The 42,968-nt window shown below is 69.0% G+C and carries 38 protein-coding genes; 22 read left to right on the plus strand and 16 right to left on the minus strand.

Translation table 11 applies throughout. The features are described 5' to 3' along the window. Positions 1–131: 131 nt before the first annotated feature. Genes ACSVC7_RS28305 through ACSVC7_RS28320 form a run of 4 tightly spaced genes read left to right on the plus strand, consistent with a single transcriptional unit; the run spans position 132 to position 4,034 of the window. Entirely contained in the window at positions 132–722 is a 591-nt protein-coding gene (locus ACSVC7_RS28305) for a TRAP transporter small permease (protein WP_448207835.1), read from the plus strand. Further along, positions 719–1,999 carry a TRAP transporter large permease gene (locus ACSVC7_RS28310; protein WP_448207836.1) on the plus strand — a complete coding sequence of 427 codons (1,281 nt, stop codon included), beginning with the start codon at positions 719–721 and terminating at the stop codon, positions 1,997–1,999. Before ACSVC7_RS28305 ends, ACSVC7_RS28310 begins: the two co-directional genes overlap by 4 nt. Positions 2,000–2,034: 35 nt before the next feature. Further along, positions 2,035–3,252 (plus strand): CaiB/BaiF CoA transferase family protein, encoded by a 1,218-nt coding sequence (locus ACSVC7_RS28315; protein ID WP_448207837.1) that lies wholly within the window; start codon positions 2,035–2,037, stop codon positions 3,250–3,252. Then, on the plus strand, positions 3,249–4,034 hold the full coding sequence (locus ACSVC7_RS28320; RefSeq protein ID WP_448207838.1) for an enoyl-CoA hydratase/isomerase family protein: 786 nt from the start codon (positions 3,249–3,251) through the stop codon (positions 4,032–4,034). Before ACSVC7_RS28315 ends, ACSVC7_RS28320 begins: the two co-directional genes overlap by 4 nt. A gap of 125 nt (positions 4,035–4,159) precedes the next feature. On the opposite strand, the gene ACSVC7_RS28325 is transcribed toward ACSVC7_RS28320, so the two are convergent. Both ACSVC7_RS28325 and ACSVC7_RS28330 read right to left on the minus strand, forming a co-directional pair. Then, positions 4,160–5,293, minus strand: a complete 1,134-nt coding sequence (locus ACSVC7_RS28325; RefSeq protein WP_448207839.1) for a TAXI family TRAP transporter solute-binding subunit — start codon at positions 5,291–5,293, stop codon at positions 4,160–4,162. A gap of 10 nt (positions 5,294–5,303) precedes the next feature. After that, on the minus strand, positions 5,304–6,269 hold the full coding sequence (locus ACSVC7_RS28330; protein WP_448207840.1) for a hypothetical protein: 966 nt from the start codon (positions 6,267–6,269) through the stop codon (positions 5,304–5,306). 366 nt (positions 6,270–6,635) lie between these two features. On the opposite strand from ACSVC7_RS28330, the gene ACSVC7_RS28335 reads away from it, so the two are divergent. The 4 genes from ACSVC7_RS28335 (at position 6,636) to ACSVC7_RS28350 (ending at position 8,678) form a co-directional block, all read left to right on the plus strand. Next, entirely contained in the window at positions 6,636–7,172 is a 537-nt protein-coding gene (locus ACSVC7_RS28335) for an ankyrin repeat domain-containing protein (RefSeq protein ID WP_448207841.1), read from the plus strand. Between the two features lie 3 nt (positions 7,173–7,175). Beyond that, positions 7,176–7,772, plus strand: a complete 597-nt coding sequence (locus tag ACSVC7_RS28340; RefSeq protein WP_448207842.1) for an NUDIX domain-containing protein — start codon at positions 7,176–7,178, stop codon at positions 7,770–7,772. A 102-nt stretch (positions 7,773–7,874) separates the two neighbouring features. Beyond that, entirely contained in the window at positions 7,875–8,189 is a 315-nt protein-coding gene (locus ACSVC7_RS28345; protein ID WP_448207843.1) for a hypothetical protein, read from the plus strand. A 54-nt stretch (positions 8,190–8,243) separates the two neighbouring features. After that, positions 8,244–8,678, plus strand: coding sequence for a hypothetical protein (locus ACSVC7_RS28350; RefSeq protein WP_448207844.1), 435 nt, complete (start codon positions 8,244–8,246; stop codon positions 8,676–8,678). Here ACSVC7_RS28350 and ACSVC7_RS28355 read toward each other — a convergent pair. From ACSVC7_RS28355 to ACSVC7_RS28370, 4 genes are all read right to left on the minus strand, one after another. Further along, positions 8,666–9,787 (minus strand): DUF8744 domain-containing protein, encoded by a 1,122-nt coding sequence (locus ACSVC7_RS28355; protein ID WP_448207845.1) that lies wholly within the window; start codon positions 9,785–9,787, stop codon positions 8,666–8,668. The genes ACSVC7_RS28350 and ACSVC7_RS28355 overlap by 13 nt on opposite strands. Beyond that, positions 9,762–10,160 (minus strand): metal-sulfur cluster assembly factor, encoded by a 399-nt coding sequence (locus ACSVC7_RS28360; protein WP_448207846.1) that lies wholly within the window; start codon positions 10,158–10,160, stop codon positions 9,762–9,764. Before ACSVC7_RS28360 ends, ACSVC7_RS28355 begins: the two co-directional genes overlap by 26 nt. A gap of 332 nt (positions 10,161–10,492) precedes the next feature. After that, a complete protein-coding gene (locus ACSVC7_RS28365; RefSeq protein ID WP_448207847.1) occupies positions 10,493–10,771 on the minus strand; it encodes a cytochrome C oxidase subunit IV family protein in 279 nt (92 codons plus the stop codon). An 11-nt stretch (positions 10,772–10,782) separates the two neighbouring features. Next, positions 10,783–11,394, minus strand: a complete 612-nt coding sequence (locus tag ACSVC7_RS28370) for a cytochrome c oxidase subunit 3 family protein (RefSeq protein ID WP_448207848.1) — start codon at positions 11,392–11,394, stop codon at positions 10,783–10,785. Positions 11,395–11,749: 355 nt separating this feature from the next. On the opposite strand from ACSVC7_RS28370, the gene ACSVC7_RS28375 reads away from it, so the two are divergent. Further along, complete coding sequence (locus tag ACSVC7_RS28375) at positions 11,750–13,615, plus strand: ABC transporter ATP-binding protein (RefSeq protein WP_448207849.1); 1,866 nt, start codon at positions 11,750–11,752, stop codon at positions 13,613–13,615. Positions 13,616–13,637: 22 nt separating this feature from the next. Here ACSVC7_RS28375 and ACSVC7_RS28380 read toward each other — a convergent pair whose 3' ends face one another. Further along, on the minus strand, positions 13,638–15,029 hold the full coding sequence (locus ACSVC7_RS28380; RefSeq protein WP_448207850.1) for an MFS transporter: 1,392 nt from the start codon (positions 15,027–15,029) through the stop codon (positions 13,638–13,640). 294 nt (positions 15,030–15,323) lie between these two features. Here ACSVC7_RS28380 and cyoA point away from each other — a divergent pair, with 294 nt between their 5' ends. From cyoA to ACSVC7_RS28405, 5 genes are read left to right on the plus strand one after another with little or no spacing between them, the layout of a single operon-like run. After that, positions 15,324–16,556 (plus strand): ubiquinol oxidase subunit II, encoded by a 1,233-nt coding sequence (gene cyoA / locus ACSVC7_RS28385; protein ID WP_448207851.1) that lies wholly within the window; start codon positions 15,324–15,326, stop codon positions 16,554–16,556. Positions 16,557–16,591: 35 nt separating this feature from the next. Further along, positions 16,592–18,589, plus strand: a complete 1,998-nt coding sequence (gene cyoB, locus ACSVC7_RS28390; RefSeq protein WP_448207852.1) for a cytochrome o ubiquinol oxidase subunit I — start codon at positions 16,592–16,594, stop codon at positions 18,587–18,589. A 10-nt stretch (positions 18,590–18,599) separates the two neighbouring features. After that, positions 18,600–19,250, plus strand: coding sequence for a cytochrome o ubiquinol oxidase subunit III (cyoC, locus tag ACSVC7_RS28395; protein WP_448207853.1), 651 nt, complete (start codon positions 18,600–18,602; stop codon positions 19,248–19,250). After that, positions 19,247–19,645, plus strand: coding sequence for a cytochrome o ubiquinol oxidase subunit IV (gene cyoD, locus ACSVC7_RS28400; RefSeq protein WP_448207854.1), 399 nt, complete (start codon positions 19,247–19,249; stop codon positions 19,643–19,645). Before cyoC ends, cyoD begins: the two co-directional genes overlap by 4 nt. An 18-nt stretch (positions 19,646–19,663) precedes the next feature. Beyond that, entirely contained in the window at positions 19,664–20,431 is a 768-nt protein-coding gene (locus tag ACSVC7_RS28405; RefSeq protein WP_448207871.1) for an SURF1 family protein, read from the plus strand. Here the strand turns inward: ACSVC7_RS28405 and mmoC are convergent. From mmoC to ACSVC7_RS28420, 3 genes are all read right to left on the minus strand, one after another. Continuing rightward, the gene (mmoC, locus tag ACSVC7_RS28410) at positions 20,370–21,440 is read right to left on the minus strand and encodes an aromatic/alkene monooxygenase hydroxylase FAD-binding subunit MmoC (RefSeq protein WP_448207855.1); all 1,071 of its coding nucleotides are present in this window, start codon (positions 21,438–21,440) and stop codon (positions 20,370–20,372) included. The two genes, ACSVC7_RS28405 and mmoC, sit on opposite strands and share 62 nt — an antisense overlap. A 67-nt stretch (positions 21,441–21,507) precedes the next feature. Then, complete coding sequence (gene hcp / locus ACSVC7_RS28415) at positions 21,508–23,175, minus strand: hydroxylamine reductase (RefSeq protein WP_448207856.1); 1,668 nt, start codon at positions 23,173–23,175, stop codon at positions 21,508–21,510. A gap of 189 nt (positions 23,176–23,364) precedes the next feature. Next, positions 23,365–24,264 carry a LysR substrate-binding domain-containing protein gene (locus ACSVC7_RS28420; protein WP_448207857.1) on the minus strand — a complete coding sequence of 300 codons (900 nt, stop codon included), beginning with the start codon at positions 24,262–24,264 and terminating at the stop codon, positions 23,365–23,367. 123 nt (positions 24,265–24,387) lie between these two features. On the opposite strand from ACSVC7_RS28420, the gene ACSVC7_RS28425 reads away from it, so the two are divergent. Further along, the gene (locus ACSVC7_RS28425; RefSeq protein WP_448207858.1) at positions 24,388–25,665 is read left to right on the plus strand and encodes an MFS transporter; all 1,278 of its coding nucleotides are present in this window, start codon (positions 24,388–24,390) and stop codon (positions 25,663–25,665) included. A gap of 9 nt (positions 25,666–25,674) precedes the next feature. On the opposite strand, the gene ACSVC7_RS28430 is transcribed toward ACSVC7_RS28425, so the two are convergent. Beyond that, positions 25,675–27,510, minus strand: a complete 1,836-nt coding sequence (locus ACSVC7_RS28430; RefSeq protein WP_448207859.1) for a hypothetical protein — start codon at positions 27,508–27,510, stop codon at positions 25,675–25,677. A gap of 470 nt (positions 27,511–27,980) precedes the next feature. On the opposite strand from ACSVC7_RS28430, the gene ACSVC7_RS28435 reads away from it, so the two are divergent. Then, entirely contained in the window at positions 27,981–28,616 is a 636-nt protein-coding gene (locus tag ACSVC7_RS28435) for a DUF1345 domain-containing protein (RefSeq protein ID WP_448207860.1), read from the plus strand. A 251-nt stretch (positions 28,617–28,867) separates the two neighbouring features. Beyond that, positions 28,868–29,326 (plus strand): hypothetical protein, encoded by a 459-nt coding sequence (locus tag ACSVC7_RS28440; protein WP_448207861.1) that lies wholly within the window; start codon positions 28,868–28,870, stop codon positions 29,324–29,326. Between the two features lie 78 nt (positions 29,327–29,404). Here the strand turns inward: ACSVC7_RS28440 and ACSVC7_RS28445 are convergent, their stop codons facing one another. From ACSVC7_RS28445 to ACSVC7_RS28465, 5 genes are all read right to left on the minus strand, one after another. Further along, the gene (locus ACSVC7_RS28445) at positions 29,405–30,025 is read right to left on the minus strand and encodes a DNA-3-methyladenine glycosylase I (RefSeq protein WP_448207862.1); all 621 of its coding nucleotides are present in this window, start codon (positions 30,023–30,025) and stop codon (positions 29,405–29,407) included. 3 nt (positions 30,026–30,028) lie between these two features. Beyond that, complete coding sequence (locus ACSVC7_RS28450; RefSeq protein WP_448207863.1) at positions 30,029–30,316, minus strand: YciI family protein; 288 nt, start codon at positions 30,314–30,316, stop codon at positions 30,029–30,031. Between the two features lie 14 nt (positions 30,317–30,330). Next, complete coding sequence (locus ACSVC7_RS28455; protein ID WP_448207864.1) at positions 30,331–30,936, minus strand: TetR/AcrR family transcriptional regulator; 606 nt, start codon at positions 30,934–30,936, stop codon at positions 30,331–30,333. A gap of 153 nt (positions 30,937–31,089) precedes the next feature. After that, on the minus strand, positions 31,090–32,487 hold the full coding sequence (locus ACSVC7_RS28460) for a cation-efflux pump (protein ID WP_448207865.1): 1,398 nt from the start codon (positions 32,485–32,487) through the stop codon (positions 31,090–31,092). Between the two features lie 123 nt (positions 32,488–32,610). Continuing rightward, positions 32,611–38,415, minus strand: a complete 5,805-nt coding sequence (locus ACSVC7_RS28465; RefSeq protein ID WP_483508946.1) for an AAA family ATPase — start codon at positions 38,413–38,415, stop codon at positions 32,611–32,613. A 267-nt stretch (positions 38,416–38,682) separates the two neighbouring features. On the opposite strand from ACSVC7_RS28465, the gene ACSVC7_RS28470 reads away from it, so the two are divergent. The 5 genes from ACSVC7_RS28470 to ACSVC7_RS28490 form a co-directional block, all read left to right on the plus strand. Next, the gene (locus ACSVC7_RS28470) at positions 38,683–38,925 is read left to right on the plus strand and encodes a hypothetical protein (RefSeq protein ID WP_448207867.1); all 243 of its coding nucleotides are present in this window, start codon (positions 38,683–38,685) and stop codon (positions 38,923–38,925) included. 416 nt (positions 38,926–39,341) lie between these two features. Next, positions 39,342–40,385, plus strand: coding sequence for a cytochrome-c peroxidase (locus ACSVC7_RS28475; protein ID WP_448207868.1), 1,044 nt, complete (start codon positions 39,342–39,344; stop codon positions 40,383–40,385). Between the two features lie 35 nt (positions 40,386–40,420). Further along, positions 40,421–40,747 (plus strand): cupredoxin domain-containing protein, encoded by a 327-nt coding sequence (locus ACSVC7_RS28480; protein WP_448207869.1) that lies wholly within the window; start codon positions 40,421–40,423, stop codon positions 40,745–40,747. A 64-nt stretch (positions 40,748–40,811) separates the two neighbouring features. Next, entirely contained in the window at positions 40,812–42,770 is a 1,959-nt protein-coding gene (locus ACSVC7_RS28485) for a methyl-accepting chemotaxis protein (protein ID WP_448207870.1), read from the plus strand. Positions 42,771–42,823: 53 nt separating this feature from the next. Further along, on the plus strand, positions 42,824–42,968 hold a 145-nt coding region (locus ACSVC7_RS28490), incomplete at its 3' end, for a transposase (RefSeq protein WP_483508551.1).

Genomic DNA, 42,968 nt, shown 5'->3' on the forward strand with positions numbered 1-42,968 from the left:
CGCAAAGCATAGCGTCGCATCGGTCGGCCCTCCCGTCAGCCGACGCTCTATGAATCACGCATTCCGCCCGCTGGGAATCCCCTAACTGACGACACGCCCTAGCCCCGGCCCTCCTGCCTGGAACATGCCGCATGGACACCATCCGCACCGGATTCGAACGGCTACTGGAAATCATCGTCGTTCTCCTCGTGGTCGGCCTGTCGCTGATCGTCTGCGCCGGCTTCCTCTTCCGCGCCGTCGGCCACTCGCTCGTCTGGTACGACGAGGTGGCGAGCATCGGCCTGTGCTGGCTCACCTACTACGGCTCCGCTCTGGCAGCGCTGAAGGGCGCGCACATCGGCTGCCCGGAGGTGGTCAACCTGATGCCGCCGCGCTGGCGCGTCGTCGCCACCATCGTGGCCGAGCTGTGCGTCTTCGCCTTCTTCGGGATCCTCGCCTGGACCGGCATGGAGGTGCTGGCGATCCTTGAAAACGACCGCATGGTCAGCCTGCCGTGGGTGCCGCTGCGCGTCACGCAGTCGGTCATCCCGATCGGGGCAGCACTGGTGATCCTGGCCGAGGCGCTGCGCCTGCCCCAGGCCATCGCCGAGGCGCGCGGGGCCGGCTTCGCCGACGCCGAAACCAAGGAGGCGCAGATGCACGCGGCCAACGCCAACCGCACCACCAATCCAGCAGCGCCGGGCACCGTGCGCGGCACCCTGGGCGGGAGTGCGCCGCGATGACCATGGGCTTCATGCTGTCCGGGATGCTGGCGCTGGTGCTGCTGAACGTCCCGATCGCCGTGGCGCTGGGATTGGTGGCGACCGTCACGATCCTGATCGCCCAGGGGCCGGACATGCTGCCCAACGTGGCGCTGGTGATGTTCGAGGGCGCCACCAACTTCCCACTGCTGGCGGTGCCGCTGTTCATCCTGGCCGGCGCCATCATGAACGCGTCCAGCATCTCGCGCCGGCTGGTGGCCTTCGCCACGGCGCTGGTCGGCTTCGTGCGCGGCGGCCTGTCGATGGTGTCCATCGGCGCCTCGCTGTTCTTCGCCGAGATCTCCGGGTCGGCGGTGGCGGACATCGCCGCGCTGGGCAGCATCCTGATCCCCGCCATGAAGCGGCGCGGCTATTCCAAGGAGTATGCGGCGGCGGTCTGTTCCTCCTCCGCCAGCCTCGCCGTCATCATCCCGCCATCGATCCCGATGATCCTCTACGCGGTGATGTCCGGCACGTCGGTGGTGAAGCTCTTCGTCGCGGGCATCGTGCCCGGCCTTCTGGGCGCCGTTGGGCTGGCCGGCACCGCCTATTATCTGGCGGTGCGCAACGGCTTCCCGGTCGAGGAGCGCTTCCAGGTGACGCGCGTGGCGGAGACCTTCAAGGACGCCATCTGGGCGTTCCTGCTGCCGCTGATCATCCTGGGCGGCATCTTCGGCGGCTTCGTCACCGCGACGGAGGGGGCGGCCCTGGCCGTGCTGGCGGCGCTGTTCGTCGGCGTGGTCATCTACCGCGAGCTGAACCTGCGGAAGCTGTACCGCGCCTGCATCGAGGGCGGCATCCAGACGGCCGTCGTGATGCTGCTGGTCGCCGCGTCGGCGCTCATCAGCACCTTCCTGACGGAGGCGCAGCTGCCCCAGGCGCTGGCCCACGCCATCACCGGGTTGACCACCAACACGTATGCGGTGCTGGCGCTGCTGAACGTCGCCTTCCTGATCCTGGGCATGTTCCTGCATTCGGCGGCGGCGATCATCCTGGTGGTGCCCATCGTCATGCCGCTGGTGGTCCAGTCCGGCATCGACCCGATCCACTTCGGCCTGATCGTCACGCTGAACCTCGCCATCGGCCAGCAGACGCCGCCGGTCGCCAGCGTGCTGATGGCGGCCTGCTCCATCGCGCGCGCGGACATCTGGTCCACGACCCGCGTGAACCTGTGGTTCATCGGCGTGCTGGTTCTGGTCCTCCTGCTGTGCACCTACGTGCCGGCGCTCTCGCTTGGGCTGGTCAACCTCTTCTACTGAGACTCCCCCTCCCGACACTCCAAGGACACGCATCGATGCTGCACAAGGACGGCAAACCGGCGGGCGGGCCGCTCGCCGGGATCAAGGTGGTGGAGCTGGCGCACATCATGGCCGGGCCGGTCTGCGGGCTGATGCTGGCGGACATGGGCGCCGACGTGGTGAAGGTGGAGAAGATCCCCGGCGGCGACGACAGCCGCCGCATGGTCCCGCCGACCATCGACGGCGAATCCGCCGCTTACATGATGATGAACCGCAACAAGCGCGGCCTCGCGCTCGACCTGAAGACCGCGGAGGGCAAGGAGGTGCTGCGGCGCCTGATCGCCGGGGCCGACGTGGTGATCGAGAACTACCGGCGCGGCACCATGGAAAAGCTGGGCTTCGGCTATGACGCCATGCGCGCCGTCAACCCCGGCATCATCTTCTGCGAGATCTCCGGCTTCGGGCGCAGCGGCCCGCTGGCCGACCAGGGCGGCTTCGACCTGATCGCCCAGGGCATGAGCGGGCTGATGAGCATCACCGGGGAGGGGCCCGGCCGGCCGCCTGTGAAGGTCGGCGCCCCGGTGACGGACATCACCGCCGGCCTGCTGGGCGCCATGGGCGTGATGGCGGCGCTGGTGGAGCGGCAGACGACCGGCCAGGGGCAGCGGGTCGACACCTCCCTGTTCGAGGCCGGGATCATCCACACCTACTGGCAGTCGGCCATCCGCTTCGCCACCGGCGTCAGTCCGGGACCGATGGGATCGGCGCATCCGCTGAACGGCCCCTATCAGGCCTTCCCGACCGCCGACGGCTGGATCAACATCGGCGCCGCCAACCAGACCAACTGGCTGCGCCTGACCGAAGCGCTGGAGGCCCGCCACCTGCAGGAGGATCCGCGCTTCGCCGACAACGCGCGGCGCATGACGCATCTGGGCGAGCTGGAAGCCCTGCTGTCCGACATCCTGCGCCGCCGCCCGACCGCCGACTGGATGGCCGTGCTGGAGACGGCGGGCGTTCCCGCCGGCCCGGTCCTGACCATCGCGGAGATGCACGAGCTCCCGCACACCAAGGCCCGCGCCATGGTGGTGGAGGTCGAGCACAGCCGCGCCGGCCCGGTCCGGACGCTGGGCCTGCCGGTCAAGTTCTCCCGCACCCCCGGCGGCGTGCGCAACGCCGCGCCGACCTTCGGGGAACACAGCCGCGCCATCCTCGCCGAACTCGGCTACGACGCGGCCAGCATCGACGCGCTCGCCGCGTCCAAGGTGGTGGCATGAACATGTCGCAGGAACTGCTGTTCGAGGTGCGCGACGGCATCGCCCGCGTCACCTTCAACCGTCCGCAGGCGCGCAACGCCCTGACCTTCGCCATGTACGAACGGCTCGCCGAGATCTGCGCGGAGGTCGACGCTTCCCCGGACGTCCGGGCGATGCTGCTGACCGGCGCGGGGGACAAGGCCTTCGCCGCGGGAACCGACATCTCCCAGTTCCGCGCCTTCGCAACGCCCGAGGACGCGCTGGCCTACGAGGCGCGGATCGACCGCGTGCTGGGCGCGCTGGAGCGGTGCCGGGTGCCGACCATCGCGGCCATCGCCGGCGCCTGCACCGGCGGCGGGGCCGGCATCGCCGCGGCCTGCGACCTGCGCATTGGTGCGGCGAACGCCAAATTCGGCTTTCCCATCGCGCGCACGCTTGGCAACTGCCTGTCCATGGCGAATTACGCGCGGCTGGCCGCGCTGATCGGGCCGTCCCGCGTCAAGGACATCATCTTCACCGCGCGGCTGGTCGAGGCCGAGGAGGCGAAGGCCATCGGCCTTCTCGGCGAGATCGTCCCCGACCCGGCCGAGCTTCTGCCGCGCGCCGAGGAACTGGCGCGCACGGTGGCCGCCCACGCCCCGCTGACGCTGCGGGCGACCAAGGAAGCCCTGCTCCGCCTGCGGGACGGAGCCGAGCCCGGCTCGGGCGAGGACCTCATCCTCCTGTGCTACATGAGCGAGGATTTCCGGGAGGGCATGGACGCCTTCCTCAACAAGCGCCCGCCCCGCTGGCGGGGAAAATGACTGATACGGTTGGAAAATGATCGCTTCCATCATTTTCCAACCGTGAAACCCGGCAGATCAATGCGTTAGCATTGATTGAAAGGGTCATACCGGCGGCGCCTTCAGGTGCCGGCGGTATGATTTCGTCATTGCGGCTGGCTTTCCCTCCACCGGATGAAGTCTTCCACCAGCCGGTCGCGCTCGCTGGGCTTCAGGCCGGGCGTGCGCTGCTGCACGAACGTCTTCAGGCTTTCGCGCATCTCGGCCGTGAGCGCGGGCTGCTGCGGCTCGCGGTGCCCGTTCAGCCAATCCTCGGCGGCCTTGAACCGCTTCCAGCCCCCGCCAACGGTGGCTTCAAGGTTCACCTCCCGCCATTTCGGGTGGCGCTGCGGCTTCTGGAACTCCTCGATCTTCGAGAAGAAGGCGTCGATGAAGCGGGCGATCCGGCGATAGCGGTCGGTGCGTTCGGGCCAGTTGTAGGTGGCCAGAATCGTGCCCACGGCGATGGTGCTGACCGTCTCGCCGGGCTTGACCAGCTTCGGGTAGTCCTCGCTGGAGAGCGCCGCCGGGAAGTAGTTCTTCATCAGCGGATCGGCGTAGGGAATGTCGAGGAAGTGAAGGCCCTCGTCACTGATCGAGGCGACCACCGCCACGGGCTTTGCCGCGACCGACACCATGGCGGCGATCTCGCCGGCCTTCAGCATGTTGATCGCGGTCGGCTGGTCGACGTTGACCGGCTCCACCTTGATGCCCAGCCCGTCGAACATCATCCGGCCGGACGAGTCGGTTCCGCTGCCCGCGACGTCGAAGCTGACCTTCTTGCCCTCAAGCTGGCGGTAATCGGTGATCCCTCGCGCGGCGATGACGTGAAGCTCGTCGTTGAACAGGCGCGCGACGTAGACCAGCTGGTTTTCGATGTTGCGCAGGCGGGGATCCTGGCGAAGCTGGTCCATCGTGTCGGTGCGCACGAAGCCGAGGTCGATCCCCTTGAGGAAACGCACATCGTAGGCGTTCTGCCCCGCGCCTTTGCCGAGCACCGGGAGAACGCGCAGATCGTCCCCGTTGTCGAGCACGAAGGCCATCTCGCTGGCCATGCGGAAATAGGTGCCCCCCGGCGTGCCCGAGATCACGGCGACGGTGTTCGCGTTCATGCGCTCGGTGAGCGAGGGCTCAGCCTCCGTCACGACGTGGCGAGATTGGGACTGGGATGCGGACTGGGCCTCGGCCGTGACGAGCATCGCGGCGCTCGCCAGCCCGGCGATGAGGAACAGCGTCTTCATGGGCAGTCTCCTACTTGCGATGGGCGGCCAGCCAGGCGGTCAGTTCCTTCAAGGGCCGTTCCGCTTCACCGACGCCGTTCTCCATCGCCTCCCGGTACCAGCGCATGGCCTGTTCGGGATCGGGAGAGAGCCCGCGCACATGCAGCCGCTCGTAAACCACCGGGTCGTGGGTCCTGCCCAGCGCCAGGGCCGCCGGCGCGCTTCCGCCGGACGCCGCCCGCTGGTAGAAAAGCCGCGCCCCGGCCAGATCGCCTTGCGCGAACAATTCGTCCCCGCGCTTCAGGAGCTTCTGTGCGGAAGCGGTCTCCGACGGTTGCGGCTTGGGAACGAGGCTGCGCAGCGCGAGCGCGTCCGCGGTTACGGAGTTCGCCGACTGCTCCACGCTCCGGGCGGTATCCCGGTCTCGATGTTCGCTCGACCCGGAGGTGCCCTGCGGTGAATGCACCGGCACGTCCAATTCAACAGTCCGCTGGCTGACCCGGCCGTCGCTGTGCTCGCTGATCGCGGTGATGCTCAGCCTTGCCGTTCCGACATAGTCCGGCGGAAGCGTGATGGCGAGATCGGGCAGCGCTTCGAGCGGCACCCTCCAGGTGCCGTTGCCCAGGTCCTGCCCCTGCGAAAGCGTGGCGTTGGGCGGGATTTGCGCGATCTGCACGTAGGTCGGGGGAGGCGGGCGCGCGTTCATGCTGATCGGCGGGCTGGCGACCACGACCAGCGGCGTCGCCATGCCGGCCCAGCCGGGCATGGCCTGGGCGGCCAGATAGGGAACGACGAACGGGTCGTCCGGCTGCGCGGGATTGCTGAGCGGCGCCGCTTTCCCGGCGTCCCGCCTGTCGTCGCCTGTCCCCTGGCCCAGGGCGTCACTCAGCATCATGGCCAGCGTCATGGGAAGGGCGAGCAGGACCGTGGCGGCGAGCATCACCCGATGCCTCTGCATCGGCGAAGGAAGCAACGGCGTGAAATGGACGTCTCGCATGGCGACGCCTCCCCGAATATTTCATTCTTATTTTTTATGAAGCCTGTTTTATTGGCGTTCTTGGCAACGCATCCACGCCAGACTCTAGTGCCGACGCAGCGGATCCGAAATCACACTTAGTGGTTGCGCGTCGACTGTTTGCACCGATGTGATTAACGCTTCGGTGCCGGACACATCCGCAAAGGAAATGATCACGAACTCGGCCAGGAGAGTCGGGCGACGCAGTCCGACACCGGCTTGGCGGGGCCGCTCCGCGCGCCCCGCACGGAGCCGCCGTGCAGGCGCCCTGTGACGAACGCGACGCCCCCCTGTTCCACGCCAAGGCCTATTCCAACGGTTCGGGGTACTGGGCATGGGGTGCGGGGAATGAACGCTGGCGCGTCGAAATCTTTGCCGACTTTGGACGAGGACACGCTCGCCTTCGTCGGGCGCGTGTTCGGCTACGCCCGCGGCGGCCACGTCGGCGAACTGGCCGACCTGCTGGAACGGGGGCTGCCGGCCAACCTCCGCAACGAACGCGGCGACAGCCTGCTGATGCTCGCGGCCTACCACGGGCATGGCGACGCCGTGCGGGTGCTGCTCGACCATGGCGGCGATCCGAATCTCGAAAACGACCGTGGCCAGCTGCCGCTGGCGGCAGCCGCCTTCAAGGGCAGCGAGGAGGCCGTGCGCCGTCTGCTCGATGCCGGTGCCCGCGTGGACGGATGCGGCCCGGACGGCCGCACGGCCCTGATGATGGCGGCCATGTTCGGCCGCACCGCGATCGTCGAGCTGCTGCTGGCGCGCGGCGCGGATCCCGGCGCCCGCGATGCCGCCGGTTACACCGCCCTGGACGCCGCACTGGCGATGGGCGCGGCGGAAACGGCGGAACAGCTGGAGCGACGGCAGTTGGAGCAACGATAGCCCATGCCCACGGACGAGACGCGCAATCCCTGGCGAACGCTGGGCTCGCGCACCGCCTTCGAGAACGACTGGATGCGGGTCGTGGAGGACGACGTGATCGACGCCGCGGAGCGGCGCACGACCTACGGGGTGGTCCGGGTCAAGCATCGCGGCGTGGCGGTCCTTCCCATCGACCGGCGCGGCTGCACGCGGCTGGTCGGCCAGTTCCGCTACCCGCTGGGCCGCTATCTCTGGGAAATCCCGAAAGGAAACGGCGAGCCCGGTGAGGCGCTGGAAGCGGCGGCACGCCGCGAGCTGGCCGAGGAAACGCGGCTGGCGGCGCACCGCTGGCTGGCTCTTCCGGCGCTGGAAAGCTCGGTCGGGCTGTCGGACGAGCGCGTGGCGTTCTTCGTCGCGTGGGATCTGGACTGCGACGACGACGCCGAACCGGATGCCCAGGAGGAGCTGGCGGTGCGCCGTCTGCCCTTCGCCGAGGTGGTCGGGCTGGTGGACCGGGGGGAACTGACCGACATGGTCAGCGTGGCGCTGGTCCTGCGCGTCAGCCGCATGATCGACCTTGGCACGCTGCCGCCGGAATTGCAGGCGCGCCTCACCCGCTGAAGCTCGCCCGGTTGACGGGTTGGGTCCATCCGCCCGCGCCGGGCGTTGTCTGTTGAAAAAGCGTTGTGTTCCGGAAAAGGCGGCTGGAGAAGGCATCACCGAATGGCAAGCTCGTTGCACGACGCTGTCGCCTCCTGGCTGGAGACCTTCGACGTGCTCTGCGACCGTCGCGACGCGGGACCTTATGCGTGTCTGCGGGACGGCCTGTCGGATCTGGTGCTGATCGCCGAAGCGGCGGAGCCGAGTGTCCTGCGCGACGCGGTGCTGGCCTTGGCCGAAGGCTACGACGATCTGGCCGTGCTGGCCGCGGCCGGGCTCCGGCTGTCGCCGCAGACGCGCACCGCCGCGGTCGAGCGCGTGCTCCACCGCTTCGACGCGGTGGCGAAGCTCGTCGAGGAGCGGAGACCATCATCTTGACTGAGCGCCCTGACTGGAACTCCGGGCGCGACGGGAGGTAAGGTCGTCGCCATCATGCCCTACGACGCCACCCCCTACGACAACACCATGTTCGACCAGGACGACCACGACCGCGAGCTTCCGCCGAACGCCGTTCTGCGCACCGGCGGCCCGCGGTCCGTGCACCACCTGCTGCTCGCCCTGTCGCCGGAAAACCCGGTCTACCTGTACGCCGATCCCGCCGACGCCGGTGCGGCGATCTATTTCCAGGAGGCTCGGGAAGTCTGGCAGTCCATGCCCGGCGAGGATGGCTTGCGGTGGCGCTGGTTCGTCGCCGCGCAGGGCCGCATCGTGGAGGCGGCACCCGGCAACGTTCACGGCCTGCGCAGCGCCACCCCCGTCGCCCTGACGGTGACGTGGTACACGCTGCCCGACCGCGACAGCGTCGGCCGCGTGCGCCAGGCGTTGCGCGTGATGGGGGCGACCTGCGCGCGCGGTCAGGCGGCTTGACCGCTCCGAACCGCCGTTAGCATCAGGGCGGCGAAGACCACGATCGCAACCGCGTTCCCCAGCCCGGCGCAGGCGCGCATCTCCGTCCATTGCAGGACATCGGCCAGGATCCGCAGCAAAAGCGAGGCGTGCAGCATGGCGATGTGCGCGTAGAAGACGGGGCTGTAGGGCACCGTGACCTTCAGCAGGGCCGGCAGGATGATCGGCGCGTGGGCGAACACCATGGTCAGCACGAAGCCCAGGAACACCGCGTGCAGCGCCGCGTCCCGGAGAAACGGCGCATCCCCCGCCCCTCCCCACATCGCCAGCATCCCCGCGACGCCCAGCCAGGCGTAGCCGCCGAGCAGGCAGACGGCGACGTAGCGGGTCAGGCCGCTCTGCCGGACGGTGCGGCGCGCCACGTCGAAGCTGCCGAGCCACACCGCCATGGCCAGCAGACCCGGCCCGACCGGAGCCAGCGCGCCGTCGTACAGCAGCGCGGACAGCGCGATGCCGCCGAGCAGGAGCGTCCCGGCCGCCAGGAACAGCGGCGTCCGCCCCGGCAGGGGCTTCAGGAGCCGGCTGAGTTCCAGCCGCTCCCCGGTGATGACCAGAACGAGGAAGCCGATCCACCAGGGCACCGCAGCACCCAGCGGGAAGCCGGCCAGCCACAGCAGGTTCCCGGCCAGCCAGCAGGCGCAGCTACCCGCCAGGACCGCGCTGTGCAACGCCGGCGACAGGCGCAGCATCGCCAGGGCGTTGACCAGCAGGACGGCGGAGGCCGCGACGAACAGCACCACCGGCAAGACCACCGGCATGCCGCCCAGGAGCAGCAGCCCGGCCGCGCCGGACAAGACCGGGGCCAGATAGCCCCAGCCGCGCCCCAGCGCCACCGCGCGCTCCAGGCCGATCACGGTCCCGAACAGCGTGGACACCATGAGCGGGCCGTGGTGGAGCGTCAGGTCGGCGGCCTGGACCGGCAATTCCACCCCAAGCCGGGCGAGCCCGCCGGCGATGCCGGTCACCATGCCCGCGATGGCGAGCGCCAGGATCGGCGCGCGCGCCAAGCGGCGCGACCGAAGGTCCGCGGACGGCGAGACGCCGTCACCAGCCAAGTTGCCCGCGCGCATGATCGCTCATCATCGAAGGAGTCCAGCGCGGCTCCCACACCAGCCGGACCGTCACGTCCGCCAGATCGGGAAGGGCTTGCGCGATGGCCGCCCGCGCGTTTTCGACCACGGTCTCGCCCAGCGGGCAGGTCGGCGTCGTCAGGGTGATGTCGGCCTGCACCGCCTCAGCCGTGGCGTGAATGGCGTAGACGAGGCCGAGATCCACGATGTTCAGGCCCACTTCGGGATCGTTCACCGTGCGCAGCGCCTCGCGGACGACCTCGCCCCGTTCGGGGTCTGACGGGGTCGCGTCGGCACCGTCCGGCCGGCCCTGCGGCTCACGCCCCGGGGCTTCACCCTTCGTCCAGGGGGACAGATATCGCTTCCAGTTCATGGCCATCCGCTCCGGACCCGCACCGGGTCGCATCGTTGTGGATTCATGAATAAGCCAGGACGCCCTGCGACACCTTGACGATCATCAAGCGCCGGGTCTGCGGGGGCATTCCTACATTTTTCTGATGCGGCAACACGTTGACACTCCTTATTTTTTCGTCATCCCCGCGAAGGCGGGGATCCAGACGCCCGTCTGGGCGTCACATGAGTCAACCGTTGACTCATATCGCCGCTGATCGCGGCTCATGCTGGATTCCCGCTTTCGCGGGAATGACAAAAAAACTATGCACATCAACGAAATACTGCACAGGCGTGATGCGTACTCCGCAGCGCTCAGCGCAGGACCCCAATCGCGTAGGCGCCCAGGATGGCCGCGCCGACCACCAGCAGATAGGCCACCAGTACGGACCGCCAGCCCCGGCCGGCGCCGTGCAGGCCCATGTAGTGGGTGAGGATCTGCCACCCCTTGGTGATGGTGACCGCCACGACGGCGGCGGCGCTCGCCAGCCCGAGGGTCTGGCCGTGCCCGCCCCCGCCCACCAGCATCGTCACGAGGGTCAGCCCCACCAGAATCGCCCAGCTCCGCAGGAGCACGGTCATGGTTGCGTTCATCGCCGGTCTCCTCAGCGCAGCACGTACAGAAGGGGATAGAGGACGATCCAGACCAGATCGATCATGTGCCAGAAGGCCGCCCCGGTTTCGAGATTCTCCACGTCGTCGTGGAAAGCCACGATGACCAGCACAATGATGCCCATGACCACATGCAGCGCGTGGAAGCCGGTCAGCAGGTAATAGAGCGTGTAGAAGTTTCCGCTGTCGAGCGTGAAGCCGGCGCCAAGCGTCGCCGAATACTCGATCCCCTTGATGACGAGAAAGAACAGGCCGATGGCAGCGGCCCCCACGAACAGCCCCCGCGCCCGCAGCCGGGCCCCGTCGCGCGCCGAAGCGACGCCGGCAGCGGCGAGGAAGCCGCTGGTCACCAGCACGATGGTGTTCAGCCCGCCCAGCGTGGGGTTCAGGTGCGCCTGACCGGCGGCGAAGCCGGCCGGGTCGAACAGCCGGGCCACGGCAAAGCCGATGAAGGCGACCGCGAAGACCGCCAGCTCGCTCAGGATCAGGATCCACATCATCGGGTGGCCGGGCAGCCCCGCCAGCGGATCCCCGCCCGTAGCCTCCAGAACGCCCGAATCGTCCGTGCCCAGATCATCCGTATAGGCGCTGTCTGCCGCTGACATGGCTTCGATCTCGATTTTCCAATGGCTCGATGGAACGGACCGGATAGTTGACCAAAATGGTCGGGATATCCTTGACCGCGATCAAGCGGGAGGGCCAAGCGGGAGGGCCAAGCGGGGCGCGCCCGGCCCCCGCGCCCGGCCCCCGCGCCCGGCCCCCGCGCATGGGACCTGTGCTGCCGGCAGAGGGCCTTCGACGGCGGGCGCACCCATGACGGATAAGGGTACTCACTTTTCGGGATGATCTTGGGAACCGGCACAGGGAAGTCGAGTTGGTGTTTATTATATCCCTGACAGAGTGGTGATGCCGCCGAAAGGGGACGCGCCCAAGCAAGCGTGCAATCGAAAGACCGAAGACATGCCGGAAAAGTCGCTGCCGAGCGCCATCTACGGGCGCGCGCTCAGGGAAGCTCGTCCCTGGTACCCGCAGCTGGGCCTCATCATCGCGCTCGGCCTGCTTGCGACGCCCATCGCTTTGCTTGCGCCCATTCCGGTCAAGATCATCATCGACAGCGTGCTCGGCAACAAGCCGCTGCCGTCCTTCATGGTGCGCTGGCTGCCGGCGGAGCTGATCGCCGACAAGGACGCGGTGCTGTATCTGTGCCTCGGCTTCGGGATCCTGATCGCGCTGCTGACCGCGCTGCACGGCGTCGTGGAATGGCTGTACCGCGAGGCCGTGGCCGACCAGATGGTCCGCCGCTTCCGCGCCAAGGTGATGGGCAAGGCGCTGGAGCAGGCGACCTCGCGCGACGCCGGCCGGGGCGTGGCCGATCAGGTCTTCCGCGTCAGCCAGGACGCCCCGGCGCTTCAGGCCATGACCATCTGGGGCGTGATCCCGCTGGTCACCAAGACGGGCTCGATCCTGTGGGTCGTCTGGATCACCGCCCTCATCAGCCCGCAGGTTGCCGCCGTCGCGCTGGCCACGGCGGTGCCGCTGATTATCCTGATCGTGCTGAAGCAGCGCCCGCTGTGCGACCGCTGGCACCGCGTGCGCGAACTGGAGAGCCGGCTGACGCAGCTCGCCTACGAAGTCCTCGGTGCGCGCCGCGTGGTGCTCACGGCCTGCCAGGAAGAGCACGAGGTGCAGCGCCTGATCGACCAGGGCCGCGCCTGCTTTCACGCGCGCATGGCGGTCTTCCTGATCGACGCCGGCTTCCGCGTGGCGCTGACGGCGGCGGTCGGGGTGGGCACCGCCGCCATCCTGTTCATCGGCGTGCGCGACGTGCAGGGCGGTGCGCTCAGCGTCGGCGACCTCATCGTGCTGCTGGCCTACATGACCCAGCTCTACGACCCGCTGAAGGCGATCGCGGAGCACATCATCGCCCAGCAGCACTCCTTCGCCTGCGGCGAGCGCGCCTTCGCGCTGCTGGAGGCGCCGCCGGCGATCCCCGAGAAGGCCGACGCCCGGCCGCTGCCGCGCGCGCGGGGCACCCTGTCCTTCGACCGGGTCGGCTTCGCCTACGAGGACGGACCCGCGGTGCTGCGCGACGCCTCCTTCACGGTGCGGGCGGGCACCTGCGTCGGCATCGTCGGCCGCACCGGATCGGGCAAGAGCACGCTGACCAACCTGCTGGTCCGGCTGATCGACCCCACGGCCGGCTCGATCCGGCTGGACGGCCGGGATCTGCGCGACTACCGTCTGTGCGACCTGCGCCGGCAGTTCGCGATCCTGGAGCAGGAACCGTCCCTCTTCTCCACCACCATCGCGGAGAACATCGCCTACGGCCGCCCCGACGCCACGCGCGCGGAGATCGAGGAGGCCGCGCGGCGGGCGCACGCCCACGACTTCATCCGCGCCCTGCCCGACGGCTACGACAGCATGGTCGGCGAGCGCGCGCTGACCCTTTCGGGCGGCGAGCGCCAGCGCATCGGCCTGGCGCGCGCCTTCCTGAAGCAGGCGCCGATCCTGATCCTGGACGAGCCGACCAGCGCGCTCGACAAGGAGACCGAGGCCGCCATCACCGACGCCATCGAGGAGCTGATGCGCGGGCGCACCACCTTCATCATCGCGCACCGCCTGTCCACCCTGCGCCGCGCCGACCTGATCCTGCGCGTCGAGGACGGCAGCCTCCTGGTCGAGCGCCGGGGCAATCTGGCGGCGGCGCTGGAGATCGCCGAGGCGGACCAGGGCACGGCGGCGGCCGGCGGCCGGGTCATCGACGCCGCCCGCTGGGCGCAGCAGCACGGCAAGCCGGCACCGCTGCGCACGTCGGACTCATTGTAAGCCCATCAGCGGGGTAAGCCCGTCAGCGGGAGCGGGGCGCCAGATTACGGCCGGGCGAGTTGGGACCCATGGACCGGTTGTCGGTCCCGCCGCCCTCCCCCGTTTCCAGCTTGTTGAACAGCAGCGCCGCCAGGGTGCAGACCGCGCCCGACAGCAGATAGGCGCCGACCCAGCCCAGCCCGAACCGGCTCGACAGGCCGAGCGCCACCAGCGGCGCGAAGCCGGCCCCGGTCAGCCACGACAGGTCGGAGGTCAGGGCGGAGCCGGTGTAGCGGTAGCGGATCGAGAAGTTGGACGACACGGCTCCGGCCGCCTGACCGAAGGACAGGCCCAGCAATCCGAAGCCCACCAGGATGAAGGTGGTCTGCCCGGATGCCCCGCCGCCCAGCAGGAACGGCGTCACGGCGCTGAACAGGGCGATGGCGCCGGCGCAGATCGCCAGCAGGGGCCGGCGGCCGATGCGGTCGGCGATCAGGCCGGACAGGAGGATGCCGACCGCCCCCACCACGGCCCCCGCGGCCTGCACCAGCAGGAACTCGCCGGCCGGCCGCTGGGAGAACAGAGTCACCCAGCTCAAGGGGAAGATGGTCACCAGATGGAACAGGGCGAAGCTGGCCAGCGGCACGAAGGTGCCGATCAGCACGAAGCGCCCCTGGGCCGTGAACATGTCGGCGACGCTGGTCGGCTCAAGCTCCCGCTGTTCCAGCAGGTTGGAGAACTCGTCGGTGACGACCAGCCGCAGCCGCGCGAACAGAGCCACCACGTTGATCGTGAAGGCCACGTAGAAGGGGAAGCGCCACCCCCAGCTGAGGAAATCCTCCGCCGGGAGGTTGATGACGAAATAGGCGAACAGCCCGCTCGCCAGCAGGAAGCCGAGCGGCGCGCCGAGTTGCGGCATCATCGCGTACCAGCCCCGGCGGTTGCGCGGCGCGTTCAGCGACAGCAGCGACGCCAGCCCGTCCCACGCCCCGCCCAGCGCCAGCCCCTGCCCCACGCGGAAAATGCCGAGCAGCGCGATGGCCGCCACGCCGATGGTCTCATAGCCGGGCAGGAAACTGATCGCCGCCGTGGAGATGCCGAGCATCAGCATCGCCACCGTCAGCTTGACGCCACGCCCGTAGGCCTCGTCCACCGCCATGAAGATGATCGACCCGACCGGCCGCGCGATGAAGGCCAGGGAAAAGACGATGAAGGAATAGAGCGTCGCCGTCACCGGCTCCGCAAAGGGGAAGAACAGGCGCGGGAAGACGAGGACCGAGCCGATCCCGTAGACGAAAAAGTCGAAGAATTCAGCCGTGCGCCCGATCACGACGCCAAGCGCGATCTCGGCCGGATCCACGTGATGGTCGGTCGACACCAGCCGCGCGTCGCGCTCCAGCGGTGTCGAGGTCGGCGTTCCGGGATGTACGCTCATCGACGTTGCTTCGCTCCACACTTTCCATAGGCCGGGCCGTAAGCCGGGCCATAAACCGGGGCCGCCCCCACATAATCGGTGCCGGGCCGGGCTGTCGCTGCCGGAGGCACATCAGCCCAACAGGCCAGAGGCCGGGCTTGTGCCCATGTCCAAAGGCAAGGGCACAAAAATCGATCTCCGCGGTTAATCCAGCGGGTGCGCCGACCACGATCCGTCGGGCGCCCGCCGCACACGCTCGCCCAGCCGTCCTGCTGCCGGGCGGGATATCGAACGCAACGCATGGGAAGCGCTCCGGTGCCCCACCACAGCCGTCCTCACGCCCCGCGCGCCCGCCGCCGGCTCCGCGCGGCCGGGGCCTTGGTCCTTCTTCCGGTGTTCCTGGCCGGGTGCAGCGCCGTCGTCCTGGATCCCTCCGGCGACGTGGCCGTGCAGCAGCGCAACCTCATCATCACCTCCACGGTGCTGATGCTGCTGATCATCGTGCCGGTGATCGCGCTGACGCTGCTGTTCGCGTGGCGCTACCGCGAGCAGAACACCAACGCCGTCTACGATCCGGAATGGCACCACTCCACGCGGCTGGAGGTGCTGATCTGGTCGGCGCCGCTGGCGATCATCATCGCCATCGGGGCGATCACCTGGCTCAGCACCCACACGCTCGACCCCTATCGGCCGCTGACGCGCCTCGACGCGTCGCAGCCCCTGCCGCCGGGCGTGAAGCCGATCAACGTGCAGGTGGTCGCGCTCGACTGGAAATGGCTGTTCTTCTACCCGGACCTGGGCATTGCCACGGTGAACGAGCTGGCGGCCCCGGTGAACGTGCCGGTGTCCTTCAAGATCACCTCGGCGACCGTGATGAACTCCTTCTTCATCCCGGCGCTGGCGGGGCAGGTCTACGCCATGGCCGGCATGGAGACGAACCTGCACGCCGTGATCAACAAGGAAGGCATCTACAACGGCTTCTCCGCGAACTACAGCGGATCGGGCTTCTCGCACATGAACTTCAACTTCCGCGGCCTCAGCCGGGAGGGCTTCGACCAGTGGGTGGCGAAGGTGAAGGGCTCGGGCAAGCCGCTCGACCGCGCCACTTATCTCCAACTCGAACGGCCGCAGGAGGACGCGCCCGTCCAGTATTTCGCGAGCGTGGAGAACGGCCTCTACAACGCGGTCCTGAACATGTGCGCTCTGCCCGGCAAGATGTGCGTCGCCGAGATGAACCACATCGATTCCATGGGCGGCGCCGGCCGGGAAAGCCGGGAAAACAAGGAACGCCTGCAATACGACAACCGCCTGCTGCAGGAGGGCCACGAAGCGCCGGCCGCGACCAACCCGGCGTCGGGGCGCCCGCCGCGCGGCGGCGGTGACGGCGACGTCCAGCCCGAGGGCATGCGGTCCCGGCCCCTGTCGCCCGCCGTGAACCAGCCGGTCCACGGACCAAACCCGACACAGGGCCACGCGATGCCCGGCGCGCCGGACACCTCCGCACCGGCGCAACTCAACAACAAGACCGATGGCGAGCCGTCGAAATAGCCGGCCGTTCGCGACAATCGGAACGGGAAAATCCGATGTTCTCAAACCTTGATCTCCAGACCTTCCTCTTCGGGCGGCTGACCTGGACGTCGATCCCCTATCACGAGCCGATCCTGATCGCGACCTTCGCCATGGTCGCGCTGGGCGGCATCGCGGTGGCCGGCGCGATCACCTATTTCCGCGCCTGGGGCTATCTCTGGCGCGAATGGTTCACCAGCGTCGATCACAAGAAGATCGGCATCATGTACGGCATCCTCGCCATCATCATGCTGCTGCGCGGCTTCGCCGACGCCGTCATGATGCTGACGCAGAAGGCCATCGCCTTCGGCCCGAACGAGGGTTACCTGCCGCCGCACCATTTCGACCAGGTGTTCACGGCGCACGGCGTGATCATGATCTTCTTCTTCGCGATGCCCATGGTCACCGCGGTGATGAACTACGTCATGCCGTTGCAGATCGGGGCGCGCGACGTCGCCTTTCCCTTCCTGAACAACTTCAGCTTCTGGATGACCGTGGGCGGCGCCGTGCTGACCATGCTGTCGCTGTTCGTGGGCGAGTTCGCCCGCACCGGCTGGCTGGCCTACCCGCCGCTGTCCGGTGCCGACTTCAGCCCCGGCGTCGGCGTGGACTATTACATATGGGGGCTTCAGGTCGCCGGCGTCGGGACGACGCTGTCGGGCATAAACCTGATCGCGACCATCGTGAAGATGCGCGCGCCGGGCATGACCATGATGAAGATGCCCATCTTCACCTGGACGACCTTGTGCACCAACGTGCTGATCGTCGCCGCCTTCCCGGTGCTGACCGCCACGCTCGCCCTGCTGTCGCTGGACCGTTACGTGGGGACGCATTTCTTCACGAACGACCTGGGCGGCAACCCGATGATGTACATCAACCTGATTTGGATCTGGGGCCACCCGGAGGTGTACATCCTGATCCTGCCCTGCTTCGGCATCTTCTCGGAGGTCACCTCGACCTTCTGCGGCAAGCGGCTGTTCGGCTACGCCTCGATGGTCTACGCGACGGTGGTCATCACCATCCTCTCGTACCTCGTGTGGCTGCACCACTTCTTCACGATGGGGTCCGGGGCCAGCGTGAACGCCTTCTTCGGCATCACGACGATGATCATCTCGATCCCGACGGGGGCCAAGATCTTCAACTGGCTGTTCACCATGTACCGCGGCCGCATCCGGTTCGAGGTGCCGATGCTGTGGACCGTCGGCTTCATGGTGACCTTCGTGATCGGCGGCATGACCGGCGTGCTGCTTGCCGTTCCGCCGGCGGACTTCGTGCTGCACAACAGCGTGTTCCTGATCGCGCATTTCCACAACGTGATCATCGGCGGCGTGGTGTTCGGCCTGATGGCCGGGATCTACTACTGGTTCCCGAAGATGTTCGGCTTCCGGCTGGACCCGTTCTGGGGGCGGATGTCCTTCTGGTTCTGGCTGGTCGGCTTCTATTTCGCCTTCATGCCGCAATATGTGCTCGGCCTGATGGGGGTGACGCGGCGGCTGAACCACTTCGAGGACTTCTCGCTGCAGCCCTGGTACCTGGCCGCGACCTTCGGCGCCTTCCTGATCGCGCTGGGGATCGGGTCCTTCATCATCCAGATCGTGGTGAGCGTCATGAGGCGTGAACAGCTGCGCGACGTGACCGGCGACCCGTGGCACGGGCGGACCCTGGAGTGGTCCACGACTTCCCCGCCGCCGTACTACAACTTCGCCTTCACGCCGATCGTGCACGACCAGGACGCGTGGTGGGACATGAAGCGGCGCGGCCATACCCGCCCGCGGGACGGCTACCGGCCCATCCACATGCCGAAGAACACCGGGGCCGGCGTGATCCTGGCGGGCTTCAGCACCGTGCTGGCCTTCGCGCTGATCTGGTACATCTGGTGGCTTGCCGCGGCCTCCTTCATCGGGCTGCTGGCGACCGCGATCGGACACACCTTCAACTACCGGCGGGACTACTACATCCCCGCCGAGGAGGTCATGAGCGTCGAAAACGGACGCGCCCCCATGGCTGCGGAGTAGGCGAACGACCATGACGATGCACCTGGACACGACGCACCCGGAGGCCGTCGACATCGCGGCGAAAGCCCCCGTCTTCTACGACACGGAGGGCTACGCCCACGCCGAGGGCAGCACCCTCCTCGGCTTCTGGATCTACCTGATGAGCGACTCGCTCATCTTCGCGGTCCTGTTCGCGACCTACGGCGTGCTCGGCCACCGCTTCGCCGCCGGGCCGTCCCCGGCGGCCCTGTTCGACCTGCCGCTGATCGCGCTGAACACGGCGCTGCTGCTCTTTTCCTCCATCACCTACGGTCTGGCGATGCTGGAGGTGGAGCGGCGGCGGATGGGGCTGACGCTGTTCTGGCTGGCCGTCACCGGCCTGTTCGGCCTCGGCTTCCTGACGATCGAACTGTACGAGTTCCACCACCTGATCCAAGAGGGCGCCGGGCCGCAGCGCAGCGCCTTCCTGTCCTCATTCTTCGCGCTGGTGGGGACGCACGGGCTGCACGTCACGGCGGGCATCATCTGGCTGGTGACGCTGATGTTCCAGCTGCCGCTGCACGGCTTCATCCCGGAGAACCACCGCCGGCTGATGTGCCTGGGCATGTTCTGGCACTTCCTGGACGTGGTCTGGGTCGGCGTCTTCAGCTTCGTCTATCTGATGGGAGTCCTGATGTCATGAGCGCGCACGTCGAGCATGAGCAGGTCGTGGACCCGCCCCACGGGCATGGCGACGACGTGCACGTCCATCACGGGGGCTTCAAGGATTATCTGATCGGCTTCGGCCTTGCGGTGGTGCTGACCGCGATCCCCTTCTGGATCGTGATGTCCGACGTCTTCCGCAGCACGACCGTCGCCGCCGTCGTGATCCTGCTGTTCGCCGCCGTGCAGATCGTCGTGCACATGGTGTATTTCCTGCACATGAACACGAAGTCGGAGGGCGGCTGGACCTTCCTGGCGCTGATGTTCACAGCCGTCATGGTGGTCATTACCCTGACCGGTTCGCTGTGGGTGATGCACCATCTCGATTCCAACATGATGCCGATGTCGCCGGCGCAGATGCGCAACATGCCCTGACGGGCCGGCGTGGCGGTGATGGACGGGGCCTCGCCACGGTCGCGCGGCTGGCTGGCCGGCTTCGCAATCGCCGCGGCGCTGGCCTTCGCCGCGCTTGCCGCGCTGGGCACTTGGCAGGTGGAGCGGCGGGCCTGGAAGCTCGCCCTGATCGAGCGGGTGGAGACGCGCGTCCACGCCCAGCCCGTCCCGGCGCCCGACCGGCGGGAATGGCCGCTGGTCAACGCCGCCGACTTCGAATACCGGCACGTCCAGGCCACCGGGCGCTTCCTGAACGACCGGGAGACGCTGGTGGCCGCCTCGACCGAGCTCGGCCCCGGCTTCTGGGTGCTGACTCCGCTGCGGCGGGAGGACGGGACGCTGGTGCTGATCAACCGGGGCTTCGTCCCGCCCGAACGCCGCGACCCGGCCAGCCGGCCGGCAGGACAAATCGAGGGCGAGACCACCGTGACCGGCCTGCTGCGGATCACCGAACCGGGCGGGACGCTGCTGCGCGCCAACGATCCCGCCGCCGGCCGCTGGTATTCACGCGACGTGGCCGCCATCGCCGCCGCGCGCGGCCTGACCGGCGTCGCCCCCTACTTCATCGACGCCGAGGCCACGCCCGCCGCCGGGCCGGAGGCTCCCGTCGGCGGGCTGACGGTGATCGCCTTTCACAACAGCCACCTGATCTACGCCGTCACCTGGTACGGTCTCGCCCTCATGGTGCTGGGCGGGGCCGTCGCCGTCATCCGGCGGGAGTGGCACAGCCGCCGGCCGGGGCTGCGCCCGGCAGGAACCGCTCGCTGAACAGGTGGTCCGCCGGGACCTTGTGGTCGCGCGCCACGGCCTCCGCCGCGTCGATCATGGCGGGCGGGCCGCACAGGTAGATGTCCGGCATCGTCTTGGCCCCGGCGAGGTCGCGGCGCAGCGCGTCCGTTGGGGCGCCGGCGAAGCCCGCCCAGTCCCCCTCCGGACGCCACACGCAGGGCACCACCGTCAGCTTCGGCAATTCGGCCTTCAGCCGCTCCAACTCGTCGAGCGCGAAGAGTTCGCGTTCGTGGCTCACGCCGAAATAGAGCCGGGCCTCCTGCGGGTCCTGCCATTCGGCCATGCGCCGCAGCATGGACAGCATCGGAGCGAGCCCCGTGCCGCCGGCCACGAACCAGCGCGGGCGCATCCCGCGTTCCTGCAAGGTGAAGCTTCCCTGCGGCCCTCGCACGGTGAGGACCTGTCCGGGCCCAGCCTCCCGCTCCAGCCAGAGCGAGAAGCGCCCGTCCGGCTGCAGGCGGATCAGGAATTCCAGCTGCCCCGACCAGTTCGCCGTGTTGGCGAGCGAGTAGGCGCGGTACACGCCCGTGCCGGGGATTTCCAGCTCCATGTACTGGCCGGGCTCGAACTCGGCGGCGGCCCCGCCGTCCTCGTCGGGCTGGAGGGTCAGGAGCAGGCGCACCGTGCGCTCCCCGACCAGCGACAGCCCGGCGACCTCGGCCCGGCGCTCGGCCACCGCGCCGGACAGGATGTGGGCGCGGTCGAAGGGGGCCGCGATGGACAGGGCGCCGCGCGGGAAGGTCCGGCACAGCAGCACCTCCCCCGCCGCCGCCGCGTCCGCCGGCAGCGCCGACGCGCTGTGCGAGCCCAGCTCATACCCGCCGTCCCGCACGGTTGCCCGGCAGGCGCCGCAGCCGCCCTCCCGGCAGTGGCCGGGCAGCGTCAGGTTCGCCTTCGCGGCGGCGGCAACCACCGTCTCGGTCTCGGCACAGGGAAAGCTCACCCGCGCGCCGTCGCGGGTTGTCAGGTCGATGGTGTGCGTGGTCATGGCCCTGTCCGGGAAAATGCGAAAAACCCTCTCCCAGCGGGGCTGGGAGAGGGGGTGAACAGTCGCCTTACGCGGCGCGGTTCAGGGCGGCGGCGATGTCGGCCTCGGGGGTCGAGATCGGGCGGACGCCGAAGGTTTCCACCAGCTGGTTCAGCACGGCCGGGGTCAGGAAGGCCGGCAGGGTCGGGCCGAGGTGGATGTTGCGGATGCCGAGCGCCAGCAGCGTCAGCAGGACCGCGGCGGCCTTCTGCTCGAACCAGGACACGATCAGCGACAGCGGCAGGTCGTTGACCCCGCAGCCGAAGGCCTCGGCCAGGGCGCCCGCGATGCGGATGGCGGAGTAGCTGTCGTTGCACTGGCCGATGTCGAGCAGGCGCGGAATGCCGCCGATGGCGCCGAACTCATGCTGGTTGAAGCGGTACTTGTTGCAGCCCAGCGTCAGCACCACCGTGTCGTCCGGGGCCTGCGTGGCGAAGTCGGTGTAGTAGTTGCGGCCGGGCGCCGCGCCGTCGCAGCCGCCGATCAGGAAAAAGTGCTTGATGGCGCCGCCCTTCACCGCCTCGATCACCTTGTCGGCCACGCCCAGCACGGCGTCGCGGCCGAAGCCGACGAGGATGGTCTTCTCCTCCGCCGCGTCTTCCTTGAAGCCGGGCAGGGCCAGCGCCGCCTCGACCAGCGGGGCGAAGTTGTGGCTCTCCAGATGGCGCACGCCGGGCCAGCCCACCGGGCCGGTGGTGAAGATGCGCTGGCGGTAGCGCGGGTTCGGCTCGATGATGCAGTTGGACGTCATCAGGATCGGGCCGGGGAATTCGGCGAAGTCGCGCTGCTGGTCCTGCCACGCGCCACCCCAGTTGCCGGCCAGATGCGGGTAGGCCTTCAGCGTCGGATAGCCATGGGCCGGCAGCATCTCGCCGTGGGTGTAGACGTTGATGCCCTTGCCGGCGGTCAGCTTCAGCAGGGCTTCCAGGTCGCCCAGGTCGTGGCCGCTGACCAGGATGGCCTTCCCCTTGACCGGCGTGACGCGCACGGGCGTCGGCTGCGGCGTGCCGAAGCGGCCGGTGTTGGCGGCGTCCAGCAGTTCCATAACCGTCAGGTTCAGGTGGCCGAGGCCGAGCGCGCGCTCCAGCAGAGCGCCGGCGTCCGTCGGCTCGCCGGCCAGGAAGTCCAGCGCGTCGGCGATGCCGGCGAACACCTCCTCGCTCGCCCCGCCCAGCACATAGGCGTGGTGGGCGTAGGCGGCGACGCCCTTCAGTCCGTAGAGGATCAGCGCGCGCAGGCCGACGATGTCCTCGCCCACCTCGGCCTGGCCGGCGGTGACGGGCACCGCGGCGGCCTGGGCCAGCAGGCCGTCCATGTCGGCGGCGGGCTGCCAGGCGGCCGGGCCGGACAGCGTCTCCACGGGCACGCCCTTGTCGCGGGCCGTGGTCTCATACAGCGCCTTGACGCGGTCGCGCGTCTCGGCGGCCTCGTTCAGCAGGCCGACGAAGCGGGTGGCGTTGAAGTTCACGTTGGTCAGCGTCGTGAACAGACCGTAGAGAACGAAGGCGTCGGCCTCGCGGTCGGACGCCCCCAGCGCGCGGGCGCGGCGGCTGTACTGGGCGATGCCCTTCACCGCATGGACCAGCAGGTCCTGCAGATCGGCCGTGGTCGCGTCCTTGCCGCACATCCCCTTGGCGCTGGCGCAACCGGCGCTGGAATCGGAACGCGCGGTCTGTTCGCACTGGTAACAGAACATGGAGCCCCCTTGTCGCACTTGCAAATGTGACACATTCGAAACAAAGTCCCGACAATTTTAGGGGTCTTGCGCCGCCTTCACTTGACCGCGGTCAAGTCCGGCGGATCAAAACGCACGATTTCGGCCGAACGGCGTATGCCCAAAGAAGCCGGCCCGCCGTGCTGTCCGGCGACAGGCAGGCCGCGTCCGTCACACCGACGCCGTGACCTCCTCCACGACGATGGCGGCGAGCCGTTCCGCCACGGGGTCGAGCGCCGCGTCCTTGCGGTAGAGGGCGAGCCCGACGGTCGGCAGCTCCGGCAGCCCATGCTCGCCGGGATGGAGCGCCCGGACGCTCGCCGGCAGCCCGAGGCCCGTGCGGACCGTCAGGCCGAGCCCCGCCGCCACCCCGGCCCACAAGCCCCCGAGGCTCGGGCTGGTCAGCGCCACCCGCCAGGACCGGTTCGCCCGGTCCAGGGCCGCCGTGCCCAGGGCGCGGAAGCGACAGGCGTCGTCGAAGGCGACCAGCGGCAGCGGTTCGCCGCCCTCCTCCCCGCCGCCCTCCCCATGGACGGGCCAGATGGCCGGATCGCTCGGCCCGATCCAACGCATGGGAAGCGACGCGATGTCCTGCCGGTGCGGAGCCGGCACCGTGTCGTCCCAGGCGAGCGCGAAGTCCAGGCTGCCCCGCGCGACCCGCTCGCGCAGTTCGGCGTTGCGGGCCACCCGCGCCTCGATCCGCACGCGCGGATGCGAGCGCGCGAAGCGGCCGAGCACCGCCGGCAGAAGCACCTCCCCGAAATCCTCCTGCATGCCGATGCGCAGCCATCCCTCGGCCGCCATGCCCTGCAAGGCGCCCGCCGCCTCGTCGTTGAGGTCGAGCAGGCGGCGGGCGTAGGCCAGCATCGTTTCCCCCGCCTCGGTCAGGGCAAGGCCCCGGCCCGACTTGCGGAAAATGGGCGTGCCCGCCTGCTCCTCCAGCTTCTTCAGCTGCGCGCTGACGGCCGAGGTCGAACGCCCCAGCCGGTCCGCCGCCTTGGCGAAGCTGCCCAGTTCCATGCCGACCACGAAGCTGCGCAGCACGTCGAGGTCGAAGGTGCGTCGGATCACGGCAAATCGTCCTGTTTTTAGGGATTATTGGTTCTGAACTTCCCGATTATTCGGACGATCATCGCCGCCTATAACGGGTCCGTCAAGCGTGATCGCACCCTGCCTTCAGCATCCGGAGGACCCATGACTTCGCCATCGCAGACGATCCCGACGCAGGGGGGTGCCGCAGCCGCGCCAGCCTCCGCCCTGCCCCGGCACCGCTGGACGATCCTCGCCATCGGATTCGCCGCCAATGCCGGCTTTTCGGCGGCCATTTCCGGCATCCCGACCACCGCGGTCTTCATGCGCAACGGCTACGGCATCGGAAACGGAGAGCTTGGCATGGTGCTCGGCGCGATGGGGCTGGGCATCGCGGTCAGCGAGCTGCCCTGGGGGATGCTCACCGACCGCTGGGGCGACCGTAGGGTGCTGCTGACCGGCCTCGGCCTGACCGCCCTGGTTCTGGCGCTGATGGCCCTGTTCGTCGCACCCACCCCATTCGACCGCCCGCCCATGTCGCACCTCGCGCTGGGGCTGTTCCTGATCGGTCTGTTCGGCGGCAGCCTCAACGGGGCCAGCGGACGGGCCGTGATGGCTTGGTTCCACGAGGGCGAGCGCGGTCTCGCCATGAGCATCCGGCAGACCGCCTTGCCGGCGGGCGGCGCCGTCGGGGCGCTGATCCTGCCGCCGCTGGTCGCCTCCCTCGGCTTCGCGGCGGCCTACGGCGTGCTTGCGCTGCTGGTCGCGGCGGCCGGCGGCGCCACATGGCTCTGGCTGCACGAGCCGCCGGGCGAAGCCGCCGCCAAGCGCGCGGCGCCGGCGCACCGGGCGCCGCTGCGCGATCCCCGGATCTGGCGCGTCGTGACCGGGATCGGCGCGCTGTGCATGCCGCAGGTGGCGGTGCTGACCTTCGCCGTGGTCTTCCTGCACGACGCCAGCCGGCTCGACCCGATGACGGCGAGCGCCTGCATCGTCGTTGTGCAAATCGGGGCGGCGGCGCTGCGCATCGCTGCCGGATTCTGGACGGACCGGCGGAAGAACCGCCGCGGCTTCCTGCGCGCCTGTGGTCTGGCGACGATGGCGGTCTTCCTCGTCCTCGGCGCTCTCGTGGCGGTGGCCGCGCGGGATCCGGGCCTGCTGGACAGGCTGGCGCTCCCCATCGCGCTCGCCGTGGTGGCCGGCGGCATGGCCGCGTCCTGCTGGCACGGCATCGCCTACACGGAGCTGGCGACCATCGCCGGCACCAGCCGGGCGGGCACCGCGCTGGGCCTGGGCAACAGCTTCGCCTTCAGCGCCTATGTGCTGACGCCCCTGGCGATTCCGGCGCTGCTCGCCCTGTCCTCCTGGGCCGTTGTGTGGCTGTCCATCGGCCTGTGCGCCTTCGCCGCCTTTCTGCTGTTCCCCAAGGCGGAGGCCCGGTAACGGGGCCGATCAGCCGCCGTCGGGGCGCGGGCGGTCGGGGCGGCGGTCGGCCACCGTTGCCTCGGTGCAGCAAGGGGCGCGGGCCTGCTCGGTCTGGGCCCTCCAGGCCCGCAGCGCGAGCATGGTGGCGTCCTGGTCCGGGCGCTTGTAGGCGGAGAAATGCCGGTCGCGGATGCGGGCCTGCGCGTCCGCCCAGACCGCCTGCCAGTCGAGGGTCCCGTCGGCGAGCAGCCGGTCCTCGATGATCCGCAGCAGCGCCTGGTTGACGGTGGACACCCCGATGTTCTGCGTCGCGATCACGAAAGCGTCCGGCGCCTGGTCCAGCGTGGCGCGAAGCCGGACGTGTCCGCCGCAGGAGCCCCAGAAGACCAACGCCGTGCCGGGACGGATCTCCGGCATCGTCGCTTCCTCGTGGTAGCTGTGACCTCGGTGGACGACGACGGTCGGCGTCAGCCGCTCGCGCGCCAGCCAGTCGCGCGCGGCGGCGCGACCGGCCTCGCCCGCTCCCGGCAGGTCGGCGACGATGACGATCCGCCGGCCGCGCCGCTCGGGACTGGTCGCGGTTATGAAGCCGGCATGCTCCTGAATCGTCCATCCGGCGGCGCGGCGCTGCTGCACGAAGCCGCGGAAGGACGCCCGCCCGTCGGGGTCGTCGTAGAAGGTCATGCGCTGGACGTTGACGCCGTCCTGGAACAGGCGGTCCCCGGACAAGGCCGGCGGGAGGGAGACGGGGTACCGCTCGCCGAAACGCTCGGCCAGGAAGGCGGCGGTCGCCGGCCGGCCGCCCAGCCGCAGATGGTGCAACCCTCCGGCGAGGCCGGCGATCTCCCGAATGACCGGGTCCGAAGTGGTCCGATGCCGTTCCGCCAGCTCGTCCTCCAGCGCCGCGCGGACGGCCGGAGACTTCGCGTCCATCGCGTCGGCCAGAGCACCCGCGATGATGGGGGCGTCCAGGGCGTGGTCGGGCGACAGCAGCAGGCGGACGCTGACCTTCGCCACCTCCCGCGCGTTCACGTCCGATGCGCCGAACAGGGCGTCGGCCCGTCCGCCCGACACGACGGAAACGAAGAAGCCCGGCCATAGCCCCCCCGTCGCCGGCCCGTTGGCGAGGTCGAGGAAGCTCCGCTTCTCCATCCTCAGCTTGATCCGCAGGATGTTGACCAGCCCGTCGAGCGACGAGGTGTAGAGCTGCGGCCCGGTGCGGGCGATCAGCTCGTACAGCCGGTTGGCGGTGAAGGCCGCGACGATGCGGAAGCGGTCGTCCGGCGGGTCTTCCGACATGTCGTCGATCAGCACGCCGATCTTCGCCGTGACCGCGGCCGGATCCTTCGCGAAGGCGGCGGCCAGCGCCCGCGTCGCACGGCCTTCGATCGGACGCAGGGCCTCGGGCGGCAGGCGCTTGCGCAGCTCGTGCCGGATCTCGAAGAAGGGCAGCCCGCCCTCGAGCCCGTTCTCGAGCGCGCGGATCAGCAGGTCGGGCTTCAGCGCCGCCGCGATGACCCGGTCCCCACCGGGGCGCTTCGCCAGCTGGTCGGCCGCGCCGATGGCGTCGAAGGGTGCGGCGGCGGCGGCCTCCTGCAACGCGAGCGTGGCCCCGGCAGAGGGAAAAAGGCCGGAGCAGCGGAAGGCCTCGGCCGGCGCTTCCTGAACGAGCCGGCCGAAGGCCGCATCGTCCCCGGCCAGAGCGATCAGGACGGCAGCCCCGGCCGGCTCTCCGTCCGCGCAGGGCACGGCGGTCTGCGCGCCAACGGCGTTCCCCCAGCCGAGCAGCAGGCCGGCGCAGGCAAGCGCCGCCAGCCGGCGTCGCCGGCCGGGCACACGCAAGCGCGCGGAACCACCCCGCATCGCTCGTCTCGTGATTGCGCCGACAAAAGTCATAGACCCTTATGGCGTCGGCAACCGACCGGATTCAACAGCAGAGATGCCCCGGACGGCCGCTTCGCGAAAAAAAAGCGATCCGCGCGGCCAGGGCAGCGGCCGGCAGCGGGGAAGCCGGGTAGCCTCGCCCCCATCGCCGCCTGTTGCCGGAAACGGGTGAAGGAGGCGGGACAAGCCCATGAACCAGATTTCATTCGGCGCCCCACCATGGCGCTGTCATGATCGATGCACCGCCAACGCACGAGCAATGTCATGAAGCTGTTCTTTTACGGCCTTTCCGCGGCCTGCGCCCTCTATATTCTCTATGTGATGTTCTTCCACAACAACATCACGGGTTGATTCACGCTTTGCCCGGTGCCGCGCGCCGAGACGTCGATGCGGATGGTGCTGGACGCTCGACCGGCCCGGAACAAGGATGAAGGCTGGGAGACTTCGACGTGACCCGGGTCCTGAAACATCTGCGGCATCGTCCCTCGCTCGTGGCCGCGCTGGCCGTGGCCGTCGTGGTCGGCGCCGCCGCCGCTCCCGTCTTCCGCTGGACGACGGCGCTGCTGCTGGGCTGGGACGTGGGCATCGTCGTCTACGTCGCGCTGGTGCTGGCGCTGATGTCCCGCGCCACCATCACCTCCATGCGGGAACGGGCGCGGCTGCTGGACCAGGGCAAGTGGACGGTCCTCGTCGTGGCGACGCTGGCCGCGCTCGCCTCCCTGGCGGCGATCATCGCCGAGCTGGTGGCGGCGAAGGGCACGCCGGGCGCCCCCTACAGCATCGCGCTGGCCGGCGTCACGGTGCTGCTGTCCTGGGCCTTCGTGCATTTCTTCTTCGCGCAGCAATACGCCCACGACTACTGGCTGGAGGGGCACGGGCTGGACTTCCCCGGCAACGACGCCCCGACCTATTCGGAGTTCCTGTATTTCAGCTTCACCGTCGGCATGACGGCGCAGCTGTCCGACGTGACGACCCGGTCGGCCACCATGCGCAAGGTGGTGCTGATGCACGGGCTGCTGTCCTTCCTGTTCAACACCGCCGTCCTCGCCTCCGGCATCAATCTGGCCGCCAGCCTGGCGGGTTGAGAGGGGGCGAGTTGAAAAAGGAGCCAGTCGGGCGTGAAGGTCCGCGAAATGCCCTTTCTCCAGACCCATTCCCGTCACAAGCGAAGACAAAAATCAGAATGAACGTCGTTTAATGTTCTAATTTCTCGATCTCCGATTATCGTCCTGCCCAGACCACAGGCTGGTCCGCAAGAAGAGGGCGGATGAAAGGGTCGGTCACGCGACGTCTTGGACCGGGCCATACATCAGCCGAACTTTCTGGAGATTTTCTTATGGCTACCAACAACGTTTCCAACCTGATCGCGGCCCTCAAGGACATTGGCAAGACCGATGTCTCGACAGTGGCGGACAAGGCGCTCGAACAGGCGTCGGCCTCCCTCAAGACCGCGTTCTCCAACCTGGAGACGGACCTGAAGAGCCTGAAGACCACGCCCCAGGTCGAGACCGTGCTGTCGGAACTGCACACGGCCCTTCGCCAGGAGCACGCGCAGGACACGGACGGCAAGTCCGACGGCGCGCTCACCCTGCCGGACCATCACGAGGCCGACCTGTGGGTCCAGCACATGACCCAGCACCTCCGCGCCGACGGCACAACCCCCACGACGGCCGAGGCCCCGCTGGCGACGGCGGTGCACGACCTGTTCCAGGCCGTGGACACCCACCACGACCTCATCCAGGATGTGGTTCAGGACCTCCACATCGACCTGTCGCATTTGCACACGGGTGTTTGACGGCGCGTTTTCAGAACTCGCCGAGGCGCTGGCCGGGGATTTGCTCCGAAGTCCCCGGCCAACGGGTCTGTCCAGACATCAGCCGGCAACAATGCGCGGCCGTTGAAACACGGCCCTGGCCCGTTCCGCCTCGTCGCGCATCGCGCAGCCTTCGGCGTGATCGTTGATAAGCCCCATGGCCTGCATGAAGGCATAAACGGTCGTCGGGCCGACGAAAGACCAGCCGCGCTTTTTCAAATCCTTCGACATGGCGACCGACGCCGCGGAGGTGGAGGCGGTCTGCGGGGGCGCGCACTCACCGGCCGACGGCTCGAAACGCCAGACATAAGCGGCCAGCGATCCTTCCTGCGTCACCAATTCCCGCGCGCGCCGGGCGTTGTTGATGACGGCTTCGATCTTGCCGCGATGGCGGACGATGCCTTCGTTCTTCAGCAGGCGCTCGACGTCCGCCTCCGTAAAGGCGGCGATCCGCTCGAAGTCGAAGCCTTCGAACGCGGCACGGAAATTCTCGCGTTTGGCGAGGATCGTGCGCCAGCTCAACCCCGATTGGAAGCTTTCCAGGCAAAGCTTCTCGAACAGCCGGCGGTCATCGCCGACGGGGAAGCCCCATTCGGTGTCGTGATAGGCGAAGAACTCGGGCGCAGCCGCGCACCAGCGGCAGCGCGGCCGTCCATCCGGTCCCGGGATCGTCGCGTTCATCGTTCAAGCCTTCAGGAACGCCAGGCGGTCGTCGACGCGGCCCGGCGTGATCTCAAGGATGTCGGCGTCGACGACCTTCTCGGCCACGAACGGATCTTCCCGCAATCGCGCTTCGAGGTCGCCGCGCGCGATGTTGTGCGCGAGAACCGTGCCGCCGGCACCCCCGGAAAGACTTCCGGTCAGCAGAAAAACACCGTCCTCGAAGCCGCGCCGGATCCAGGCGTTGTGCCCGTCCATATGAGCGGGGGCCTGCGCCTTGTTCGCGGAAAATCTGAGCGTGACGACAAACATGTGAGGCTCCTCCTTCAGACCTGAGGGCGGGAATCGGCTTCGGAATGGCGTGCGCCGGGACGCTGCATCTCCAGCCACGCGCACATGTCCTCCACCTCGCGTTGGATAAAGGCGTCGTCGTGGAAGGCCGTCGCGAGCGTCGCGACACCCTGGCTTCGCATCAGAAGGTGCATGGCGAGCGCGTCGGCATCGGCCTCGCGCCCAAGAGCTGAGAACTGGCGGGCCAGCCAGCCGCGGAACAGCGTGAAGAGCTTGGCGGCTTCGTCTTTCGCAACGTGCTGGAGCTTGGCAAGCTCGTTGCTGAGCGTGCCGACCGGGCACCCGTAGAGCATGATCTTCGCCTGGTTCATGATGAGAATATGAACAAAGCTGCGAATGCGCTCCGCTGGATCGTCGGTCCTGGCCTCCCACGAGTCCAGCATCGCGCCGGTGTTTGCCAGACGCAGGGCAATCACGGCGCTGAGAATGTCGTCCTTCGTCTTGAAGTGGTAATAGAAGTTCCCGCGCGAGAGCTTCACGGCCGCAGCGATGTCGGCGAGCGACGTGGCCTCGAAGCCCTTCTCATAGAAAAGCCAGTCGGCGGCCTCGACGATCTGCTGGCGTGTGCTTGCCGCGCTCATACAGGTTTGCCTCTGAGATTCCGGGCGGGATGTCCAAACCGTCGGCGTGCGCCAAGATCCAGGGGCGGACCCGGCGCGCGCATTTCTAGGTCAATTGACCTACAAATCTCTAGGACAACTGTCTGACGAAGTCAACAGTCCCATTCACCCGATTCAGTCTCCCGCCATGGCCGACTCGCGCGGACCGTGTGCCGGTTCCGGATGGCCGACCACGCGGCACACGTCCGGCCATTGGTGGCGGATCTGCCGTTCCAGGTCGTCCACCGCGTCGTGGACCTCGGACACGGTCAGGTCGGGCAGGACGTGGCAGTGGAAGTTCACCACCAGCCCGGAAGGCGTCCGGCGCACACGGACGTTGTGCACGTCCAGCAGCCGCCCGGAGTTGGACACCCAGGCCTCCATGCGCTCCGTCATCGCGCGCAGCCGGTCGGGCTCGACGTTCACGCCGTCCACCCCGTCTTCCTGAAGCGGCTCGATGTGCGATTCCACCTCCACGTCCGCGCCCAGCTCCTCCTTGATGGCCTCTTCCAGGCGGGACGACAGGGCGTGGGCCTTGCGGATCGGCAGGCGCCCGTTCACCTCCAGGTCGAAGCTGACCGACAGACGCCCCGCCACCCGCTGCACGGTGATGTGGTGCACCCCGACCCCCAGGTCGGCCGCGCGGACCGCCACCCGCTGCATGACGGTTTCCTCGTCCAGCGCCAGCGGATGCGCGGCGACGGTCACCTCCGCCTCCGGCATTTCCGCGCGCAGCGTTTCGGTAACGGCGGCCTTGATCTCGGCGACGCGGTTCAGGGGCAACGCCCGACCGACCGCCACGTCCAGGTCGACAAACAGCACGCTGCCCGCCGGGCGGACGCGCACGCGCTGCACGGCGGCGATGCCCGGCACGGCGCCGACGACGCCCTCCACCCGCTCGGCCGCACCGGCCGGGGCGGTGTCGATCAGGGTGTCGATGGTGCGGCGGCCCAGCCGGTAGCCGGCCAGGCAGACGAAGATCGACACGCCGATGGCGGCCAGCGCGTCGCCCTTGGGATAGCCGAGCCACACCAGCCCCAGCCCGACCAGCACCACCGACGAACTCAGGATGTCGGAGGAGAAGTGGAGCGCGTCCGCTTCCAGCGCCTGGCTGTTGGTTTCCCGGGCGACGCGCATCAGCTCCCGCGCGCGGTAGGCGTCGATGGCGATGGACACCAGCACCACCGCGACCGACCACCAGGTCGCCTGCACCTCCACGTCGTTCGCCATCAGCCGGTGGACCGCCTCGTAGACGATCCAGGCGCTGGTGAGGAAAAGCAGGCCCGTCTCGGCGAGCGCGCTGACGCTTTCGATCTTGCCGTGGCCGTAGGGATGCTCGGCATCCGCCGGCTGGTCGCTGATCCGCACCGCGAGGTAGGTCAGCACCGTGGCGCCGAAGTCGAGCAGGCTGTGCGCCGCCTCCGACAGCAGGCCGAGGCTTCCCGTCGCCACGCCGACGGCGAATTTGCCCACGGTCATGCCCGCGCTGGCCAGGATCGACCCCAGCGCCACCGCTTCCTTTTCGCTCGCCATTCCCGCCTCATTTCCTTGTCTTGGCCGGGCTCTACCCCCCGGCTTCCGTCGGCGTCAAGCCTCAAGGCGCCGGGCGGGGGAATCGTCAGGAAAGCGTCATCCCCGGCGCGACGGACGCCCGCGTCATACGCGCAATGGAACGTCCGCGGCGGTGCCGGCCTGCCCCGCTTCGGCCGGGGCGGCGAGCGGGATGCGCAGGGTGAAGCGGGTGCCGGCCCCCTCCCCGCTGCCCAGCTCGATGCTGCCGCCGAGCTTGCCGGTCACCAGATTGAAGACGATGTGCAGCCCCAGCCCGGTGGAGCCCGCCCCGCGCCGGGTGGTGAAGAAGGGGTCGAAGACGCGCGACCGGTGTTCGGCCGGGATGCCCCGGCCGTCGTCGCTGTAGACCAGCTCCACCGCCCCGCCGCCCTGCCGGCGCACCTGGAGCGCCATGGCGCCGGAGCGGCCGGGCTCGAAAGCGTGGATGAGCGAGTTCATCACGAGGTTGGTGACGATCTGCGACAGCACGCCGGGGTAGCTTTCCAGCTCGATCCCGGCCGCGCAGTCCAGCTCCAGCCGATGGCCGGCCTTCTTCCAGGCCGGGCTGAGCGAGACGACGATCTCCTCCAGCCGGTGCTTCAGGTCGAAACGGCGGCGCTCGTCGCTGGTCTGGTCGACGGCGACCTGCTTGAAGCTCTGCACCAGATCGGCGGCGCGCGCGATGTTGGAGGCCAGGAGCGTCAGCGTCTCGCGCGCGTCGGCCAGGAACTGGTCGAAGTCCGACCGCCGCATCTTGCCCGCCGCCGCCAGCGCGCTCAGCGCCGTCGTCTGCTCCCCCAGGAAGGTGGAGCTGGTCAGCGCCACGCCGAGTGGCGTGTTGATCTCGTGCGCCACGCCGGCGACGAGCTGGCCGAGGGAGGCCAGCTTCTCCGCCTGCACCAGGCTGGCCTGGGCCGCCTTCAACTGCTCGTGCGCGGCCAGCAGCTCGCGCTCGCGGCGGCGGTCCTCGGTCACGTCCAGATAGACGCGCACCATGCCCCGGTCCGGCATGATGTTGCGGCGGACCTGGATGATCCGTCCGTCGGCGAGGTCGAATTCCTCCGTGCCATGCTCGAACCCGATGGGCGTCTCGCGGGACATGGCGCCCGCGTCGAACAGCAGGTGCGCCAACTCCTCGTACCGCATGCCCAGCCGGATGGCGCCGGGCAGCGGGAACATGGCGGTGGCGCGCTCGTTCCACAGCCGCAGCCGGTGGTCGGCGTCGAAGACGACAAGGCCGTCGCTCATGCTGCCCAGTGTCGCTTCCAGCAGCGTGGACTGCTCGCTCAGCTCGCGGGTGCGCTCGGCGACCTGGGTTTCCAGCTTGCGGCTGAACTCCGCCATGTCGTCGTAGAGGCGCGCGTTCTCCAGCGAAATGGCGATCTGCGCGGCGAGCAGGCGCGGGGCTTCCAGCCGCTGCGCCACGAAGGTGTCGGTGGCGAGGTTGTTCTCCAGGTGCAGCACGCCCACCAGCGCCGCCTGGCGCAGCAGCGGCAGGCACAGGACCGAGCGCGGGCGGCGGTCGCGGACGTCGGGATCCTCGGCGAAGCGCGGGTCGGCCGCCGCGTCGCCCAGCACCAGCGGCTCCCGCGTGCGCGCCACGTAGGCCATGATCGACCGGGGCAGCGCCACCCCCGCCGCTCCGTCCCCCGTCCCACCCGGCATCGCCCCGACCGGATCGGCCGGCAGCGGGCGGTAGCGCCCCTCGGCCGCGTCCCCCTCCGCCGCGAAGGCCAGCGCGCCATCGGCCCCGGACAGCAGCAGCACGCCGCGCTGGGCGCCGGCGGTTTCCAGCACCGTGCGCATCAGGGTGGCGAGCAGCGCCTCGCGCCGGATTTCGCCGGAGATGGCCTGCGCGGCGCGCAGAAGCGCGCCGATGTCGAGCGAGCCGGCGCCCTGCAGCGCACCGCTGACCGTGGTGGACAGGCTGATCCCGCCGCGCTCCGGCGCCGGGGCCGAGCGGACCAGCGCCGGATGGCGCTTTTCCAGATCCCGCACCAGCCCGGCCGCGCCCCAGCGTTCGAAGCTGTCGCGCTCCTGCATCCGGTAGGCGAGCGCCGCCGTGTGCCGTCCACGTTCCTCGTAGAACAGGGCGGCGCGTTCGTTGGCGATCCCCTCGTCGCTGGGGTTGCCGCCCCGGCGCGCCGCGGCGATGGCCTCGTCGTAGCGGGCCTCCGCCTCCGCGATGCGGCCGAGCAGACGCGCCCGTTCGGCCTCCAGAAGCAGGAGCCGGTGGCGATGGGTGGCCGGGCCGAAGGCGGCGCAACGGCGCAGGAAGCGGATGCAGGACCCTAGCGCGTGGACGGCGCGGCGGCGCGCCCACCAGCCCCGCAGCGGTCCGGAGGCCAGGGCGAGGCCCCGCAGGTAATGGTAGGCGGGCCAGCTGACCGTGCCCTTCTGCGTCGCGGCGTGGGGTTCGCCCTCCGCCAGGATGGCGCCCAGCTCCTCCGTCCGCCCGTACAGAAGGGCGATGTGCAGGGCGACCAGATGGACGCCGGCGACGGCGAGGACGTTTCCGGTCTGCTGGAGCGGCGCCAGCAGCGGCGCCTCGTCCAGCGGGCGCGGGCCTGGACGGTCGGGACCCTCCAGCACCACGGCGATGCAGCGGCGGAACATCTCCGCCGTGGTGACGTGCGTGGTGTTGCCGACGCGCTCCAGCTTGCGCATCACGTCCTGGGCGTCGAGCTGGAGCTGCGAGAGGTGGGCGCCCGCCAGCCATCCGAAGCGCAGCCAGGAGATCAGCTCGTATCCCGCGTATTCGCGGTTGCCGGCGGCCAGCGAATGCTGGAAGGCGGACAGGAACAGCGGGCGCAGCGACGGCAGCGGGTCGGACCAATGGCGGCCGCTGTAGAGGCAGCCGTAGGCGATGTTCGGCGGCACCTCGTGCGGGGCCGTGATCAGCCGTTCCACCAGCCGTTCGGAATGGCGGATGGCGTTGGCAATGTCGCCGGTGACGGCCGAGATGCCCGTCCAGGACAGGGAGACCTGCTCCTCCAGCCGCGGATCGCCGCTCGCCACCGCCAGTTCCAGCAGGCGGAGCGTGATCGGCAGATACAGGTCCTTGCGCGCGATGAACACGGTCGAGGTGAGCGCGTTCATCAGATTGACCAGCGGAGCGATCTTGTCGCTGGCGGCTTTGTCGTCGGCGGGTACGGCGGCGGGTACGGCGGCGGGTGCGGCGGCGCGCGGGGGATGGCTGCGGTAGCGGCGCATCAGCATCCGCCCGCGCAGAAGCATGAGCAGAAGCGTCAGCTTGCCCGGCCGTTCCGGAATGCCGAGGCCGAGCGCGCGCATGGCCTCCAGCCCGATGCGCACCGCCTCGCCCAGGGCGTTCCGGGTCATGGCGGCGACGACGCGGATCGTTTGAAGGCGGGTCGCCTCCTCCGGCCGGCGCATGTGGGCGATGGCGTCGGCGCACAGCCGCTCCATCCGCTCATGTTCGCCGCCCATGTAGGCGGCTTCGGCGGCCTCCTCGTGCAAGGTCAGCGTCAGCGCGTGATGGTCGCGCCAGCCCTCCGCCCCCAGCAGCGCCATGCCGGCCTCGGCGTAGCCGAGCGACGGTTCGAAGGCGGCGGATTCCTTGGCGCGCCGGGCCGCGACGAGGTTCAGCCGGGCGAACCGCGCCCGCTCCTCCGGCTGGTCGGCGAGCAGGCGGCGGCCGAGGTTGAGGTGGCCGAGGATGTCGAACAGATCCTCCGACCGTTCCGGGTCCTCGGTCCCGTCGAGCAGGCGGCGCCCGATGCGCAGGTGGACCGCCGCCCGTTCCGCCTCCGGGATCAGCGAGTAGGCGGCCTGCTGCACACGGTCGTGCAGGAAGCGGAAGCGCGCGCGCGCCGGCAGGGCGGCGGTGTCTTCATCCCCCACTCCGGCCAAGGCGATGTCCAGATAGCGGTAGGCCCGGTCGATGGGCACGACCAGCCCTTCGGTCAGGGCCGGGCGCAGCGCCTCGGCCAGCACCGCCGGGGGCGAATCGCCCGCCGCCGCGAGGTCGGACAGGTCGAAGCGGCTGCCGACGCAGGCGGCGAGGCTCAGCGCGTTGCACGTCGCCTCCTCCAGGCGGCGCATCTTCTCCACCATCAGGTCGACGACGTTGTCGGTGCTGTCGCGCTCCGCCACCGTGGCGGCGTCCCAGTCCCAGCCGCCGGTCGCGTCGTCGGGCAGGATCAGCCCGGCGTCGTGCAGCGACAGCAGGAACTGGCTGAGGAAGAAGGGGTTGCCCTGCGTCTTGCCGCGGCACAGCCGGGCGAGGTCGTCCGCTTTGTCGTCGTCGCGGCGCACCGTGTCGGCGACCAGACGGCGCACGTCCTCGTCCGTCAGGGGACCGACGGTCACCCGCCCGACCCGGTTGCCGTTGGCCTGCACCGCGTCGATGACGCGGTTGAGGAGATGCGCCTCGTCCACCTCGGTGTCGCGATAGGCGCCGATGACCAGCAGATGGCGCATCTGCTTGTCGGCGATCAGCTTGCCGAGCAGCGTCAGCGACGGCCGGTCGGCCCATTGCAGGTCGTCCAGGAACATCACCAGCGGGCGGTCCGGGCCGGTCAGCGCGCCGACCAGATTCTGGAAGGTCAACTGGAAGCGGAATTCGCTTTCCGTCGGCGGCAGCGTCGGCACCGGCGCCTGCGGCCCCAGGATGTGGGTGAATTCCGGGATCAGCTCCGTCACCACCGCGCCGGTGCTTCCCACCGCCTCGCCCAGCGCGCCGCGCCATTGCGCCAGCTCGGCCTCGCTGCCCGCCAGGATTTGCTGGGCGAGCAGGCGCATGGCCTGGATGACCGCGGAATAGGGGATGTTGCGCTTGAACTGGTCGAACTTGCCCTCGACGAAGAAGCCGCGCTTGGCGGTCATCGGCTTCTGCACCTCGTGCACCAGCGCCGACTTGCCGATGCCCGCCGGCCCGGCGACCAGCAGCAGTTCCGCCGGCCCGTCCACCACGCGGGCGAAGCTGTCAAGCAGCTGGGCGATCGCCTCCTCGCGGCCGTACAGCTTCTCCGGGATGTGGAAATGTTCGCTGCGGTCGCGCGCGCCCAGCGCGAAGGGCGGCACGGTGCCCTCCTGGCCCAGCCCCTCCAGGCACAGCTCCAGGTCGGCCTTGAGGCCGGCGGCGCTCTGGTAGCGGTCCTCCGGCGCCTTGGCCAGCAGCTTCATCACCACCGCCCCGACCATCGCCGGCACCGCCGGGTCGAGCGCGTCGGGTGCTGGCGGCGTGCGCGCGATGTGGCCGTGGATGACCGTCAGCGGGTCGTCGTCATCGAAGGGCGGGCGGCCGGTCAGCAGGCGGTACAGCGTGGCGCCCAGCGCGTAGAAATCGGCCCGCCAGTCCACCGACCGGTTCATCCGCCCGGTCTGCTCCGGCGCGATGTAGGCCACCGTCCCTTCCAGAACGCCCGCATCCGCCGGTTCGGTGGCCTCGCGCGCCAGTTCCGCCGCGATGCCGAAGTCGATCAGCTCGACGGAGCCGGCAACCCGGTTCCACACGACGTTGCCCGGCGTGATGTCCTTGTGGATAACGCCGGCCCGGTGCACGTGCCCGAGCGTGGCGGCCACCGAAACACCGATCCGCAGGATGTCGGGAAGGGAAATGCGGACGCCGTTGTGCAGCAGGACGTCCAGGCTCGTCCCGCCGCTGTCGGCCATCACCAGCATGGGGCCGTCGGGGCCGTCCTCCAGCGCCAGCATGCGGACGACTCCGGGCAGCGGGCCTGACACGGGGCCGGACGCGGATTGGGCAAGGCGGCGGGAGATCTCGAACTCGTGGCGGAACTGCAGGATGTCCGTGGTGCCGGGACGCGGCCGCTCCAGCTGCTTCACCACGACCGGGACGCCATCGGACAAACGCACGCCGCGCAGGACGCTGGTCTGCTTGCCCTGATGGAGAACCTCGGCCAGGCGATAGGGTGCGGTCGTCATGGCCTTCTCTATCACGGCGTTTCCATGGTGCCAGTCGCCACTGCTTAAACGCGTCCTTACTGGATCGGACTAGCCAATTCGCCATAATTCGGCCACCGTGCGCAAGGGTTGGTGTAGTGGTTGCGCAAAAATTCCAGCCCGTGCGCGCCCGCGCCGGGGTAGGACCGCGGCGCCGGTTGCACTCAAATCGTCAGGCAACCGTAACGGCGCCGTCATGGTGCGCGCGTACTGTCCGCGCTCCTCGTCAATGAAGCCGTCGGAAGCGACATGCGCCTTGTTGTTGAAGTCATGGACCAGAAGACCCTGAGCTGGAACGTCCTGGCCTGCCACGAGGGTGTCGGCATCGACGCCGCGCCGGGCATCGTGGCTGTCCTGCGCGACGGCCTGCCGGAGGCGACGAGCGTCCGCTGGAACTGGTCGCGCAAGCCTCAGATGGCCGCTCAGACGACCGGGACCCCGTCCGTTCCCGCCCGCCCGCGTCCGGGGAAGGGACGCTTCAACCGCCGCTGAGCGGTTGCGCCATCCGCCCTTCAGCCCTCCTTCGGCTTGGTGGGCAACAAGGACGCCTGCCGCCGGCGAACCTCCATGGTCTGGGCGGGGGAAATGGTGAAAGGACTCGTCCATTGGTGAGCAAATATTTGTAAACAAACGAAGAGTGATGCGGCCTTCAGCCGCATGTGTGCGGATGCGTCCCTCTTTGTGAAATCTAACCAAAGGCGTATAGAAAACGGAGGTGAACCACCGGTCTGTATGTGGACTTACAAATGCTCCTGCGGCGTGTGTGCGAAGTGCCGGAGTGGCCCGACGTGAGGCCTCTGCTTTAACCAGCGCAAGCATCATCCGCTCAACATTGCGTCAAGCCCACGTCCGGCACCGGAACGGTGCCGGAAGCCCTTTTTTGCGTTCTGCGAGCAACGGAGGCTCTCTTGCCGATCCTTAAGAAATTCGCCGCGAGTTTCCTTCTGGCCGCCACGAGCGTCTTCGGCCTGTCGGCGCCGGCCTTTTCCGGGGAGACGCCGACGCTGGAGCAGATGAAGAAGGAATACCGGCGTCCGGCCGGCGTCCCCTTCCCCGCCGACAACCCGTTTTCGGTGGAGAAGCTGCGTCTGGGCCAGCAGCTCTACTTCGATCCCCGGCTGTCGGGCAGCGGCAGCATCTCCTGCGCGAGCTGCCACAATCCGGGCCTGTCCTGGGGTGACGGGCTGGCCAAGGGCATCGGCGCCGGCGGCACGCTCGGGCGCCGCAGCCCGACGATCCTGAACCTGGCCTGGGCCGATCTGCTGATGTGGGACGGCCGCAAGACCAGCCTGGAGGACCAGGCGCTCGGCCCCGTCGAGTCCGACATGGAGATGAACCAGAAGCTCGGCGACCTCGTGCCCAAGCTCGCCCGGATCGACGGCTACCGCACCGCCTTCGAGCAGAGCTTCCCGGGCGAAGGGATCACGCTGGCCAACGTCGCCAAGGCCATCGCGACCTACGAGCGGACGGTCGTCTCCACCACCGCCCCGTTCGACCGCTGGATCGCCGGCGACGAGAAGGCCATCAGCGAGTCGGCCAAGCGCGGCTTCGAGGTCTTCAACACCAAGGGCAACTGCGCGTCCTGCCATTCCGGCTGGAACCTGACCGACCACGGCTTCCACGACATCGGCCTGCCGGACGAGGATGTCGGCCGCGCCAAGATCCTGCCGCTGGATTCCATGAAGCACGCCTTCAAGACCCCGACGCTGCGGGATGTGGCGCGCCGCGCCCCCTACATGCACGACGGGTCGCTGGCGGATCTGGCCGCGGTCGTGGACCACTACGACAAGGGCGGCGCCGCGCGTCCCAGCCTGGCGGCCGAGATGAAGCCGCTGAACCTCACCGCGGCGGAAAAGAACGATCTCATCGCCTTCATGCTCACCCTGACCGGCGAATCCGAACCGGTGCAGGTGCCGCCGCTGGCCGTGCCGGCGCAGGCGCCGAGCTTCTGAAGACGTCCCTTCACACCCGAACGGAAATTCGTCCCATGCGCATGTCATTCGCCATCGCCCTTCTCGCCGTCGCCGTCGCCGTGACCGGAACCCCGTGCTTTGCCGGCACGACGGTTGTCGAGCAGTCGGGCAAGAAGTTCTCGGAGAGCGAGATCTCCGTCAAAAAGGGCGACACCGTCACCTTCGCCAACAAGGACCCGATCACCCACAACGTCTATTCGCAGTCGCCGGGCAACGCCTTCGACGTGAAGACGCAGAAGCCGGGCGAGTCCTCCGACGTGAAGTTCGACACGGCCGGCGACGTCGATGTCCAGTGCGCCATCCACCCCAGCATGAAGCTGCGCATCCACGTCGGCAACTGATCGCCGCCATACGACGGACGGGCGCCGGTGCCCGTCCGGCAGGGCCCACGACCAGAGAACCCCCATGCTCGCGCACACCAGCATCAGGACGAAACTGTACGGTGGCTTCATCGCGCTGCTCGCGATGTCCGGCGTCGCGGGGCTCTACGCGCTCTACAACGTCGTGACGACCGGCCAGATCGCCGTCGTGATGTACGACAACGTGCTGCAGTCCACCGACGCCGCCCGCTCCGCGCAGAGCGACTTCAGCGACATGCGCCGCGTGGTTGTGACGGCCCTGGCCGAGGGCGGCGCCATTCCCGACGCCGTGAAGCAGAGCTACGCCGAGGCGCGCTCCGCGCTGACCGACGATCTGGGGATTGCCGCCAGCCGCGCGCCGACCGGCGAGATGCGCGCGCATGTCCAGGGCATCGGCGGGTCCATCCAGGCGTGGGACGAGCGGGTCAAGCCTCTGTTCGAAGGCCGGCAGCGCCCGGCCAAGGCCGAGATTGAGGCGATGGCGGACACGATCCGCGAGAAGATCGACATCAGCGTGGAGGAGGCGAAGGCCTACGGCTTCGAGTTCATGGAGGCCGGACGGGCGCAGATCGCCATGGCCCGCAACCTCACCATGGCGGTCGGCGCCGTGTGCGTGCTGCTGGGCATCGGTCTGGCGATGCTGCTGGCCCGCGACATTCTGCGCGCGCTGGGCGAGGCGGTGTCCTTTGCCGGCACCATCGCCAGCGGCGACCTGACGCGCTCCCGGCAGGTCGACCGCGCGGACGAGTTGGGAAAACTGCTCGGCTCGCTCGACCAGATGCGGCTCAGCCTGCTTGAGCAGCAGCGGCGCGAGGCGGGTCTGGCCCGCGCCGCCGAGGAGGAGCGGCACAAGGCCCTGCTGGCGATGGCGGAGACGGTGGAGCGCGAAACCTCCCGTGCGGTCGAGCAGGTCGCGCGCCACACCGGCGAAATGCTGCGCGACGCCGAGATCATGTCCGGCTCCGCCCAGCGGGTCAGCAACAACGCCCAGAACGTGGCCGCGGCGGCCGAACAGGCGCTCGCCAACGCCCAGACGGTGGCGACGGCGACGGAACAGCTCAGCACCTCCATCCGCGAGATCTCCAGCCAGATCGCCCATTCCAGCGCCGTCACGCGTCAGGCGGTGGAGAACGGGCAGCGCGCCCAGGGGACGATCCGCTCCCTGTCGGACGCGGTCGGCCGCATCGGGGAGGTGGTGAAGCTCATCACCGACATCGCCAGCCAGACCAACCTGCTGGCCCTGAACGCGACCATCGAGGCGGCGCGCGCGGGGGAGGCCGGCAAGGGCTTCGCGGTCGTGGCGCAGGAGGTCAAGAACCTCGCCAACCAGACCGCCCGCTCCACCGAGGAGATCACCCGCCAGATCGCCGAGATTCAGGAGGCGACGGGAACGGCGGTCTCCGCCGTCGAGGAGATCGGCAACACCATCGGCGAGATCGACCAGATCTCCAGCGCCATCGCCGCCGCGATGGAGGAGCAGGCCGCGGCGACGCACGAGATCAGCCGCAACGTCGTCGAGACCTCCGGCGCCGCCCAGGAAGTGTCCACCCGCATCGCCGTCGTCTCGCGGGAGGCCGACCAGACCGGCTCGCAGGCGACCCATGTGCGCGAGGGGTCGAGCGGGGTCGCCAGCAGCATCGAGGAGCTTCAGCGCGTCCTGGTGCGGGTCGTCCGCACCTCCACCAGCGACGCCGACCGGCGCCGCAAGCCCCGTTTCCGGGTGGACGAGTCCTGCACGGTCACCATCGGCGGGCAGGCGCTTCCCGCGCGGGTCCTGAACCTGTCCACCAGCGGGGCCATGCTGTCGGGCGTGGCGGCGTCCGGCGGCGATCGCGGCACGCTGAGCCTGGACCGCCACAACGTCCGGATCCCCTTCATCGTCCGCAGCGCCGAGCCGAAGGGCGTCCACATCAAGGTCGACGACGGCGACCCCGCCTACCCAGCGTGGCAGGCCGTGGTCGAACGGCTGACCATCGGCCTCACCCCCATCGACAGCGCGGCCTGAGAGACTGTTTGAAAAGGGTTGGCGCTGAGGTCGTGTTGTGATTCAAGCTTTGTATGTGGACCGAAGCGACGCGCGGCCGGATGGCCAAGATCGAAAAGAAGACGAAGCGGTATCCGACGGACCTGACCGACGAGGAATGGTCACTGATAGAACCGCTGATGCCAAAGAAGGCTGACACTGGGCGCCCGAGGTCTGTGA

This window comes from Azospirillum mesophilum (assembly GCF_053470405.2).

Excerpts from the sequence above, each read along its gene's own strand:
- ACSVC7_RS28305 (WP_448207835.1), top strand. The coding sequence starts at position 132 with ATGGACACCATCCGCACCGGATTCGAACGGCTACTGGAAATCATCGTC.
- ACSVC7_RS28310 (WP_448207836.1), top strand. The coding sequence starts at position 719 with ATGACCATGGGCTTCATGCTGTCCGGGATGCTGGCGCTGGTGCTGCTG.
- ACSVC7_RS28315 (WP_448207837.1), top strand. The coding sequence starts at position 2,035 with ATGCTGCACAAGGACGGCAAACCGGCGGGCGGGCCGCTCGCCGGGATC.
- ACSVC7_RS28320 (WP_448207838.1), top strand. The coding sequence starts at position 3,249 with ATGAACATGTCGCAGGAACTGCTGTTCGAGGTGCGCGACGGCATCGCC.
- ACSVC7_RS28325 (WP_448207839.1), bottom strand. The coding sequence starts at position 5,293 with ATGAAGACGCTGTTCCTCATCGCCGGGCTGGCGAGCGCCGCGATGCTC.
- ACSVC7_RS28330 (WP_448207840.1), bottom strand. The coding sequence starts at position 6,269 with ATGCGAGACGTCCATTTCACGCCGTTGCTTCCTTCGCCGATGCAGAGG.
- ACSVC7_RS28335 (WP_448207841.1), top strand. The coding sequence starts at position 6,636 with ATGAACGCTGGCGCGTCGAAATCTTTGCCGACTTTGGACGAGGACACG.
- ACSVC7_RS28340 (WP_448207842.1), top strand. The coding sequence starts at position 7,176 with ATGCCCACGGACGAGACGCGCAATCCCTGGCGAACGCTGGGCTCGCGC.
- ACSVC7_RS28345 (WP_448207843.1), top strand. The coding sequence starts at position 7,875 with ATGGCAAGCTCGTTGCACGACGCTGTCGCCTCCTGGCTGGAGACCTTC.
- ACSVC7_RS28350 (WP_448207844.1), top strand. The coding sequence starts at position 8,244 with ATGCCCTACGACGCCACCCCCTACGACAACACCATGTTCGACCAGGAC.
- ACSVC7_RS28355 (WP_448207845.1), bottom strand. The coding sequence starts at position 9,787 with ATGCGCGCGGGCAACTTGGCTGGTGACGGCGTCTCGCCGTCCGCGGAC.
- ACSVC7_RS28360 (WP_448207846.1), bottom strand. The coding sequence starts at position 10,160 with ATGAACTGGAAGCGATATCTGTCCCCCTGGACGAAGGGTGAAGCCCCG.
- ACSVC7_RS28365 (WP_448207847.1), bottom strand. The coding sequence starts at position 10,771 with ATGAACGCAACCATGACCGTGCTCCTGCGGAGCTGGGCGATTCTGGTG.
- ACSVC7_RS28370 (WP_448207848.1), bottom strand. The coding sequence starts at position 11,394 with ATGTCAGCGGCAGACAGCGCCTATACGGATGATCTGGGCACGGACGAT.
- ACSVC7_RS28375 (WP_448207849.1), top strand. The coding sequence starts at position 11,750 with ATGCCGGAAAAGTCGCTGCCGAGCGCCATCTACGGGCGCGCGCTCAGG.
- ACSVC7_RS28380 (WP_448207850.1), bottom strand. The coding sequence starts at position 15,029 with ATGAGCGTACATCCCGGAACGCCGACCTCGACACCGCTGGAGCGCGAC.
- cyoB (WP_448207852.1), top strand. The coding sequence starts at position 16,592 with ATGTTCTCAAACCTTGATCTCCAGACCTTCCTCTTCGGGCGGCTGACC.
- cyoC (WP_448207853.1), top strand. The coding sequence starts at position 18,600 with ATGACGATGCACCTGGACACGACGCACCCGGAGGCCGTCGACATCGCG.
- cyoD (WP_448207854.1), top strand. The coding sequence starts at position 19,247 with ATGAGCGCGCACGTCGAGCATGAGCAGGTCGTGGACCCGCCCCACGGG.
- ACSVC7_RS28405 (WP_448207871.1), top strand. The coding sequence starts at position 19,664 with ATGGACGGGGCCTCGCCACGGTCGCGCGGCTGGCTGGCCGGCTTCGCA.
- mmoC (WP_448207855.1), bottom strand. The coding sequence starts at position 21,440 with ATGACCACGCACACCATCGACCTGACAACCCGCGACGGCGCGCGGGTG.
- hcp (WP_448207856.1), bottom strand. The coding sequence starts at position 23,175 with ATGTTCTGTTACCAGTGCGAACAGACCGCGCGTTCCGATTCCAGCGCC.
- ACSVC7_RS28425 (WP_448207858.1), top strand. The coding sequence starts at position 24,388 with ATGACTTCGCCATCGCAGACGATCCCGACGCAGGGGGGTGCCGCAGCC.
- ACSVC7_RS28430 (WP_448207859.1), bottom strand. The coding sequence starts at position 27,510 with ATGCGGGGTGGTTCCGCGCGCTTGCGTGTGCCCGGCCGGCGACGCCGG.
- ACSVC7_RS28440 (WP_448207861.1), top strand. The coding sequence starts at position 28,868 with ATGGCTACCAACAACGTTTCCAACCTGATCGCGGCCCTCAAGGACATT.
- ACSVC7_RS28445 (WP_448207862.1), bottom strand. The coding sequence starts at position 30,025 with ATGAACGCGACGATCCCGGGACCGGATGGACGGCCGCGCTGCCGCTGG.
- ACSVC7_RS28450 (WP_448207863.1), bottom strand. The coding sequence starts at position 30,316 with ATGTTTGTCGTCACGCTCAGATTTTCCGCGAACAAGGCGCAGGCCCCC.
- ACSVC7_RS28455 (WP_448207864.1), bottom strand. The coding sequence starts at position 30,936 with ATGAGCGCGGCAAGCACACGCCAGCAGATCGTCGAGGCCGCCGACTGG.
- ACSVC7_RS28460 (WP_448207865.1), bottom strand. The coding sequence starts at position 32,487 with ATGGCGAGCGAAAAGGAAGCGGTGGCGCTGGGGTCGATCCTGGCCAGC.
- ACSVC7_RS28465 (WP_483508946.1), bottom strand. The coding sequence starts at position 38,415 with ATGACGACCGCACCCTATCGCCTGGCCGAGGTTCTCCATCAGGGCAAG.
- ACSVC7_RS28470 (WP_448207867.1), top strand. The coding sequence starts at position 38,683 with ATGCGCCTTGTTGTTGAAGTCATGGACCAGAAGACCCTGAGCTGGAAC.
- ACSVC7_RS28480 (WP_448207869.1), top strand. The coding sequence starts at position 40,421 with ATGCGCATGTCATTCGCCATCGCCCTTCTCGCCGTCGCCGTCGCCGTG.
- ACSVC7_RS28485 (WP_448207870.1), top strand. The coding sequence starts at position 40,812 with ATGCTCGCGCACACCAGCATCAGGACGAAACTGTACGGTGGCTTCATC.